Below are 57671 nucleotides of genomic sequence, written 5' to 3' on the forward strand. Positions count from 1 at the left end.
CCACTAGTCGAGCATCGCTTCCAGCGTTTTCAGCTCATCGGCCTCCCGGGAGGGCTTGTCCCAGCGGATGCGGTTGATGCGCGGGAAGCGCATGGCCACGCCCGACTTGTGGCGGGTCGAGCGCTGCAGGCCCTCGAAGGCGACCTCGAACACCAGACCGAATTCGAGGTCGGCCCGTACCGAACGCACCGGCCCGAAGCGCTCGATCGTGTGGTCGCGGACGAACTTGTCGATCAGCTTCAGCTCCTCGTCGGTGAAGCCGAAATAGGCCTTGCCGACGGGGGTCAGGGTCCGCCGGCCCTCCTCGTCCTCGCGCCAGACACCGAAGGTGTAGTCGGAATAGAAGCTGGACCGCTTGCCGTGGCCACGCTGGGCGTACATCAGCACCGCGTCGATCAGGCGGGGGTCGCGCTTCCACTTGAACCACGGACCCTTGGGGCGGCCAGGTTCGTAGACGCTGTCGCGGCGCTTCAGCATAAGGCCTTCGGAAAGCTGGGCGTCGCCCTCGGGCGGATCGGCGCGCAGGCCGGCGAGTTCCTCCCAGGTCCTGAACGGCTGCAGCGGCGACAGGTCGATCCGCGTCGTCTTCAGCCGCCCGACGAACGCCTCCAGCCGCGCGCGGCGCTCGACGAAGGGCAGGGACCGCACGTCCTTTTCGCCGTCCATCATCAGGTCATAGGCGCGGATGCCGGCCGGGAAGGTCGCCAGCTGCTTGCCGTCGACCGTCTTGCGGTTCAGCCGCTGCTGCAGGTCGCCGAACGGGGCCAGGGCGCCATCGCGCAGGACGAGGAGTTCACCGTCGATCGCGCCCTCGAAGTCCAGCGCCTCGACCACGTCAGGGAAGGTCGCCGAGATATCGTCACCGGTGCGGGTGTAGAGCCGCCGCTCGCCGCGCTCGCTGACGGCCTGGACGCGGATGCCGTCCCACTTCCATTCGGCGATGTAGTCGGCCGGATTGAGCTTGGCGAAGTCCACCGCCTCGTCGATCGGCTGGGCCAGCATCACCGGCCGGAAGCGCCCCGGCGCATCGGGCGAGGGGCGTTCGGAGCGGCCCTCCAGCCAGGCGAAGAGGTCGCCATAGGGCGGCGCCATCGCGTGCCAGACCTCCTCGATCTCGCCGATCTCGACGCCGCCGAAATTGGCGCAGGCCTGCTTGGCCAGGCGCGAGGACACCCCGACCCGCAGGCCGCCGGTCATCAGCTTCAGCAGCGCCCAGCGACCGTCGGGATCCAGCGCGTCCAGCCAGCCCTCGATCAGCCGCTGAACCTCGGCGCGCGAGGCTGAGTGTAAGGCCTCAATGACTTCGGACAGCTCCGGCGGCCGGTTGGCGCCAGGCTTGCTGGGCCAGACCAGGGCGACGGTCTCGGCCAGGTCGCCGACATAGTCGTAGGACCAGGCGAACAGCTGGGCGTCCATCCGCGCCTCGACGGCCTTACGGATAAAGGCGGGCTTGGCGGCGTTGAACGACAGGGCTCCGGTCAGGGCCGCCAGGGCGTAGCCGCGATCGGGGTCCGGCGTGTGACGCAGGTGGTCGGCGATCAGGGTCAGCTTGGCGTTGCGCGAGCTGGTCAGGGAAAGCCGGTCGAGCAGGTGGGCGAAGGCGCGCATGGACATGGAATGTCGAGCGGCTCCCTTCGTTCAGCCGTCGCCATAACGAAGCTGTCGCGCCCTCTCGCGCAAGAGGGCCTTCGATGTTAGATTAAAACGATCGTTTGAATCTGCGCGAGGCGACGATGAGCGACGACATGATCCCCGAAGGCTTCGTTCCGCACGTTCGCAAGAGCCCGGTCACCGATCCGTGGGAGCCGCTCTATGCGCGGCAGGCTCCGGATCGCCTGGTTCTGGGTACGCGCATTCGCGAGGTTCACTGCAATTCGCGGAGCATGCCGCACGGCGGCTTCCTGGCGGCCCTGGCCGACAACGCCATGGGTCTGTCGCTCGGGGTGAACCTGATCGCCGCGCGCCAGCCGACCGGCGGCCTCGTCACGGTGTCCCTGACCTTGGACTATCTGGGCTCGGCCAAGCTGGGCCAATGGCTCGAGTTCGACACCGACTTCATCAAGCTGGGCCGCTCGATCTGTTTCGCCGAGGCGACCTTGCGGGCGGACGGCGAGGCGGTAGCCCGGGCTCGGGCGACGTTCAAGTTGCTGACGGCGAAGGTGGCGGCGTAGGGGTTCCCTTCTCCCCCTGCGGGAGAAGGTGGCGACGAAGTCGACGGATGAGGGGTCGTACAAACGAAAACCGCCGCGACGGCGGTGAGGCTGTCGCGGCGGATCTTGTCTTCAACCCCTCACCCGACCCACTGCGTGGGCCACCCTCTCCCGCAAGGGGAGAGGGATAAGGATCAGGCGACCGCTTGCTCGGCCGCCAGCGGCTGAGGCAGGCGGTTGATCATTTCCTTCGGGCAGACCTGCCAGAACTGATCCCGCACGCGGTCCCAGTCGCGGAGCAAGGTGGCCGCGAAGACCGAGTCGGTTTCACGCGCGTGCTCGGCGATCAGCGAGCGCAGGACGCCTTCCCAATAGGGCGAGGCCAGGCGCTGCACGACGATGCTGTCCGGGTTGATGTTGTCCTGGAAGCGGTCGTGCTGGTCGAGCACGAAGGCCATGCCGCCCGTCATGCCCGCGCCGAAGTTGCCGCCCGTCGAACCCAGGATCACCACCTGGCCGCCGGTCATGTACTCGCAGCCGTTGGCGCCGCAGCCCTCGACCACCGTGGTGGCGCCCGAGTTGCGGACCGCGAAGCGCTCACCGGCCTGGCCCGCCGCGAACAGCCGGCCCGAGGTGGCGCCGAACAGCACGGTGTTGCCGATCAAGGCGTTGGTCTCCGGAGCCGCGAGGCCGCGCGCCGGCTTGATCACGATGGTCGCGCCCGACAGGCCCTTGCCGACATAGTCGTTGGCCTCGCCGGTCAGTTCGATGCGCAGGCCCTGGACCGCGAAGGCGCCCAGGCTCTGGCCGGCCGAACCCTTCAGCTGGACGGTCAGGTGGCCCGAGGGCAGGCCCTTCATGCCGAACTTGCGGACGATGTGGCTGGACGTGCGCGTGCCGATGGTGCGGGCGGTGCTGCGGACCGTGTAGGTCAGCTGCATCTTCTCGCCGCGTTCCAGCAGCGGAGCGGCGTCGCGGACGATCTGGGCGTCCAGCGTGTCCGGCACCGCGTTGCGGCCGACGACCGTGTTGTACGGCTTGTTCGCGCCCGGATCGGCGCGGACCAGCAGCGGGTTCAGGTCGAGGTCGTCGAGGTGCTCGCCGCCGCGCGACACCTGCGCGAGCAGGTCGGTGCGACCGACGATTTCCTGCAGGCTCTTGAAGCCCAGCCCCGCCAGGATCTCGCGCACTTCCTCGGCGACGAACGTGAAGAGGTTGATGACCTTGTCCGGCGTGCCGGTGAACTTGGCGCGCAGGGCCTCGTCCTGGGTGCAGACGCCGACCGGGCAGGTGTTGGAGTGGCACTGGCGCACCATGATGCAGCCCATGGCCACCAGCGAGGCGGTGCCGATGCCGAACTCCTCGGCGCCCATCATGGCGGCGATGACGATGTCGCGACCCGTGCGCATGCCGCCGTCGGCCCGCAGGACGACGGAGTGGCGCAGGTTGTTCAGCGTCAGCACCTGGTTGGCTTCCGACAGGCCCATCTCCCACGGACCGCCGGCGTACTTCACCGAGGTCTGGGGCGAGGCGCCCGTGCCGCCGACGCCGCCGGCGACCAGGATCACGTCGGCCTTGGCCTTGGCCACGCCGGCGGCGATGGCGCCGATGCCGGTGGCCGCGACCAGCTTCACCGTGACGCGCGCGACCGGGTTGATCTGCTTCAGGTCATAGATGAGCTGGGCCAGGTCCTCGATCGAGTAGATGTCGTGGTGCGGCGGCGGGCTGATCAGCATCACGCCGGGCGTCGAGTGACGCAGGCGGGCGATCATTTCAGTAACCTTGAAGCCGGGCAGCTGGCCGCCCTCGCCGGGCTTGGCGCCCTGGGCGACCTTGATCTCCAGCTCGACGCACTGGTTCAGATATTCGGCGGTGACGCCAAAGCGGCCCGAGGCCACCTGCTTGATGGCGCTGTTGGGGTTGTCGCCGTTCGGCAGCGGCTTGTAGCGCGCGCTGTCCTCGCCGCCCTCGCCCGAGACCGACTTGGCCCCGATGCGGTTCATGGCGATGTTCAGGGCGCCGTGGGCCTCAGGGCCGAGAGCCCCCAGGCTCATGCCCGGCGTGACGAAGCGCTTGCGGATCTCGTTGACGCTCTCGACGTCGTCCGTCGAGATCGGGTTGCGGTCCGAGCGCCAGTCCAGGAGGTCGCGCAGCTGGATCGGCTTCTGCGTGCGCAGGCCGTTGCTCCAGCGGCGATAGAGCTCGTAGTCGCCGGTGTCGCACGCCGTCTGCAGGGTGTGCATCAGGCGGGCTTCGAAGGCGTGGGCCTCGCCCGAGCGGCGGGCCTTGTACAGGCCGCCGACCGGCAGGGTGACGGCGGCCGTCCCCCAGGCCTTGCGGTGCAGCTCGACCGTCTTGCTCTCGATGCCGGCCAGGCCGATGCCCGAGATGCGCGAGGGCATGCCGGGGAAGAACTCGGCGGCCAGGGCGCGTGACAGGCCGACGGCTTCGAAGTTGTAGCCGCCGCGGTACGAGGAGATGACGCTGATGCCCATCTTGGAGATGATCTTCAGCAGGCCGCCCTCGATGGACGTCTTGAAGTTGATGCAGACGTCGCGCAGCGACTTGTCGCCGAGCAGGCCACGCTCCAGGCGATCCTGGAAGCTCTCCTGGGCCAGGTAGGCGTTGACCGCCGTGGCGCCGACGCCGACCAGCACCGCGAAATAGTGCGTGTCCAGGCACTCGGCCGAGCGGACGACGATCGACACGTACGAGCGCAGGCCCTTGGCGACCAGGTGGGCGTGGACGCCGCCAGTGGCCAGGATCATCGGCAGGCCGACGCGGTCTTCGGCCGAAGCCTCGTCGGTCAGGACGATGGCGCCGCAGCCGCGCAGCACGGCGTCCTCGGCCTCGGCGCGGATGCGGTCGAGGTTGGCGCGCAGGGCGTCGCCGCCCCGGGCCTCGGCGGCCGGCAGGGGCATGGTGCAGTCGATGACCGCGACGTTCTTCTCACCCAGCAGGCCGTGGATGCGCTCGTACATGCCGGTGGTCAGCACGGGGCTTTCCAGCACGTAGACGTCCGCCTGGGCCGCGTCCTGGGCCAGGATGTTGCCCAGGTTCTTGAAGCGGGTCTTCAGGCTCATGACGCCGGTCTCCCGCAGGGGGTCGATCGGCGGGTTGGTCACCTGGCTGAAGTTCTGACGGAAGTAGTGCGACAGCGGACGGTACTTCTCCGACAGCACCGCCAGCGGCGTGTCGTCGCCCATCGAGCCGACGGCTTCCTTGCCGTCCTCGACCATGGGGGCGAGGACCATTTCCAGGTCTTCCAGCGAATAGCCGGCGGCGGCCTGGCGACGGGTCAGCTCCTCGCGGGCGTACTTGCGCGGTTCGGGACCCGGGCCGATCTCCTTCTCGAGATCGACCATGTTGCCCAGCCACTCGGTGTAGGGGTGGCGGCCGGCCAGTTCGTCGATGATCTCGTCCTCGCCATAGAGGCGGCCTTCGGCGAGATCGATGGCCAGCATGCGGCCCGGCGCGATGGCCAGCTTGCGGGTGATGCGGGCCTCGTCGACGCCGCACATGCCGGCTTCCGAGCCCATGATCACCAGGCCGTCGTCGGTGTAGGCCACGCGCAGCGGGCGCAGGCCCGAGCGGTCCTTGCCGGCCACGACCCAGCGGCCGTCGGTGGCGCACAGGGCGGCCGGACCGTCCCAAGGCTCCATCACGGCGTTGCAGTACGAATAGAGCGCCTTGTGGGCGTCCTTCATCTTCGGATTGTTGGCTTCCGGCACGAGCAGGGCCTTGGCCATCGGCGCGTCGCGACCGGCGCGCACCAGCACCTCGAAGGTGTTGTCCAGGTTGGCGCTGTCCGAGCCGCCCGGCTGGATCACCGGCTTCACGTCGTCCCCGAACTCACCGAAGGCCTGGGCGGCCATCTTGATCTCGTGGGACTTCATCCAGTTGACGTTGCCCTTGATCGTATTGATCTCGCCGTTGTGGGCGAGCATCCGGAAGGGCTGGGCCAGACGCCACTGCGGGAAGGTGTTGGTCGAATAGCGCTGGTGGAAGATCGCCACGGCGGCGGCGAAGCGGTCGTCCTTCAGGTCGGGATAGAACTCGTCGATGTGCTCGGCGAGGAACATGCCCTTGTAGATCAGCGACTTGGCCGAGAACGAGCAGATGTAGAAGTCGTTGATGTTCTGGCCGTGGACGCGCTTTTCGATGCGCTTGCGGCACAGGAACAGGGCGCGTTCCAGCGCCTCGCCTTCCAGGCCGGCCGGACCGGCCAGCATGATCTGCTCGATTTCCGGACGGGTGGCGTTGGCCTTCTCGCCGATCACCGAGGTGTCGACGGGCACCTGGCGCCAGCCATAGATGTAGAAACCGAAGCGCAGGGCTTCCGCTTCCACGATCGTGCGGCAGGCTTCCTGCGCGTCGAGGTCGGTGCGCGGCAGGAAGATCTGGCCGACGGCGATCGGACCCGAGCGCAGGGCGTGGCCCGTGCGACGCACCTGGTCGACGAAGAAGTCCTGCGGGACCGAAACCAGCACGCCGGCGCCGTCGCCGGTCTTGCCGTCGGCGTCGATGGCGCCGCGGTGCCAGAGGGCCTTCAGGGCCTTGATCGCCAGCTCGACGACTTCGCGGCGCGGCTGGCCGTCGATGGCGCAGACCAGACCGACGCCGCAGGCGTCGCGCTCGGTGGTCGGGTCATAGGCGTGACCGTCGATCAGCGCCTGGCGGTTCTTCAGATAGAGGTCGTGCTGGGTGAGAGCGGTCGTGTCGGTCATTGGGTTGCTCCCGCTTCGGACATCATCTTCTTCACGACGTCGAGTATTTCGCTGACAGGGATGGTGAAATAGCCGCCTTTTCCGCTTTCAAAGGCTTTTCGCCATTGGGCGTAGCCTCCTGCGAAATCCGGGGCCAAGGCTTGCGGAGACACCGTCTTGGGACAGGATTTGGCCAACGCTTGAGCGTCCACCGGAATGTGCCCAAGCACGCCAAACTTGGCGCCAGCGCGGCTGTCAAACAGTGAGACGCTCGCGATAACGGCGCCGTCTTTGCCGCCTGGATCCAAGCGGCCGACGACGGCGACGATGCCTTCAGGAGCGCAGGCGAGGGTTTGGCCCACGGCCAGATCGCCGGCCACCGCCGAACCGACAGCCAGAGCGCCGCTCAAGATCAAGCTCGATCCTGCGGTCGTCATGAGCCGGACGGGCAAGGCGCGCACGCGCCCTACTCCGCCGCGATCAGCGCGGGGCTGACCTTGGCCTGCAGGTAACGGTGGATGGCGTCGGCGGCGTCGCGGCCGTCCTTGATCGCCCAGACGACGAGCGAAGCGCCGCGAACGATGTCGCCAGCGGCGAACACGCCGTCGAGATTGGTCATCTGGTTGCGGACGTCGGCCTTCACCGTACCCCAGCGGGTGACCTTCAGGTCGGGAGCCGACCAGTCCTGCGGCAGGTTCTCCGGCTCGAAGCCCAGGGCCTTGACCACCAGCTGGGCCGAGCGGTCGAAGTCGCCGCCGGGGATTTCCTCGGGGCTCTGGCGGCCCGAGGCGTCCGGCGCGCCCAGGCGCATGCGGATGGCGCGCACGCCCGTGACGGCTTCGGCTTCACCCGAAAGCGCGCGCGGGGCGGCCAGCCATTCGAAAGTGACGCCTTCTTCCTCGGCGTTCGACACTTCGCGCATCGAGCCGGGCATGTTGGCCTTGTCGCGGCGATAGAGGCAGGTGACCGAGTTGGCGCCCTGGCGGATGGCCGTGCGCACGCAGTCCATGGCGGTGTCGCCGCCGCCGACCACGACGACGTCCTTGCCCTCGGCGTTCAGTTCGCCCGACTCGATTTCCGGGACGGTGTCGCCCAGGTCCTGGCGGTTGGAAGCGATCAGGTAGTCCAGCGAGGCCACGACGCCCTTGCTGCCGCCGCCCGGGACGGTCAGGTCGCGCGCGGCATAGACGCCGACGGCGATCAGCACCGCGTCGTGCTTGGCGCGCAGGTCTTCCAGGGTGGCGTCCTTGCCGACTTCAAAGCCCAGCTTGAACGCGACGCCGCCGTCGGCCAGGCGCTGGGTGCGGCGCTCGACGACGTCCTTCTCCAGCTTGAAGCCGGGGATGCCGTAGATCAGCAGGCCGCCGGCGCGGTCGTGGCGGTCATAGACGGTGACGTCGTAGCCGGCTTCGCGCAGCTTCTCGGCGGCGGCCAGGCCGGCGGGACCAGCACCGACGACGCCGACCGACTGGCCGCGCGCTTCGCCGGCGACCAGGGGCTTCACCCAGCCGTTCTCCCAGGCCTTGTCGCTCAGGTAGCGCTCGACCGAACCGATGGTCACGGTGCCGTGGCCCGACTGCTCGATCACGCAGTTGCCTTCGCACAGGCGATCCTGGGGGCAGATTCTACCGCAGACTTCCGGCATCGAATTGGTCGCCTGCGAGAGGGCGTAGGCCTCTTCCAGGCGGCCCTCGGCGGTCATCCGCAGCCAGTCGGGGATGTTGTTGTGCAGCGGGCAGTGCGTCTGGCAGAACGGCACGCCGCACTGCGAGCAACGCGAGGCCTGCTCGGTCGCTTTCGCATCGATGAAGTCGGCGTAGATCTCGTGGAAGTCGCCCGAACGCTCAGCGGCCGCACGCTTTTCAGGCGTCTTGCGGGCCACCGTCGTGAATTTCAGCATGCGCTCGGCCATGCGACTTCCCTCGCCTCCCTCACGGGAGAAAAATTGCTCAGGCGGGCCTCATACGGACTCTTTGAGGCAAGAAGAATGTGGTGGTCAAATTTATAGACCTATATATCCGCATTCGGGGCATGGTCTTTGAGATCGACTCGCAACGCGCATGCAATATGGTCCACTTTGTGGATTTACGACCTATTTACCGTGTCGGGCGCACCCCAGGACCATATTCGGAGTCCGTGACATGCCTGACTGGTTGAGCGCCATTATCCTGGGTCTGGTCGAGGGGCTTACGGAGTTCATACCCGTCTCCTCCACCGGCCACCTGCTGCTGGCCAAGACGCTGATGGGGCTGAAGGATCCCTCGTGGGACACCTTCATCGTGCTGATCCAGCTGGGCGCGATCCTGGCGGTGGTCGCCCTCTATTTCCAAAGGCTCTGGAACGTCTTGATCGGCCTGCCGACCCGGCCCGAGGCGCGCCGGTTCGCGATCAGCGTGATCGTGGCGGTGATCCCGGCCTTCGTGGCGGGCCTGCTGCTGCACGACGTGATCAAGAAGTTCCTGTTCGAGAGCCCGCTGATCATCTGCTGGTCGCTGCTGATCGGCGGGGTGATCCTGCTGGTCATCGACAAGAAGGCCCCGCCGGCCGTCGATCACGACGCCATGGACCTGCCGCTGCACAAGGTGCTGATCGTCGGGCTCTTCCAGTGCCTGTCGCTGATCCCCGGCGTCTCGCGCTCGGGCTCGACCATTGTCGGCTCCATGCTGCTGGGCATCGAGCGCCGGGCCGCGGCCGAGTTCAGCTTCTTCATGGCGATCCCGATCATGGTCGGGGCCTTCGCCCTGGACGTCTACAAGAACCGCGACGCCCTGGACGCCGGCCACGTCAGCATCGTGGCCATCGGCTTCGTGGTGTCGTTCCTGTCGGGCCTGGTGGTCGTGAAGTACATGCTCGACTTCGTCGGCAAGCGCGGCTTCGCCCCGTTCGCCTGGTGGCGGATCGCGGTGGGCATCGGCGGGCTGGCGGTGCTGTACCTGCACCACTGACATCGCGCCGACTCATCAAGCCGACTGGGGCGACCGCTAGTCCCAGTCGATCCTGTCTATCTCGGTGGGACGCATGGCGTGGATTTTCGTCACGCCAAGCAGGCTGGTGCACAGATAGCCCTGAGCTTCGCCGCGAGCGCCCTGGGCGACGAAGACGCTTGCCGCCTCGCCGAAGCGGCAAGGCGTCGGTCCACGGGTCCCGCCCAGCCGCATTTCTCCATAGCCGGCGGCGGTCAGCGCGCGGACTTCAGCGTTCCCGAGGAAATAGCTGTAGCAGATAAGCAGAAACATCAGGCCGATTACGCCGACAAAGGCGAGGCCGACCCGCTGGACCATGCTTGGCCTAGAACGCACCCGCGGGGGTCTCGGCGTACTGGCCGCCCTTGCGGTAGCGGTAGAGGTAGGTCGGGACCACCGCCTCGACGGCCGTGCCGACGACGCCGGCTTCGGCCAGGCCCGGCAGGCCGTGCTCGGCGACGTTGTCGCTCTTCAGCATCTCGACCTGGTCGGTGGTCAGCGGCGGGGCCCACGGGATGATCGAGGCCTGGATGTCGCCGGCCGTGCCCAGCAGCGAGGCGATCGGCCAGGGCAGCGGGGCCAGCGGACGGGCGCGGCCCGTCTCGGTCAGCACCAGCTGCAGGATCTCGCGCATCGTGTAGACGGTCGGACCGCCCAGCTCGTAGGTCACGCCCACGGCGGCCGGGTTGGCGGCGGCCCTGGCGACCACGGCGGCGACGTCGGCCACGAAGACCGGCTGCACGCGCGTTTCGCCGCCGACCAGCGGCATGATCGGCGACAGCGCGGCGATCTGCGCGAACTTGTTGAAGAACTTGTCGTCGACGCCGAACACCAGCGACGGGCGAACGATCGTCGCGCCCGGGAAGGCGGCGCGCACGGCGGCTTCGCCCTCGGCCTTGGTGCGGAAGTATTTCGACGTGGAGTCGGCATTGGCGCCCAGGGCGCTGATGTGGACCAGGTGCTTGACGCCGGCCTTGGCGGCGGCCTGGGCCACGGTCTGGGCGGCCATCACGTGCAGCGACTGGAACTTCTGGCGGCCGCTCTCCCAGAGCACGCCCACCAGGTTCACGCAGGACTCGGCGCCGTCCAGGGCGCGGGCCACCGAAGCCGGGTTGCGGACATTGGCCTGCACGACCTCGACCTGGCCGACATCGCCCAGCATGCGCATGCGATAGGCGAGGTTGGGCTGGCGCACGGCCACCCGAACGCGATGGCCCGCCTTGGCGAGCGCCCGCACGACCTGGCCGCCCACGAAACCGGAGCCGCCGAACACCGTGACCAGACCTTGCATCATCATTCCTCGTCGCCTGCGATGACCCCATCGCGATAACGGGGAATTAGACGACTGGGAGCGGCTTCGCAATGAAATCGCGACTTATCGATTTTTGTCTGTTGACGGCGTCAGAAGCTTTCCCTAAACGTCCCGGCCTCGCAGCGACCTACCCGGTTGCGCAGCGGGCCCAGGTGGCGGAATTGGTAGACGCGCTGGCTTCAGGTGCCAGTGACCGAAAGGTCGTGGAGGTTCGAGTCCTCTCCTGGGCACCACCCCTTATCTAGCTTCTTCGAGAAGCGGGGGTGGCGCCAAACTAGATATCCCGTTCATCGTGAGTATAAGTGACGCGCGCTCTTAATCGGGCGTGTGGTTCGTCGCGCTCGCGCGAGCGCCGTCAGACATGTTCGCCGGAGATTTCTGAGACTTGGCCAATTTCGTTCACGAGGGCGACCTGCCCGACGGCGTGTTCGCCGGCGCCAACATCATCGCGATCGATTCGGAGACCATGGGCCTGCGCCTGGGTCGCGACCCGCTGTGCGTGGTTCAACTGTCGTCGGGCGACGGCCACGCCCACGTCGTCCGGCTGAATCGTCCGGCCTATGACTGTCCGAACCTGAAGGCGCTGCTGACCGATCCGGCCATCCTGAAGCTTTTTCACTTCGGCCGCTTTGATATCGCCATGTTCGAACTCCATCTGGGAGTCGTGACCGCGCCCGTCTACTGCACCAAGATCGCTTCGAAGCTGGCCCGGACCTATACGGACCGCCACGGCCTCAAGGACGTGACGCGCGAACTGCTGAGCGTGGAGCTGTCCAAGGCCCAGCAGTCGTCGGACTGGGGGGCGCCTGCGTTGAGCGCCGAGCAGGTGGCCTACGCCGCCTCGGACGTGCTGCACCTGCATGCCCTGCGCGAGAAACTGAACATCATGCTGGAACGTGAAGGCCGCATGGCCCACGCCCAGGCCGCTTTCGACTATCTTCCCCACCGCGCTTCGCTTGACCTGGCCGGCTGGGAGGAGATGGACATCTTCGCCCACGCATAAGAGCGCCATGCACCCCACCGCGGTCATGACTGGACGAACGATCAGCGCCGATCTCGCGCGCTGGCGCGGCCGCTCGCGCCGCGTGTTGCTGGCGCGCATCCTTCTTCCGGCCGCGATCGTGGGGTTGCTGGTGCTGGTGGCTACGCAGGTCGGTTGGCGCACCTACATGGCCGCCACTCACCCGCCGGCCGAGGCCAAGACCGAGATCCGCCTGATCACGCCGCGCTTCTATGGCCAGTCGACCGATGGGCGCAGCTTCATGATCACCGCGCGCTCGGCGATCCGCGACGACAACGATCCGCGCCGCATCATCCTGGACGACCCGGCCCTGACCCTGGACCTGGGCTCGCCGACGCCGACGCGGATGACCGCCAAGCACGGCGTCTATCGTCAGGACGACTTCACGCTGAACCTGAAGAAGGACGTGCGGCTGGACGACGGCGCGGGCTATCGCTTCGCGTCGGAGGAGTCGCTGGTCGACACCAAGACCGGAAACGTTTCGGGCGAAAGCACGATGATGGGCGAAGGTCCAAGCGGACAGGTGCAATCCCAGGCCTACTCCGTATATGACAAGGGCGATCGCATCGTCTTCCGCGGTGGGGTTCGCGCGCGGTTCGAACGGCAGTAAAGAAGAAATGGCGTGGGTTCGCCTCCTGGGCGAGCCGCGACGGATGAGGACATGGTTCTGATGAAGCGATGGACGGCTGCTGCGGCGACCGCTTTGATCCTGTCTGGCCTGGGGGCCAGCGGCCCGGCCTACGCTCGGCAAACCGACTCGAGCGCGCCTGTCGACGTGTCCGCGGACAACCAGGAAACGATCAACAGCAAGTGCATCATCATCTTCACGGGCAACGTGGAGATCTTGCAGAACCGCTCGCGCATGCGCGCGCAGAAGGTGACGATCTACAACGCCAAGCGGCCGACCGCCGATAACGCCAATGCCTGCGGCAACGCCCAGCGCATGGAGGCCGAAGGCACGGTTTACATGGTCAGCGACGCCCAGCAGGCGCGTGGCGACCGCGCGGTCTACACCTTCGACAACAGCATCGCCGTGATCACCGGCGACGTGGTGCTGGTGAAGGGCAAGGACGTGGCGCGCGGCGACAAGCTGACGGTCAACACCAAGACCAACGACGCCAAGCTGGAATCCAACAGCCCCGGCCGCAATGCCCAGCGTCGCGTCCGCGCCGTGTTCTACCAGGAAGACAAGAAGACCGACGCGCCGGCCGAACAGCCCGCTCCGCGCCAGTAGGATCTGCATGACCCTCACTTCCAACGACATGGACGGCCTGTTCGTCGATTCCGTCGGCAAGTCGTTCGGCGACCGCCCGGTCGTGAAGAACGTCTCCCTGCGCCTCAAGCGCGGCGAGGTCGCCGGCCTGCTGGGCCCGAACGGCGCTGGCAAGACGACGTGCTTCTACATGGTCACCGGCCTGATCGCCGCCGACTACGGCGCGATCTACCTGGACGGCGAGAACATCACCTCCCAGCCGATGTTCCAGCGCGCCCGCCTCGGCGTCGGCTACCTGCCGCAGGAAGCCTCGATCTTCCGGGGCATGACGGTCGAGCAGAACGTCATGGCCGTGGTGGAGATGCGCCAGAAGGACCCGCGCAAGGCGCGCGAGCAGGTCACCAGCATCCTGGAAGAGCTGCGCATCACCCATATCCGCAAGTCGCCGGCCGTCGCCCTGTCGGGCGGTGAGCGTCGCCGCGTGGAAATCGCCCGCGCCTTGGCGTCCGAGCCGTCCTTCATGCTGCTGGACGAGCCCTTCGCCGGCATCGACCCGCTGGCCATCGCCGACATCCGTGAGGTGGTCGGCTACCTGAAGGGTCGCGGCATCGGCATCCTGATCACCGACCACAATGTCCGCGAAACCCTGGACATCATCGACCGCGCTTCGATCATCCACGCGGGCGAGGTGCTGTTCGAAGGCTCGCCACGCGAGATCGTCGACAATCCGGAAGTTAAGCGCGTCTATCTGGGCGACAGCTTCAGCGAGCCCCGTCTCGGGGACTGAGTCCGCGCAGGGGCTAGGCAAAAGGCGCCTGCGACAACGCGGGCGGCTCGCACAAGCCTTTGTCCAACAAGCGATTTTCCGCTTGGCACGATCTTTTCCAGGACGGAACGTCGCACCGGCCTGATATTTGCAGGTGTTGGCGAGCCGTTAACCAAACAGGCCCTTCAATGGCGGTCGAAGTTTTTCGATTTGTCAGGAGGGCGCATTGGCGCTCAGCCACCGCCTCGAGATCCGTCAGGGTCAGGGCCTCGTCATCACCCCGCAGCTGCAGCAGGCCATCAAGCTGCTGCAACTGTCGAACATCGAGCTCGACGCCTTCGTTGAGCAGGAGCTGGAACGCAATCCGCTCCTGCAACGCGACGAGGGCGAGCACGAGCCGTCGGGTGAAGTCGAAGCCGTTCGCGACGCCAGCCTGACCCAGGTCGACTCCGTCGCCGACACCACGGCCGGCCGCGAGATGGACACGCCCTCCGAGGACGTCTCCCCCGGCGAGCGCGCCACGGGCGATGGCGCGGAAGCCGAGCATGCCGGCGGCCAGATCGACTGGTCGCGCGCCGGCGGCGGCGGCTCCTTCGAAGGCGACGACAACTACGAACGCGCCCTGACCGACACCCCGACCCTGGCCGCGCACCTGCGCGCGCAGCTGGTCCAGGCGGCCCTCTCCCCCGCCCGCAACGCCATCGCCGAGATCCTGATCGACGCCGTCGACGAGGGCGGCTACCTGCGCCTGGACGTCATCGAGCTGGCCGCCCGCCTCGGCTGCAAGCTGGAGATGGTCGAGGAAACCCTGGCGACCTTGCAGGGCTTCGAGCCCGTCGGCGTCTTCGCCCGCGACGTCCGCGAGTGCCTGGCGCTGCAGCTGAAGGACCTGAACCGCTACGACCCGTGCATGGCGGCGATGCTCGACAATCTCGAGCTCCTGGCCAAGCGCGACATGGCCGGCCTGCGCCGCGTGTGCGGCGTCGACGACGAAGACCTGCGCGACATGATCGCCGAGATCCGCTCGCTGAACCCGCGTCCCGGCGCGGCCTATCATAGCGAGCCGGCCGAGACCCTGGTGCCCGACGTCGTGGTCCGCGAGGGCCTGGGCGGCATGTGGCACGTCGAGCTGAACACCGACACCCTGCCGCGCGTGCTGGTCGACCAGCGCTACCACGCCCGCGTCGCCAAGGGCGCGCGGACGGACCAGGAAAAGACCTTCGTCTCCGACTGCATGGCCACGGCCAACTGGCTGGTGAAGAGTCTGGACCAGCGCGCCAAGACCATCCTGAAGGTCTCCAGCGAGATCGTCCGCCAGCAGGACGGCTTCCTGGCCTATGGCGTCGAGCACCTGCGTCCGCTGAACCTGAAGACCGTCGCCGACGCCATCGGCATGCACGAGAGCACGGTCAGCCGGGTCACCTCGAACAAGTACATCGCCACCCCGCGCGGCGTGTTCGAGCTGAAATTCTTCTTCACCTCGGCCATTCAGTCGTCGGAAGGCGGCGAAGCCCACTCGGCCGCCAGCGTCCGTCACAAGATCAAGGGCCTGGTGGACGCCGAGAAAACCGAGACCGATGTGCACTCGGACGACGCCATCGTGGAGATTCTCAAGGCCGCCGGGGTCGACATCGCTCGCCGGACCGTGGCCAAGTACCGCGAGGCCATGCGTATCCCCTCCTCCGTCGAGCGTCGCCGCGCGATGAAGGAAACCGCCTAGCCGCGTAGTTGTTTTTGCCCCTCGCACGTTCCTGAGCGGGCCGTGACGAGGATTTGATGAGCGAAAAGAGTCTGGCGGACGTGATCGAGGGCTTCGGCGAGGACGCCAGCCCCACCCTGACCGTCGGCGAGATGCTGGCCGCCTTCGACAGCCGGGCTTTCGGGGCCATGCTGCTGGTTTTCGGTCTTCTGAACACCCTGCCGCTGCCGCCGGGCTCGTCGACCATCCTGTCCCTGCCGATCCTGTTCCTGGCGCCGCAGATCGCCATGGGCGCGGATACGCCGTGGCTGCCGCGCGGGCTGATGAACCGTCCCCTGCGGCGCGACGACCTGCGGGGCCTTTTCCGCCGCCTGGGACCCATCGTGCGCAGCATGGAGCTGGTCACCCGTCCCCGGTTGCGACCGATGTTCGCACCCCTGGGCGAGCGGGCCATCGGGGTGGTCTGCACCCTGCTGGCCCTGGTGCTGGTCCTGCCCATTCCGTTGGGCAACCTGGCGCCCGGCGCGACCGTCGCCGTCCTGGCCCTGGCGCTGCTGCAGCGAGACGGAATACTGGCGCTTCTGGGCTACCTGATGGCCCTTGGCAGCGGGGCTCTGCTGTTCGTCAGCGCCCATGTCGTGATCATGGCCGTGCGCAAGTTGATCGGGGTGTTTTCGGGGCTTCTTTAAGACCCTTGAGGACCACTCCTTAAGGACCGACGGCGCCGCTTGACACCGTTCACGGACAGGCGCGTTGTATCGATATGCAAGTCCAAGTCTCCGGCAAGCATGTCGACGTTGGTGAGGCTCTGCGAGCGCGAGTCTCCGACGAAATCGCCCTGAGCATTGGGAAATACTTCGACCGAGGCGGCGCCGCCGAGGTCGTGGTCAGCAAGGATGGCTACGCCTTCCGTGTTGATTGCTCAGTAAAGCTGGCTTCGGGTCAGCAGCTTATCAGCCATGGTTCTGGAGGTGACGCGCACGCCGCGTTCGACTCCGCCCTGGCCAAGATCGACACCCGTATTCGACGGTACAAGAGGCGGCTCAAGAGCCACTCTGAAGCGGCCACGGCCAAGAAGGTCGAGAACGCCGCGATGTTCGTCCTTCGCGCCCCCGAGGTGGACGAAGGCGAAGAGCATGACTGGGATGTGGAAGCCGACCACCCGACGGGCGCGCCCGCGGCGATGGTCATCGCGGAGACCCAGGCCGCTGTGAAGACAATGACCGTTTCCATGGCTGTCATGGAACTGGACTTGACCGCGTACCCGGCAATCGTGTTTAGGAACGCCGCCCACGGGGGATTGTCCGTGGTGTACCGGCGTCCAGACGGGAATATCGGCTGGATCGACCCCGAACGCACAAAGTCGCTGAACGGGCACGGGTCTACCGCGAGCTAATCTGGCCAGTCATGGTTGGAGGCGTCGTCGGTGGATCTCCAGCGACGGCGCCAAGGCGGTCGACAACGAGCGAGCGTTAGAAGTCCATGACCATTGGCGATCTTCTGGACCCCGGAGCGGTGGCGCTGCGCGTCGGCGCGCCCGCTAAACGCCAGGCCCTTTCCATGGTCGCCGACGTCGCCGCCCGCGTGCTGGGCGTCGACGGCGACGCCGTTCTCGAAGGCCTCGTCGAACGTGAGGCCGCCGGTTCGACCGGCGTGGGCGAAGGCGTCGCCATTCCACATGCCCGTCTCGACGGCCTGGACCGCGTCCGCGCGGTCGTGGTGCGCCTGGATACGCCGGTGGCCTTCGACGCCCTCGACGACAAGCCTGTCGATCTTCTGGTGGCGCTGTTCGCCCCGCGCGAGGCCAACGCCCAGCACCTGCGGGCCCTGGCCCGGGTGGCGCGGATGATGCGCCAGCCCGAGATGCGCAAGGCCCTGCGCCAGGCCCGCTCGGCCGACGCCATCCACGTCCTGCTGACGCACGAAGCCACCAGCTCGGCGGCCTAGTCAGGCCGCGATCATCCTCAGGACGTCTGGAGGGCCCGTGAGGGCCCTCTTTCGTTTCGGGCTAGTGGACCGACACCGGGGCCAGTTCGTGGGCCAGGGCGGCGGCGATCGCGGTGTCGCGGTCGATCATGACGGCCAGGCGCGCCCCGTCGGCGCGACACACCGCATAGAGGGTCTGGTCGGGGGCCAGGTTGAAGTCCTCCACGCCCTCGGGGACGTCGGCGAGGATCTCGGCGGCCTTGATCGGCCGGACATAGACGAGGTCGGGCGCGCCAAGGGCCGCGAACGCTTCGCTCGTGAAGAGCGGGCTGTTGTGGTGGGTGTTGGGCGTCATGATGACCACCTCCTAGATGAGGGAACGCGCCGTTCTCCGGCCGGTTCAGACCGCGCCGGACATGGCGAGTTTCGCGCGGCTTTCAGCCCGCGCTGCGAATGGGAATTCTTTTGATCAGGCGCTCGGGTTCCGGGCGGGCCAGGTCGATGTGCAGGAGCCCGTGCTCCAGGGTCGCCGCGGTCACTTCCATGCCCTCGGCGAGGACGAAGGTGCGGACGAAGCCTCGCGCGGCGATGCCCCGGTGCAGGAACGCCCGCTCGGCGTCGCTGCGGCCGTCGGCGTTCTCGCGCTTGCCGGCCACCACGAGTTGGCCGCCTTCGACGGTCACCTGCAGCTGCTCGGGCGAGAAACCGGCCACGGCCAGGGTGATCCGAACGCCGCCGTCGTCCGACTGCTCGACATTGTAGGGTGGATAGCTCTCCGAAGCGGCCTTGGCGGCGCGCTCGATCAAGTCTCGTGTGTGTTCGAAGCCCAACAGGAAGGGGCTGTCGAACAGGATCGTCCGATTCATCGCGAAGTCCTCGCTCAAGCGACTTCGTTCGCGGAGACAGACCCGAGGATCGGCATCGATCCCCACGACACGGAACCAGAGATGGCGACCGTGATCGGAGCGTTCAAGAGGAAGGGAAAGGCGGGGTCCAGAAATGGACAAGGCCCGGACGTTTCCGTCCGGGCCTTGATGGTGGAGCTAAGCGGAGTCGAACCGCTGACCTCTTGAATGCCATTCAAGCGCTCTACCAGCTGAGCTATAGCCCCAAATTTTTCTTCGAGAACCTTGCGGTAACTCTCGGAAATCATTGGTCTCTTCGGCGTTTCCGACTTGCGTCGCCCTCCGAAGAGGCGCGGAAACTAGTCCGGGATTTTTCGGGGATCAACCCCCTTCGCGAACTTTTTTCGAGAAAAGTGTCGCACCCCGGAAAACCCCTGTGGATAGCGGGTTTCAGAAGCCTGAAACCCGCTATCCAGCAAGGGATCACCCTCGACGATTAGTCGTCGTCGCCCTCGCCGGGCAGACCTTCGATCTCGTCGTCGAGATTGTCGTCGTCGTCCTCGTCCTCCAGGAACGGAACGTCGTCGGCTTCGTCCTCGGCGAGGTCTTCGTCCTCGGCGAAGTCGACACCCAGGTCGTCACCGCTCGCGGGCGTGGCGCCGGGTTCAGCGTCCTCGTCGTCGGTCTCGACGACATCCGCCTCGGCGGCTTCGTCGATTTCCGGCGTTTCGTCGGCTTCGTCCTCGTAGCCATCCGGCTCCTTGGGAGCCGGGACTTCCTTTTCGTCCTCGGCGTCATAGTCCGGCGTGATCGAACGCGCGCGGACACGACGGGACTTCAGCGCCTCTTCCGGGTCGAACTGCTCACCACACTTGGGGCAGACGGCCGGACGGCGGTTGAGGTCGTAGAACTTCGACTGGCAGTTGGGGCAGATTTGTTTTGCGCCCAGGTCGGGATTGGCCAATTGGCGACCCTTTGATCCGGATGGGAAAAGCGGCCGGTCACTTGCCATGGCGTGAGCCCGCTGTCAAAAGCAAACCCCTTCGCGAAAACCACCAAGTACCAAGGAGCCGGTTTCGGCATGTCGTCGGCTGGATTGAAGAGCGCACCCGCAGGCGCTCTGCGAGGGATCGTGCGGGCCCCGGGCGATAAGTCCATTTCCCACCGATCGATGATCCTGGGCGCGCTGGCGAACGGGACCACCACGGTCGAGGGTCTTCTCGAGGGCGACGATGTCCTCGCCACCGCGCGGGCCATGCAGGCCTTCGGCGCGCGGGTCGAGCAGGAAGGCGTCGGGCGCTGGCGGATCGAGGGCAAGGGCGGCTTCGAGGAGCCGTCTGACGTCATCGACTGCGGCAACGCCGGCACCGGCGTGCGCCTGATCATGGGCGCGGCGGCGGGTTTCGCCATGTGCGCCACCTTCACCGGCGACAGCTCGTTGCGCGGCCGCCCGATGAGCCGGGTGCTGGATCCGCTGGCCCGCATGGGCGCGACCTGGCTGGGCCGCGACAAGGGTCGCCTGCCCCTGACCCTGAAGGGCGGCGCCCTGCGCGGCCTGAACTACACCCTGCCGATGGCCTCGGCCCAGGTGAAGTCGGCCGTGCTGCTGGCCGGCCTGCATGCCGAGGGCGGCGTCGAGGTCATCGAGCCGGAAGCCACCCGCGACCACACCGAGCGCATGCTGCGCGCCTTCGGGGCCGAGGTGATCGTCGAGGACAAGGTCAGCGGCGACCACACGGTCCGTCACATCCGCCTGCCCGAGGGCCAGAAGCTGACCGGCACGCATGTCGCCGTGCCGGGCGATCCGTCGTCGGCGGCCTTCCCGCTGGTGGCCGGCCTGATCGTCCCGGGCTCGGAAGTGACGGTCGAGGGCGTGATGCTCAACGAACTGCGCACCGGCCTCTTCACGACGCTGCAGGAAATGGGCGCGGATCTTGTCATCTCGAACGTCCGCGTCGCCAGCGGCGAGGACGTTGGCGACATCACCGCCAAATATTCCAAGCTCAAGGGCGTGGTCGTCCCGCCCGAGCGCGCGCCGTCGATGATCGACGAATATCCGATCCTGGCCATCGCCGCCGCCTTCGCCGAGGGCGAGACGGTGATGCGCGGCGTCGGCGAGATGCGCGTCAAGGAAAGCGACCGCATCAGCCTGACCGCCAATGGCCTCAAGGCCTGCGGCGTCCAGGTGGTCGAGGAGCCGGAAGGCTTCATCGTCACCGGGACCGGCCAACCGCCGAAGGGCGGCGCGACCGTGGTCACCCACGGCGATCACCGTATCGCCATGAGCCACCTGATCCTGGGCATGGCCGCGCAAGAGGCCGTCTCGGTCGACGAGCCGGGCATGATCGCCACCAGCTTCCCGGGCTTCGCCGACCTGATGCGCGGCCTGGGCGCGACGCTGACCGAGGCCTGAGATCATGGGGTTCGTGATCGCCGTCGACGGGCCGGCCGCCTCGGGCAAGGGCACGATCGCCAATCGCCTCGCGGCGGCCTACGGCCTGCCGATGCTGGACACCGGCCTGCTGTATCGCGCCGTCGGCGTGCGGATCCTTGGCGCCGGCGGCGATCTCGACGACCCCGCCTTCGCCGAGGCCCAGGCTCGCGGCCTGACCCTGGCCGAACTGGAAAAGCCGGAGGTGCGAACCCGCGCCGCTGGCGAGGCCGCTAGCCGCTGCGCCGTGCATCCCGGCGTGCGCAAGGCGCTGTTCGACCTGCAGCGCGCCTTCGCCACGCAGGAGGGCGGCGCGGTGATCGACGGCCGCGACATCGGCACGGTCATCGCCCCCGAGGCGCCGGCCAAGCTCTATGTCACCGCCAGTCCCGAGGTTCGCGCCGACCGCCGCTGGAAGCAGCTGGTCGGCCAGGGCGAAAGCGTCACCTTCGAGGAAATCCTGGCCGATATCCGCAAGCGCGACGAACGCGACGGCGGCCGCAAGGACGCGCCGATGACGCAGGCCGTGGACGCCGTCTTGCTCGATACGTCGGAAATGACTATAGAGCAGGCCTTCGATGCGGCCCGCCGTATCGTCGAGGACGCGCGCGCCCGTTAAAGCTCAGCTTTGACAAGGCAAATCCACCGCCGACCTCGCCGCGATAAGAGAGAAATCGCGGGATCCGCAGACACCCATTTCATCCGGAATCCCGAGAACCGCTTTCTCCAGCGGCGCTCGCTGCAGGGCTTCCCCCAACCTAGAGACTAAAGATCAGCATGGCTGACGATATGAGCTTCAACCCGACGCGCGACGATTTCGAAGCGCTCCTCAATGACTCGATGGGCGGCCGCGACTTCGCGGAAGGCACCGTCGTCAAGGGCAAGGTCGTCGGGATCGAAAAGGACTTCGCCATCATCGACGTCGGTCTGAAGACCGAAGGTCGTATTCAGCTGAAGGAATTCGGCGTCGACGAAGCCGGCAAGGCCACCATCAAGGTCGGCGACTCGGTCGAAGTCTTCCTGGAACGCCTGGAAAACGCCCTCGGCGAAGCGGTCATCAGCCGCGAAAAGGCCAAGCGCGAAGAAGCCTGGACCCGTCTGGAAGGCGTCTACGCCAAGAACGAACCCGTCATGGGCGCCATCGTCGGCCGCGTGAAGGGTGGCTTCACCGTCGACCTGGGCGGCGCTTCGGCCTTCCTGCCGGGCTCGCAAGTCGACATCCGTCCGGTCCGCGACGTCGGTCCGCTGATGGGCAAGGAACAGCCCTTCGCCATCCTCAAGATGGACCGTCCGCGCGGCAACATCGTCGTCTCGCGTCGCGCCATCCTGGAAGAAGCCCGCGCCGAGCAGCGCACCGAACTGGTGTCGCAGCTGCAAGAGGGTGAAATCCGCGAAGGCGTCGTCAAGAACATCACCGACTACGGTGCGTTCGTTGACCTGGGCGGTATCGACGGCCTGCTGCACGTCACCGACATGAGCTGGAAGCGCGTCAACCACCCGAGCCAAGTGCTCGCCGTGGGCGACACCGTGAAGGTCCAGATCGTCAAGATCAACCCGGACACCCAGCGCATCAGCCTCGGCATGAAGCAGCTGCAGTCGGATCCGTGGGATGGCGTTGAAGCCAAGTACCCGGTCGGCGCCAAGTTCACGGGCCGCATCACCAACATCACCGACTACGGCGCCTTCGTGGAGCTGGAAGCCGGCGTTGAAGGCCTGGTGCACGTCTCGGAAATGTCCTGGACCAAGAAGAACGTCCACCCCGGCAAGATCGTCTCGACCTCGCAGGAAGTCGACGTGGTCGTGCTGGACGTCGATCCGTCCAAGCGCCGCGTCTCGCTGGGCCTGAAGCAGGCCCTGGCCAACCCGTGGGAAGCCTTCCTGGAAGCTCACCCGGTCGGCTCGACCGTCGAAGGCGAAGTCAAGAACGCGACCGAATTCGGTCTGTTCGTCGGCCTCGACAACGACATCGACGGCATGGTGCACCTGTCGGACATCGACTGGAGCGTCCCGGGCGAAGAAGCCATGGCGCGCTACAAGAAGGGCGACGTGGTCAAGGCGAAGGTTCTCGACGTCGACGTCGAGAAGGAACGCATCTCGCTGGGCATCAAGCAGCTGGCTGGCGACCCGATGTCGGGCGACACCTTCCGCAAGAACCAGACCGTGACCGTGACCGTGACGGAAGTCACCACGGGCGGCATCGAAGTGCGCTTCGGTGAAGACGACGCTCCGATGTCGGCCTTCATCCGCAAGTCGGACCTGTCGCGTGACCGTCAGGAACAGCGCCCCGAGCGCTTCGCCGTGGGTGACCGCGTCGACGCTCAGATCACCAACATCGACAAGGCGGCTCGCCGCGTGTCGCTGTCGATCAAGTCGCTGGAAATGGCCGAAGAGAAGGAAGCCATCGAGCAGTTCGGCTCGTCGGACTCCGGCGCTTCGCTGGGCGACATCCTCGGCGCCGCTCTCCGCGAGCGCGCCTCGAAGGAATAGTCTTCTTCTCCTCGTGAGTTGAAGTCAGCGGCGGCGGGAGCGATCCCGCCGCCGTTTTCTTTTGGGCCGCCTGTTTTCTGGGAGTCGCCTGTGAACGCTCCCATCGCCGTTCCCTTTTGCAAAGAAGCCTGCCACAACCCCTAGGGTTGAGTTTCGGGAGGTTTCGGGTGCGGGCTCTGAAGTTGGCGCTGGTCGCCACGGTTCCGGTCCTTGTTCTGGCCAGCGCGGCCTGGGCGGACGACAAGCCCCGCTACGCGCCGCCGGAGAAGTGGGTCCAGGTGGCCGAGATTCCGGCCCCGCCCGTCGACGACCAAGCCCCCTCGACCCAGGTGTTGCTCGACGACAACCAGTCGCGTCACGACGCCGCCGGCTCGACCTACTACAACCGCCGGATCGTCAAGGTGCTGAAGTCCGAGGGCCTGCAAGGCGGCTCGCGGTCGGTGACCTGGGACCCGGCCCGGGACGACATGACCTTGCACACCCTGGCCATCATCCGCGACGGCCAGCGCATCGATCTCCTGAAGAAGGGCGAGGACGTCCTGGTCCTGCGCCGCGAGAAGAACCTCGAACGCGCCATGCTGGACGGCCGGATGACCGCCTCCATCCAGATCAAGGACCTGCAGGTCGGCGACGTCGTCGACTGGGCCTACAGCCAAAGCCATCACGATCCGCTGGTCGGCGGCCGCACCGTCGATTTCGAACGCATGGGCTGGTCCGGCGTCGCCGGCCGCTATCGTGTCCGCCTGCTGTGGGACGACAGGGCGGCCATGACCTGGAAGCGCGACACGGCCTTCCCGGAGCCGAAGGTGACCAAGGCCGGCGGGCTCAACGAGCTGCTGGTCGACGTCAAGGACGTCAAGACGCCCAAGCCCCCCGCCGGCGCCCCCGCGCGCTTCCAGCGCCTGGGCATGATCGAGGCCACGACCTACACGGGCTGGGAGGACGTCTCCAAGCGGATGTCGCCCCTCTACACGAAGGCCGCCGAGCTTTCGGCGGACTCGCCGCTGCGGGCCGAGATCGCGACCATCGCGGCGGCCTCGACCGATCCCAAGGACCGGGCCTTCAAGGCCCTGCAGCTGGTCGAGGACAAGACCCGCTACCTATTCCTGGGCATGGGCGACGGCGGCTACAAGCCGGCCAATGTCGACGAGACCTGGTCGCGCAAGTTCGGCGACTGCAAGGGCAAGACCGTCCTGCTGCTGGCCATCCTGCGCGAGCTGGGCGTCGAGGCCGAGCCAGTGCTGGTCACGACGGTCGGCGGCGACGGCCTGAACGAGCGCGTGCCCTCGGCGGCCCTGTTCAACCACGTGATTGTCCGCGCTCGCATCGACGGCAAGAGCTACTGGCTGGACGGCACCCGCTCGGGCGACGTGGGCGAGATCGACGGCCTGAAGCCGCCGGGCTTCCGTTGGGCCCTGCCCCTACGCCCGGCCGGCGCGAAGATCGAGGAGATCGTCCAGACGCCGCTGGCCAAGCCCGACAACGAGGGGCTGATCCGCCTCGACGCCTCGGCCGGTCTCGACAAGCCCGCCGCCCTGACCATGACCATCGTCTTCCGGGGCGATGCGGGCCTGGCCATGGGCCGGGCGATCCGGACGACGCCGCGCGCCGACATGGAGCGGGGGCTCAAGCAGCAGTTCTCGGCCAGCAACAGCTGGATGACGATCGACAAGATCGACTTCGACGTCTCGCCCGACGGCGTCGGCAAGGTGGTGATGACCGGCACGGCCGACATGGACTGGCGGATGAACGACGACGCCGGCGTGCGCGAATTCCGTTTCCCGGGCTCCGGGTCGGGCAAGACCTCGACCTTCCCGCGCCGCGAGCCGGGCCCGAACGCCGACGCGCCCTACCTCACGCTGTTCCCGATCTTCGTGGTCTCGGGGCTGGAGGTGGTGCTGCCGAACAAGGGGCAGGGCTTCACCGTGAAAGGTCCCAGCTGGTCGGGTCCGCTGGCCAATCGCGAGATCGTCCAGGTCGCCGAACTGAAGGACGGCGTGGCCCGGTTCACCGAGTCCAGCCGCAGCCTGTCGCGCGAATTGCCGTTCGACCAGGCCGAGGAGGCCAACAAGCAGCTTCGCCGTCTGGCGAGCGAGCCCCAGATCATCCGCGCGCCGAAGGGTTCGTGAGCTTGATCATTAACCGAACCGCGTTCGAGAAATGCACGCAACCCCTTGAAGACTCAGCCATCGTTGGGCAAAGGTCCGCTCGCGCCTTTTCCTCCCAAGGGCGTTCCGGGGATATCGATGATCAAGTCTGAACTCATCGCCAGGCTCGCGAATGAAAATCCGCACCTGACGCAGAAAGACGTCGAACGCGTTGTCGGCGTGATCCTTGAGCGCATGATCGGAGCCTTGGAGGATGGCGGCCGCGTCGAGCTGCGGGGCTTCGGCGCCCTGTCGGTCCGCTCGCGTCCGGCCCGCACTGGCCGCAACCCGCGCACCGGCGAAGCGGTGGACGTCCGCGCCAAGCACGTCCCGTTCTTCAAGAGCGGCAAGGAACTGCGCGCCCGCCTGAACGCGGACGGCGACGAGTAGTCCGCGACGGGCTCATCAGAGCCTGTCTGGCCAGGCCGTCTCAATTCCTAACATTTGCAGCGCCCCGAACTGGGCGCTCCGGGCTTGACCCCGGGACACGAACGCCTCCAGCCTTGCGCCCTTATTGAGGTGGCGAGGGAAAGAGCCATGAGCGTCGTCAAGGAATTCCGCGAGTTCATCGCCCGCGGCAACGTCATCGACCTGGCCGTCGGCGTGATCATCGGCGCGGCGTTCAACGGCATCGTCAAGAGCCTGGTCGACCAGGTGATCATGCCGCCGATCGGCTTGGCCACCGGCGGGCTCGACTTCTCGAAGCTGGAATGGGTGTTGCGGGCCGAGAACCCGGCGACCGAGGCCATCGAGAAGGTCTCGATCCAGTACGGCGCCTTCATCAACACCCTGATCCAGTTCTTTATCGTCGCGGCGGTGGTCTTCCTGCTGGTGAAGGGCGTCAACGCCATCCGCCGCGCCGACGCCGCCGAGCCGGCCCCCGAGGCCCCGCCCGCCCCGACGACGGAAGAAAAGCTGCTGACCGAGATCCGCGACCTGCTGGCCAAGAAGGGCTGAGTTCGGCCGCCTGCACTCAGGTCGCTCCCCCGCACCGTCATTCCCGCCACAAGGGCGGGAATGACGCGAGGTGGGGGAGTCGGAAGACCGACAATCGACCAACTATAGGCCGGCCGCTGGACCCCAGCGGCCGGCTTTTTCGCACCTACTTGCTGAGGCCGGGCGCATCCAGGTCCAGCTTGGCGGCCGGGATCACCGTGGCGTTCGGCGCGGCCTTGGCCAGATCCTCGCCCATGGCCTTGGCGTCGCCGGCGACGATGACGCTCATCTGGGCCGGGTCGAGCTTGGCCTTGGCGAAGGCCTGGACCTCGGCCGGGGTCACGGCCTCGACCTTGGCGGCGTAGGTCTGGATCTCGGTCAGCGGCACGCCGTAGACGGCCAGATTGCCCAGGATGTTGGCCAGGCCTTCCGAGGTGCCCAGGTCACGGCCGAAATTGCCGACCAGCACCGACTTGCGGGCCGTCAGCTCGCTCGCGCCGGCCGGTTCGGCCGCCAGGCGGTTCAGCTCGGCGCGGGTCAGGTCGATGACCTGGCCGGCCGACGGGTTCTTGGTCTGCACCCGGGCCGAGAAGCCGCCGAAGCGACCCTGTGGCGTCAGGCTGGAACCGGCGCCGTACGAGAGGCCGCGCTTGATGCGGATCTCCTGGTTCAGGCGCGAGCTGAAGCCGACGCCCAGCACCGTGTTGGCGACGATGCCCTGGTAGTAGTTCGGATCGGCGCGGGTGATGGCCGGCTTGGCCAGCACCACGGCCGCCTGGCCGGTGCCGGGCAGGTCGATGACCACGTTGCGTGGCTTGTAGCCCGTCGGCGCGGCGGGAGCGGCCGGCGGCGGGGTCGCGGGCTTCTTCCAGGATCCGAACGCCTTCTCGGCCAGGGCGAAGCCGGCCTCGGGGGTCAGGTTGCCGGTCAGGACCAGCACGGCGTTGTCCGGACGCCAGTAGGCCGCGTGGGTCTTGGCCAGGTCGGTGCGCTTGATCTTGGGCAGCGAGCCGGGCGTGCCGCCGGCGACGTGGCCATAGGCCGAGCCGGCATAGAGCACCGGCGCGGTGGCGTAGGCGGCCAGGGTGCCGGGGCGCTGGTACGAGACCGACAGGCTGTCCAGGGTCTCGGTGCGGACGCGGTCCAGCTCCTCGGTCGAGAAGGCCGGATGCTCGGCGACGTCGGCCATGATGGCCATGGCCGGGGCGGCGTTGTTGGCCGTGACGCTGAGGGTCAGCGAGGCGGCTTCCCAGCCCGAACCGGCCTCGAGATCGGCGCCCAGGGCCTCGGTCTCGCGGGCGACCTGGGTGGCCGAGCGGCTGGTGGTGCCTTCGGTCAGCAGTTCGGACGTCAGGCTCGATGTCCCGGCCAGGCCGGCCGGATCGGAGCTGGCCCCGCCCTTCACGGTCAGGTCGGCGGTGATCAGCGGCAGGTCGCTGGACTTGGCGACGATGACGCGCAGGCCGTTGGCCAGGGTCTTCTCGGCCGGGGTCGGCATGACGGCCGGCACCGGGGCGGCGACGGCGGGCATCTTCTCGCGCTCGGCTTCCGGCGCCAGCGTGGTGACCGGGCCGTCGTACTTGACCGAGGCGACCTTGGGGATCGGCGGCGTGGCGTCCTTCTCACCGGCCGGGCGGTCCTTTTCCGGCAGGTAGCGGATCACCGTGCGACGGTCGTCGGCCAGGTACTTGCGCGCCACGCGCTGGATGTCGGCGGCGGTCACCGCCTGCAGCTGGGCCAGGCTGGTATTGGCGCTGGCGGCGTCGCCCTCGGTCTGCAGGGCGTAGCCGATGGCGAAGCCGCGACCGTCGATCTCCTCGCGCTTGCGCACGGCGTCGGCCAGCAGGCCGGTCTTGGCCTCGGCCAGCTCGGCCGGGGTGACCAGGCCGTCGCGGAAGCGGGCGACCTGGGCGCGCAGGGCCGCCTCGCCTTGAGCGACCGTCTTGCCGCCAGCCATGATGGCGCCGACGTAGAACAGGCCCGGCTGGGCGTTGTTCGGGCCGTCCGAGAACACCGACTGGGCGATCTTCTGCTCGTAGACCAGGCTGTCATAGAGGCGCGAGGACTTGCCGGCCGTCAGGATGGCGTCCAGCACGCTCAGGGCGGCCGTGTCCTTGTCGGCGGCCGCCGGGGCCAGCCAGGTGATGGCCAGGGCCGGCAGCGGCACGTTCGGACCGTAGGTGTTGACGCTCTTGGGACCCGTGCGGGCCGGCTCGACGACCGTGACCTTCGGGATGTCGCCGGCCGGCTTGGCGATCGGCGTGAAGTACTTGTCGATCATCGCGTCCAGCTGGGCCTGGTCGAAATTGCCGACGACGATCAGGGCCGCGTTGTCCGGGCGATAGTAGGTCTGGTGGAAGGCGCGGACGTCATCGACCGTGGCCGCGTCCAGCTCCTCGATCGAGCCGATGCCCGGGCGCTGGTAGGGGTGGGCCGTGAACGACTGCTGCGGGATCGAAAGCGCGAAGAAGCGACCATAGGGGTCGGCCAGCACGCGCTGGCGCAGCTCTTCCTTCACGACGTCGCGCTCGGAGGCGAAGACGGCGTCGTCGATGACCAGCGACTTCAGGCGATCGCTCTCGGCCCAGATCAGGCGCTCCAGGTGATTGGCCGGGGCGACCTCATAGTAGTTGGTGAAGTCGTCCCAGGTGGAGGCGTTGTTGAAGCCGCCGACGTCCTCGGTCAGGCGGTCCAGCGTCTCGCTGGGCATGTTGCGCGTGGCCTTGAACATCAGGTGTTCGAAGAGGTGGGCGAAGCCCGAGCGGCCGTTGGGATCGTCCTTGGAGCCGACGCCGTACCAGACCTGCACCGAGACGTTCGGCGTGGTCGCATCCCGCGAGGTGAAGACCTTCAGGCCGTTGGGCAGGACGCGCTGCTGGTAGACGATCGGCGGGACCTTGATGGCTGAAGCGGCGGGCGCGGCGGCGGCCGGTTTCGGCTTGGCCTTGGCCTGGGTCGCGGCGTGGGCAAGCGGGGAAAGCGCCGTGGTGGAAAGGGCCGCGGCCACGAGGGCCAGCTTGGCGGTGCGGATCATGCGCGAAGGTCTCCTGAACAGTCCGGCGCGACCCTAGCACCGACGATTTCTGGATAAACCTTACCGAGCTGTCATGTGGGCGGAACCAAGCTGCGCCGTCAGGGTTAGTGAAGGTCGTCCCGACACCAGCCACGACGGCGGGTCGATGGCCGGTGGGGAAAAGTTTGTCCGACAGCTCGCTTCGCGACCGCCTGCGCGCGGCCACTTCCCAGGACCATGCGACGCTGGACGCTACGGTCGTCGGCTGGCGGATCGAGACGCCGCTCGGCTACGGCGCGTTCCTGTCGGCCTCGGTCGCCGCCCTGGCCCCGCTGGAGCTGGCCCTGGAACGGGCGGGCGTGGCGGAATGGCTGCCGGACTGGCCCAAGCGCGTCCGCCGCACGGCCCTGGCCCGCGACCTGGCGCAACTTGGCCTGGAAGCGCCGCCGTTCCGGGCGTCCCATGTCCCGTCCGCCGACTTCGCGGCCGGCCTGCTCTACACATTAGAAGGCTCCCGCCTCGGCGCCCGTTTCCTGGCTCGCCAGGTCCGGGCCGGCGGCGCGGGATTGCCCGTGGCCTATCTGACCCAGGGCGAGGGCGACGATCTCTGGCGTTCGTTCCTGGTCTGGCTCGACGCCCTACCCAAAGTCGGGTTTCGGACAGACGAGGCCGAGGCGGGTGCGCGATATGGCTTCCGATGCTTCTCGGACGCCTTCGAGAGCGTAGCCCCGACCGGAGCCCCGCATGTCCGAGCTGGCGCCCATGTCCGGGTTTGAAGTCGACCTGACCAATTGCGACCGCGAGCCGATCCACATTCTCGGCTCGGTTCAGCCGTTCGGCTTCCTGCTGGCCGTCAATTCCGACTGGGTGGTGGTCCACGCCTCGACCTCGACCCTGCGCTATCTGGGCGCCAGCCCCGAGGACCTGCTGGGCAAGTCGCTGACCCAGGTGCTGAGCGGCCACGCCATCCACAATATCCGAGGCCGCCTGCAGATCATGCGCGGCGCCGACGCGGTCGAGCGGATGTTCGGCCAGCCGCTGGTCGAGGGCGGCGAGGCCTTCGATCTGGCTTTGCACTATTCCGGCCGCCTGCTGATCGTCGAGGGCGAGCCCAGCCAGGCCGACGCCCTGATCGAGGCGGCCTCGGCCGTGCGCTCGATGACCACCCGCGTCGCCGCCCGCCCGACCTTCGAGGAGTTCTGCCACGAGGCCGCCCGCCAGGTCCGCGCCCTGACCGAGTTCGACCGCGTGATGGTCTACCGCTTCGCCCATGACGGCGCGGGCGAGGTGATCGCCGAGTCGGTGCGGCCCGGCATCGGCTCGTTCCTGGGCCAGCGCTATCCAGCCTCCGACATCCCCGTGCAGGCGCGCGCGCTCTACGAACGCAGCTGGCTTCGGATCATCGCCGACGTCGACGCCGAGGTCTCGCCGATCGTTCCGCAGATCAGCCTCTCGGGCGATCCCGTCGATCTCTCGATGAGCATGCTGCGGGCCGTTTCGCCGATCCATATCGAGTACCTGCGCAACATGGGCGTGGCCGCCTCGCTGTCGATCTCGATCCTGCGCGACGGCAAGCTGTGGGGCCTGTTCGCCTGCCACCACTACGCGCCCAAGCACATCAGCTACGAGCGCCGCACGGCCGCCGAGCTGTTCGGCCAGCTGTTTTCGCTGACCCTGGAAAGCCGCGAGCGCGAGATCGAGACCCGCCGCATGGCCGAGGCGCGCAACCTGCACGACCGGCTGATGAACGCGGTGGTCAAGACCAACCAGGGCGCCGACAGCCTCAGCCCCTATCTCGACGACCTGAGCCGCCTGGTGGGCTGTGACGGCCTGGCGATGTGGCTGGAAGGTCGGCTGACCCTGCGGGACTCTACGCCCGACGCCAGCGACGTTCACACCCTGGTCCGGGTGCTGCGCGACAAGGACACCCACGCCGTCTTCTCCACCAACGAGATCGCCACCCTGTTGCCCTCGGCCGCCGCCTGGTCGGAAAAGGCGGCCGGCATGCTGGCCATCCCGCTGTCGCGGGCCCCGCGCGACTACCTGATCTTCTTCCGCAAGGAGGAGGCCAAGACGGTGGTCTGGGCGGGCAAGCCGGCCAAGCTGGTCCAGGTCGGGCCACTCGGCGACCGCCTGACTCCCCGCAAGAGCTTCGAGGCTTGGGAAGAGACCGTGCGCGGCCAGAGCCGGCCGTGGACCAGCGTCGAGCGATCCCTGGCCGAGAGCATGCGCGCCAGCCTGCTGGAGATCGTCTTCCGCCTGACCGACCTGGCCGACGAGGAGCGCCTGCGCGCCAACCAGCGGCAGGAACTGCTGATCGCAGAGCTGAACCACCGGGTGCGCAACATCCTCGGCCTGATCCGGGGTCTGATCAGCCAGAGCCGCTCGGGCGTTTCCAGCGTCGAGGAATTCGCCGAGGTGGTCGGCGGCCGTGTCCAGGCCCTGGCCCGCGCCCATGACCAGATCACCCGTCACCAGTGGGGTCCGGGCGCGCTCAGCGACCTGATCACCGCCGAGGCCGAGGCCTATCTGTCGGGCCCCCATTTCTCGGGAAGGGCCGAGCGTGTTCAGCTGAACGGCGCCCCGACCGCGCTGGCGCCGGACGCCTTCTCGATCCTGTCGTTGGTCATCCACGAGCTGATGACCAACTCGGCCAAGTACGGGGCGCTCTGCGACCAGCGCGGCCAGGTGACGATCGTCTGGGCGCAGGACGCCAAGGGCGACCTGATCATCGACTGGCGCGAGAAGGACGGCCCGCCGGTCAAGCCGCCGACCCGCCGGGGCTTCGGCTCGACCATCATCGAGCACTCGATCCCCCACGATCTCCACGGCGAGGTGGCGCTGGACTATCGGCCGGAAGGCTTCCAGGCCCGCATCTGCATCCCCGGCCGCTATGTGACGACCGAAGGCGTGACCGCCACCGTGACCCAGCCCAAGCGCTCGGACACGCCGGTGCGCGCGCCCGAGCGGATGCTGGTGCTGGAAGACAACATGATCATCGCACTGGACCTTGAGGACATGCTGATGCGCCTGGGCGTCAAGCACGTCACCGTCGCCGCCAGCGTCGCCCAGGCTCTGGAAGCTCTGGCGGAGGAGACGCCACCGTTCGCGATCCTGGACGTCAATCTGGGCGCGGAGACCAGCTTCCCCGTCGCCGAGGCCCTGCAGGACGCCGGCGTGCCGTTCGCCTTCGGCACTGGCTTCGGCGACAGCGCCGCCTTTCCCGACCGGTTCCGCGACTGCTCGGTGCTGCAGAAACCCTACAGCGCCGAGAGCGTCGCGACGCTGTTCTAGCCGTCCTTCGCCAGGTGGCCGGTATAGCCGAAGATCACGCCGATCCACGGATGAGCCACCAGCACCCGGAAGCGGTAGACGCCGTCGCGGGCGAAGGTCCGCGCGCGCGTGCGCGGCGCCCAGGCGGCGGGCAGGGGAATAGGTCCCAGTCGCCAGCGCTCGAACATCCAGGAGAACCCGCCCGGATAGTCGGCGGCATGGAAGCGGAAGGTGAAGGGGCCGGCCGTTTCCTCGAAGGCGTAGGCGTCCTCGCGGACCGAGGCGATGCGCGAGCGGAAGCGACGAGCGCCGAACTGGCGGGTCCAGGTCTCGCCGGTCGGGTCGGGCGCGATCTGGACGGCGGTCTCGTGGCGTCCGGGTTCGGGCAGGCCCTGCAGCGTGCGGACGAGACGAGCCAGGCCGCCGGCGCCGCGACCGCGCGCCCAGCCGGTCAGGGTTCGGGGCGAGCCGTCGTGCGCCTGGCGGACGACCTCGGGCATGGCGTCGAGACGCGGACCGAGCGCGCGGGGGAAGACGCCAGGAGCGCGGGGCGAGGCCATGTCGATGCGGGTCCGGATCGGGAAGGGAGCAAGCGGGGTCAGCAGATCCTCGAGGCTCAGCAGGCCGACGCAGGGCGTGGCGCGGGGCGGACCGTCCAGGCCGCCGTCGAGCAGGGCGCGCAGGATCGCGGCGGCCGGCGCGGCGGGCGTGTTCGGACCGGCTCCGGCCCGCGCCCACAGGCCCCAGCGCGCCCGGACGGACTCGCGGTTCGCATCCTTGCCGCCAGCCTCGACGACCATGCCGCCCTGGTCCGTTCCGAACTGGGCGAGGCGGTCGGCCAGCCAGCCCAAAGGCTCGGCGAACGGCTTCAGGTCGCGGACCAGACCGATACGTCGCGCCCAGCCCAGCAGCGCCAGGCCGTGATGGGCGAGCGGCAGCTCCAGCCCGGCCTCGAACCGGCCGACATGACGCGGCTTGTAGCGGCGGGGCAGGACGTCGAGGTCGGGCGTCTCGGCCAGGGCGACCCAGCGGCGGCCGAGGCCAGGAAACAGCGCACGCCGTGAACCGCTCCAGCCGGGACGCAGCGTGCAGGCGCCGCCCTCGAACACTCGCACTGGCCGGCCGACCCAGGAGAAGATCGCCTCGATCACCGAAGGCCCGCGTGGCGCGTCGGCGCCGGGCGAGATGGCGGTGGTCACCGCATCGATCCGGCTCCAGCCCTGGGTCAGGCGATCCAGCGCCGCCGTGCTCAGCGCCGGCGTCGAGCTCGCGCCGGTGATGGCCCAGCGCCCGGAAGCGGCGACGGCTTCGGCCATGGCTTCGGGGAACTGCTCCGCGAACGCGCGGCCGTCGGCGAGGTCGACATAGTGCGCGCCGGTCGCCAGAGCGGCCTTGGCCAGGCGCAGGTCGCTGGTCTGGAACGGTCCGGCGGCGTCGACCACGGCGAAAGACGATAGCGCCGCTAGGCCCTCCGGGGCGTTGCGATCGAAGATGGCGATCTCGAGGGTCGCGGGACCCGACAGGCGGTCGCGCAAGGCTTCGAGCGGCTCGCGCCGACGGGCGGCCAGCACCAGCACGACATCCGGCCAGCGGGCGATCATCGCCGCCAGGCGCGCGCCGAAGACGCCGCTGGCGCCGACCAGGACGATGCGCCTCAAGACGACGGGACTCATTCGAGGATGAACCTCGCGCGCTGCTTGGGCGTCGGGACCATGCAGCGATCCTTCTTGCCCATCAGGCGATAGCGGTTGGTGGCGATCCAGTCATAGGCCGCGTCCATCGGCTTGCGCGGCAGGCAGTCAATGAAGGCCAGCCAGCGCCAAGGCGCGTCCAGCCGGCGCAGCAAGGCCCCGATCGCGGCGGTCTTGGACAGCGCTTGGTCCTGGTCGAGAAACAGGAAGCTCTCGGGCGTGTCGGGGTCCTGGCCATGACGGATCGCCAGCGCCCGGCCGTACGGCGACTGAATCGGCGTAAAGCGGATCACGCCCTTGCGGTCCAGGCGCAGCACCACCTGCACCGAGCCGTTGCAGAAATTGCAGACACCGTCGAACAGCCACAGGCCGTCTGGGCCAGATTCGTCGGGATTGGGGTCGCTCATCCGCCCTCGCACTCGCGGCGCAGGGCTTTCAGCGACTGCGGCACGTCGCGGCGCATCATGCCGCTGATCAGGCCGGCGGGCACGGCGAACGGCGCGGTGGCCCACATGTCATAGGTGACCCGCGTGCGCGTCCCGCCGTCCAGCGGCTCCAGTTTCCACGACCCGTCGCAGGCGCGGATGTCGCCGCCGATGCAGGTGAAGCGGATCAGCCGATCCGGCTCCAGGGTCACGCGCGAGGTCGAACGCATCGTCGGCAGGAAGAAGCTCCATTTGACGGTGTGCTCGCGGATTTCGGTCCCGTCCGGCGCACGCGAGACGACCCGGCAGCTCTTCACGCCCGGGCTCATCCGCGCGGCTCGGTCGCAGTCGAGGATGACGCGGAAGACCACCGAAGGTGGGGCGGCGATGTCGACGCTGGCCTGGACCGAGCCTCGCCCGCGGTCGTCGGCATGGGTTTCGACGGCGATGCCGTCGCCCTTCACATCCCACGCGGTCGCCGCCTGGACCGGCCCGGCGAGAGTAAGCACAGCAAGGAAAGCAACGAGCCGGCGCATCATGCTCAAGCTAACGCGCCGGCTGTTCTTTCGTCAGGCCCCCGCCCGATTTTTCACCAGGTCATCGACCACCGAAGGGTCGGCCAGGGTCGAGGTGTCGCCCAGGCTGCCCAGCTCGTTCTCGGCGATCTTGCGCAGGATGCGGCGCATGATCTTGCCCGAGCGGGTCTTGGGCAGGCCCGGCGCCCATTGCAGGATGTCCGGCGCGGCGAACGGGCCGATCTCGTGGCGGACCCACAGGATCAGGTCCTTGCGCAGCTGGTCCGTCGCTTCGATCCCCGCCTTCAAGGTTACGTAAGCGTAGACGCCCTGGCCTTTGATGTCGTGCGGATAGCCGACCACGGCGGCCTCGGCGACGGTCTCGTGAGCGACCAGGGCGCTCTCGATCTCGGCCGTGCCCAGACGGTGGCCGGAGACGTTGATGACGTCGTCGACCCGGCCGGTGATCCAGTAGTAGCCGTCGGCGTCGCGGCGGCAGCCGTCACCGGTGAAGTACTTGCCGGGATAGGTCGAGAAATAGGTCTCGAAGAAGCGGCCATGGTCGCCATAGACCGTGCGCATCTGGCCCGGCCAGCTGTCGGTGATGACGAGGTTGCCCTCGGTCGCGCCCTCCAGGACTTGGCCTTCGGCGTCGACCAACTGCGGCTTGACGCCCGGCAGCGGCTTGGAGGCCGAGCCCGGCTTCAGGTCGGTGGCGCCTGGCAGCGGCGTGATCAGCATGCCGCCGGTCTCGGTCTGCCACCAGGTGTCGACGATCGGCAGGCGCTCCTTGCCGACCACGCGGTGGTACCAGAGCCAGGCTTCCGGATTGATCGGCTCGCCAACGCTGCCGAGGATGCGCAGGGACGACAGATCGTTCTTGGTCACGTGCTCGTCGCCCTCGCGCATCAGGGCGCGCAGGGCCGTCGGCGCGGTGTAGAAGATCTCGACCTTGTGCTTGTCGATCACCTCCCAGAAGCGGCTGGGGGTCGGATAGTTCGGCACGCCTTCGAAGATCAGGCTGGTCCCGCCATTGGCCAGCGGGCCGTAGACGACATAGCTGTGGCCGGTGACCCAGCCCACGTCGGCGGTGCACCAGAAGACTTCTCCGGGCTTGTAATCGAACACCGCCCAGAAGGTCCAAGACGCCCAGGCCAGGTAGCCGCCGGTGGTGTGCAGCACGCCCTTGGGCTTCCCTGTCGAGCCCGAGGTGTAGAGGATAAACAGCGGATCTTCGGCGTTCATCGGCTCGGGCGGGCAGTCAGCCGAGACGGTGTCGCGGACGTCGTTCCAGACCACGTCGCGGCCCTCGACGACCGAGACCTCGGCGCCGGTCCAGCGGATCAGCAGCACCTTCTCGACCTCGGGGCACTGGAGAAGCGCCTCGTCGACATTGGCCTTCAGCGGCACGCGCTTGCCGCCGCGACGACCCTGGTCGGCGGTGATGACGATGCGGGATTCGCAGTCCTGGATGCGGCCGGCGATGCTGTCGGGCGAGAAGCCGCCGAACACCACCGAGTGCACCGCGCCGATGCGGGCGCAGGCCAGCATGGCCACGGCCGCCACGGGGACCATCGGCAGATAGATGGTGACGCGGTCGCCCTTCTTGACGCCCAGGTCCTTGAGGACGTTGGCCATGCGGCAAACCTCCTCGTGCAGCTGGCCGTAGGTCAGGGTGGAGGAGACGCCCGGTTCGTCGCCTTCGAAGACCAGGGCGACGTCGTCCTTCTTGGCCGGCAGGTGACGGTCCAGGCAGTTGGCCGAGACGTTGAGGACGCCGTCCTCGTACCAGCGGATGCGGAAGTCGTCCTTGTTGTAGGAGACGTCCTTGATCTTGGTCGGGGCCTTGATCCAGTCCAGGCGGGCGGCGATGTCGCGCCAGTAGCCCTCGGGATCGGCCTCGACGCGGGCCACGGCGGCCGCATAGGCGGCGGCGTCGATATGCGCGTTCTTCGCCAGACCCTCGGGAACCGGGAAAACCTGTCCGTCGCTCACCAGCCGTACTCCCTTATTTTGTTGGCCGCCGGAATAGGCGAAGCCCGGCGTCCGGCGCAAGAAGACCATTGCGGTTTCTCACGCGCCACGTCCCCGATGCTTGACCGATACGGTCAGAAGATGACGGCCCTATATGAGGGGCGTAAAGCGTCGTCTCCTCATGTCCCTCGGAGTTTTCCTATGTTGCTCGCCCTGTCGACCTGGTCCGAGATCGAAGCCCGCCTGAAGACCAGCCAGACGGTTGTGGTGCCGATCGGCTCCAACGAGCAGCACGGGCCGACGGGCCTTTTGGGCACCGACTGGCTGTGCCCGGAGATCATCGCCCACGAGGCCAGCAAGCGCGCCGCCGACAAGATCCTGGTGGCCCCGACCTTCAACATCGGTATGGCCCAGCACCACCTGGCGTTCCCGGGGACGATCTTCCTGCGGCCCTCGACCTTCATCGCCGCGATCGGCGACTGGGTGCGGTCGCTGGGCGCGCACGGCTTCACGCGGATCTATTTCCTGAACGGCCACGGCGGCAACGTCGCCTCGATCGAGGCCGCCTTCTCCGAGATCTATGCCGACTACAGCTTCCGCCAGCAGCGCGCGCCGTTCGCCCTGAAGCTGAAGAACTGGTGGGACCTGGCCGGCGTCAACGCCCTGGCCAACCGCCAATTCCCGACGGGGCACGGCAGCCACGCGACGCCGTCCGAGATCGCCGTGACCCAGTGGGCCTATCCCGAGACGATCAAGACGGCGGCCTACGAGCCCCAGATCGCGCCGACGGGGCCGATCCGCGAAGCCCTCGACTTCCGCGCCCGCTACGCCGACGGCCGCATGGGCTCGGACCCGGCCCAGGCCACGCCCGAGAAGGGTGGCGAGCTGGTCAACATGGCGGCCAATGCGCTGATCGAGGACCTGGCGGCGTTCGGGGCGGAGAAGGCGCCGGGTTAGGGCGCAGCGAAACCTCGTCCTTCGACAGGCTCAGGAAGAGGTTTCTTACTGAGCGGCCTGAAAAGTCGTCCTCACCCTGAGCTTGTCGAAGGGCGAGGACGGCCCTCACGCCTCCACCACCCGTCGCGCCAGCGCCGGCTGCCCGTGCCGCGTGGCCATGATCTCGCCGATCACCGCGACGGCCACCTCGAACGGCGCCTTGCCGCCCAGGTCCAGGCCGATCGGCGCGCGCAGCTTGGTCAGGTCGCGGTCGGTCAGCCCCGCCGCCTTCAGCCGCGCGATCCGCTCCGGCAGTCGCCGCCGCGCGCCCAGCAGGCCGACATAGGGCGCGGGCGAGGGAAGGGCGGCCAGCAGGGCGGCGTGGTCCAGTTCGATGTCGTGGCCGCAGACGGCGACGGCGGTCCAGGCGTCCAGGCCGATGGCGGCCAGGGCCTCGCCCGCCTCGTCGCGGCGATAGGCGACCCCCGCCAGCGGCGGGGCTGTAGCCGGCCCTTTGGGCCGCACCAGGAAAGTCTCGAACCCCGACTGCGCCCCCAGGCTGGCCACCGCCAGGGCAGTCGGGTCGCCGCCCAGCACCACAAGCCTCGGGGGCGGCGCATAGGTGCGGCCAAACGACTCAGGCCAAGGCAGGACAGGGATTTCCGAGCAGGCGCGGCGGATTCCGTCGCTGGTCCAATGGGCCGTCTCGCGGGCCTGCGTCAGTGTCATCAGCCTGGCGACGGCCGCGTCGTCGGGTTCGATCTTCTCGACGAGGATCTCGATCCGCGCGCCGCACAGCAGGCGGATGTCCGGCCAGGGGCTGCCCTCGCCGTAGACCAGGCGGCGCGGAAGGCCGTCCTCCAGGCAGGCCTGGGCGTGGACCTCGACATCGGCCTCGATGCAGCCGCCCGAAAGAAAGCCGGAAACGATTCCCTCGCCGAACACCATCTGCGAGCCGACCGGGCGGGGGCCGCCGTCGCCCAGGGCGATGATGGTGGCGAGGACGGCGGGGCCTCGCGAAAGCGCCGCGGCCAGGGCCGGGCGGGCGTCGTCGGCCATGCCGTGCATGGGCCATGCAATGGCTTGGGCATCGTCTGAACGGTCAGTGCGCATCGAGGCGACATTAACCGCTCGGCAAGTTTCCAGAAACCGGATGTTCAAACCTTGGCGCGTAGCTTCCCGATCTGTTGGTGAGTTTCGCGCACGGATGGCGATGTCCATTTCGGTCAAAAAACTAGGTCTTGCGGCCGCGCAGTTCGGCCTCGACGGCGGGAGTTCCTCCGCGCCGCGGGGACGCACGCCGGAAGCAGAGACGCGCGATATCCTGAACATCGCCGCCCGCGCCGGGCTGTCGGTGCTGGACGCCTCGGGTCTGTTCGGCCGCGCCGAGACCCTGCTGGGCGACCTCATTCCGCGCCCCGTGCCGTTCCGCGTCTGCCTCTCGACCGCCCGCGCCGATCGCGGCGCCGACTATGTCGAGGCCGAGGCCCGCGCCGCCCTGCGCCGTATCGGCGTCGAGCGCGCCGATTCGATCATCGTCCATTCGCCCTCGGAGCTGTTCGGCCCGCACGGCGCGGCCCTGTGGGACCGCCTGCAGCGCATGAAGGACCAGGGCCTGTTCGCCAAGATCGGCGTCGCGGCCCACGCCACCGACGATCCGGTCGGCGTCGCCAAGCGCTTCAAGCCCGATATCCTGCAAGCCCCGGCCTCGCTGCTGGACCAGCGCCTGCTGGCCGACGGCTCGCTGCAACGCATCGCCGGCATGGGCGTCGAGGTGCATCTGCGCTCGATCTTCCTGAACGGCCTGCTGTTCCTGCCGCCCGATCGGGTCCCGGCCCAGCTGAAGGGCGCCTCGGGTCGTCTGTCGCGCGTGCGCCGCATGATCGCCGAGGGCCGCTCGGATCCGCTCCAGGCCGCCCTGGGCTTTGCCCTGTCGCGTCCGGAAGGCTCGGCCGTGCTGGTCGGCGTCAACTCGGCCGCCGAGCTGTCGGCCGTGGTCGCCGCCGCCTCGAGCCCGCCGCCGGACCTCGACTGGGACGAGATGGCCATCGACGATCCGGTCGCGCTCGACCCGCGACGTTGGGTCGCCTAACACCCTCCCGGAATCAATCTGGACAATGAGCTCGGCTGGATCGGCCGGCATAGCCGTCCGCGCGTCTCGCGTCGGGCGGCCTTCGTCGATTCACGTCTCGTAAGCTTCTGATTCACCTGAGTTTTATGAATCTCGTCTAACTTGGTCCCAACAAAGGGAGACCGCGACATGATCCTCGCCGTGCTGCAGGCCCGCATGGGTTCGTCCCGACTGCCGGGCAAGTCGATGGCCACGCTGCAAGGCGAGCCGATGATCGTGCGCCAGCTGGAGCGCCTTCGCGGCGCGCGCTGCCTCTCCAAGATCATTGTCGCGACCAGCACCGAGAGCGCCGACGACGCGCTGGCGGGCTTCCTGGTCTCGCGCGGCCACACCGTTCACCGGGGCGCCGGCGCCGACATCCTGGCCCGCATCGCCCGCTGCGCCGAGGCGATCAGCTCAGTCAGCCACGTGGTCCGCCTGAAGGGCGACGCGCCCTTCATGGATCCCGGCATCATCGACGACGCCATCCGCATGGCCCTGGCCAGCGGCGCGGACTACACGTCCAATCGCGTCCACCGCACCTTTCCGGTCGGTCTCGAGGTCGAGGTCATCAAGGCCGGCGTGCTTCAGGCCGCCGCCGCCGAGGAGCGTGACCCGGTCGCCCGCATCTCGCCGACCGCCGCCATCCGCAATCAGCCCCAGCGCTGGAGCCAGGCTCATCTGCGCGCCGCCCGTGACTGGTCCAAGCTGGACTGGCGGGTGAAGACCGCCGCCGACCTGGCCTTCGCCCGCTCGGTCTATGACGCCCTGCATCCGGTCGATCCGGGTTTCCGCATGGGCGACGTGCTGGACCTGGTCGAAAGCCGCCAGGACATCGCCCGCTTTGCGGCCTGACTTTTTTACAGTCTCCCAAAGACTAAGGGCGCCGAACGAAACCCGTTCGGCGCCCTCTTTCTTTTCCGATCAGGCGTGGAGGCCTACTTCCAGGCGCCGTACGGGTCGATCGAGCTCTTGCCCAGGGCCTCGGCTACGGCCGGGTGGGTCAGTTCGCCCTTCAGCACATTGAGGCCGCGCGCCAGGTGGACGTTGGTCTTCAGCGCGTCCAGGCCCTTGTCGGCCAGCGCCAGGCCGAACGGCAGGGTGGCGTTGCCCAGGGCTTCCGACGAGGTGCGCGGAGCCGCGCCCGGCATGTTGGCCACGCAGTAGTGGACGACGCCGTCGACCGTGTAGGTCGGCTCGGCGTGGGTGGTCGGCTTGCTGGTCTCGAAGCAGCCGCCCTGGTCGATCGAGACGTCCACCAGGACCGAGCCCGGCTTCATCTGCTTCAGGTGCTCACGGCGCACCAGCTTCGGCGCGGCCGCGCCGGCGGTCAGGACGGCGCCGATGATGACGTCGGCCTTAAGGATCTCTTCCTCCACCGCGGCGAAGGTCGAGTAGCGGGTCAGGATGCGGCCTTGATAGAGGTCGTCCAGCTCACGCATGCGCGGGATCGAGCGTTCCAGGACCACGACCTCGGCGCCCAGGCCGGCGGCCATGCGGGCGGCGTTGCTGCCGACGACGCCACCGCCCAGCACGACCACGCGGGCCGGGGGCACGCCGGGCACGCCGCAGAGCAGCAGGCCCATGCCGCCATTGTGCTTCAGCAGGGTCTCGGCGGCCGAGAATACGGCGATCCGGCCGGCCACTTCCGACATCGGCGCCAGCAGCGGCAGGCCGCCCTTGGCGTCGGTGACGGTCTCATAGGCGATGGCCGCGCAGCCGCTCTTCAGCAGGCCTTCGGTCTGGGCCGGATCGGGCGCCAGGTGCAGGTAGGTGAAGAGGATGTGGCGCGGCTCGAGCTTTTCCCACTCGACCTTCTGCGGTTCCTTGACCTTCACGATCATGTCCGCGCCGGCGAACACCGCGTCGGCGTCGGCGACGATGCTCGCGCCCGCCTTCACATAGACGTCGTCGGCATAGCCGGCGCCCAGGCCGGCGCCCGACTGGACGATGACCGTATGGCCATGACCGACATATTCACGAACGGCCGTGGGGGTGAGGCCGACCCGGTGTTCGCCCGGTTTGATCTCGGAAGGGACGCCAACGCGCATGATGCTTTCCTCCAAAAGCGATTTGACGCTGGTTTACGCCTCGTCGCCTGCAAGTTCCTTGGCCATTTCGTGCAGGGTGAACCCTGTTCTGCAGGATTCCTGCGTGATATGGTCAAGTCGATGAAGAAAACCGCCGTCAACCTCGACAGCTTCGACCGGAAGCTTCTCCACCTGCTCCAAAGGCGCGGGCGCGCCAGCTATGTGGAAATGGGTGAAGCCGTGAATCTTTCCGAGTCCGCGTGCCTTCGCCGGGTGCGGGCGCTGGAGGAGGCGGGGGTCATCGGGCGCTATGCGGCGGTGATCGACGAGCGGGCCGTGGGCCTGCCGCTCAGCGTCTTCGTGACGGTCACCCTGTCGTCCCAGGCCGAGGCCGCGCTCAGCGCCTTCGAGAAGGCTATCGCCAATGTCCGCGAGGTGGCCGAGTGCTATCTGATGACCGGCGGCTCGGACTATCTGCTGCGCCTGGTGGTCCGCGACGTCGACGACCTGGAGCGGGTCCACGCCCAGGAGTTGACCCGCATCCCCGGCGTGGTGCGGGTCAGCTCCAGCATCGCCATGCGCACCGTGGTCAAGCGCGTCGAACTGCCGCTCTAGCGTCGAGCGCGGCCGTTAACTCCGCTTAACCTAAATCGGTTACCCCTTTGCCCCGACATTCCAAGACCACGTCGGGGGACGAGATGGTTTCGAGACGCATCCTTCTGGGCGCGCTGGCCGGCATGGCCGCGCCGGCCCTGGCTTTCGCGGAGGGCGACGGCCCCACCAAGCCGAGCGTTCTGACCAAGAAGGGCCGCCGCACCGCCAGCGCCCTCAAGCACCAGGACGGCGACCGCGCCGCGCTGGACAAGGCCATGGCCAGCGTCAAGCCGATGGAGCCCGATCCGGCCCACGCGCCCGCCCCGTCCGCCGCGCCGGCCCAGGAGGTCACGCCCGACGAGGCCCTGGGTCGCCTGAAGCACGGCAACACCATCTTCGCCCGGGGCGGCGCCAACCTGATGCTGCCGACCCTGGCGCGCGTCGCCGAGCTGTCGAAGGGCCAGAAGCCGTTCGCGGTGGTCATCGGCTGCGCCGACAGCCGCACGGCCCCGGAGCTGATCTTCGACTGCAACCTCGGTGAGCTGTTCGTGATCCGCGTGGCCGGCTCGACCGTCAGCCGCGAGGGCCTGGGCTCGATCGTCTACGCCGTCGAGCACCTGGGCGCGCCGCTGATCGTCGTGCTGGGCCACACCAAGTGCGGCGCCGTCGGCGCGGCCGTGGATGTCGCCAAGAAACACGCCGATCTCCATGGCGCTCTGCACGAGATGGTCCTGCCGATCATCCCGGCCGTGCTGGAAGCCGACGAGAAGCACCCGGCCGACCTGCAGGACGCCGCCATCCGCCAGAACGTCCGTGGCATCGCCAGCCGCCTGAAGGTGGCCGATGGCGTCCTGGCCGAGAAGATCGAGGAAGGCCGTCTGAAGGTCGTCTCGGCCTGCTACGATCTGGCCACGGGCGTGGTGGCGTTCGACGCCTAAACTCACCCGCTCATTCCCGCGAAAGCGGGGACCTAAGCCGAGCCCGAAGATGGGGCTCGGCCCCACCACAACCCGATCGCCCGCTTGGGTCCCCGCTTCCGCGGGGATGAGCGGTGTTTGGAGTGGCGGGCGGAAATCGAGATCCCCTAACACTGTCATCCGAGCGCCGTTGACCCCCGCTCGCGCTTAGGTTCAATTCCCTTGGACTAGCGCAAATCAGGTGGGAGACAACGGATGTCGACGGACGAGACTCCGCCGGAAGGCGCTCGCGACTCCGCTAAACCCAAGGCCTCGCGCTGGGAAAGTCTCCGCGCGCGAGTCGCCGAACACTGGCCCGCCGCGCTCAAGGGCCCGGTCGCCATCGCCGTGGCCGCGTCGCTGGTCGTCGGCTTCGGCGGTGGTTTCGCCGCCGGCAAGGGCGGCTGGCTCTTCGGCGGCGGCAAGCCGGCCGGGGCCGAGTCGGTCAAGGGCGAGGCCTGGTCGCTGTTCGGCAAGCCGCGCGGCGCCAACGCCCCGCGTCGCGGCATCCCCAAGCCCGAAGGCTTCGCGGTCTGGCAGACCCGCGTCGACAGCACCGGCTCCGATCCGCTGGCCTGCATCCGCATGTCCAAGGACCTGGATCCGTCCAAGTCCTATGCCGACTTCGTGCTGATCTCGCCCGACCTCGGCCGCCAGCCCTCCGTGCGCGTGAAGGGCGACGAGCTGTGCCTGGGCGGCGTCGGCTTCACCGATCACCGCATCACCCTGCTCAAGGGCCTACCCGCCAAGGGCGGCGACACCCTGACCGCCAATGCCGACGTCGACTTCACCTTCGGCGAGAAGCCCCCGTATGTCGGCTTCGCCGGCGACGGCGTGATCCTGCCGCGCGAGGAATCGGACGGCGTCGGCATCGAGACGATCAACGTCCAGACCCTGGCCATCGAGGTCTGGCGCGTGCCGGACCGCAACCTGGTCCGCAAGTCGATCAGCGCCCCCGACCCGACGGGCGAAGGCGACTGGGCCAGCGACTATGGCGACGACGCCGTGGGCGATGACGGCCGCAAGGTCTGGAAGGGCACGGTGCAGGTCACCGGCGGCGCCACCGGCCAGAAGGCGACCACTGTCTTCCCGCTGGGCGCGGTGCTGAAGGACATGAAGGCCGGCGCCTTCGTCATCAAGGCGCGCGACGTCTCGGGCGGCCGCGATCCCGACGAGGAGAACGGCGACAACAATCCCGCCCAGGCCCGCCGCTGGATCGTGTTCACCGACATGGCCATGCTGGCCTATGATGGCTCGGAAAGCCTGGACGTCGTGGTGCGCTCGCTGAAGAGCGCCAAGACCCTGTCGGGCGTGAACGTGTCCCTGGTCGCCGCCGACGGCGAGGCTCTGGCCGAGACCAAGAGCGACGCCGACGGCCGCGTGCGCTTCCTGCGTCCGCTACTGAAGGGCCAGGGCGCCGAGCGCGCCAAGATGGTCATGGCCTATGGGCCGCAAGGCGATCTCGCCGTGCTGGATCTCGACCGCTCGCCGGTCGACCTCTCCAAGCAGGGCGTCGGCGGTCGCACCGAGGGCGGCGTCGATGGGCGCAGCATCGCGTCCGAGATCGACGGCTACCTCTATGCCGATCGCGGCATCTACCGGCCGGGCGAGACCGTCCACCTGACCGCCATGGTCCGCGACCGCATGGCCAAGGCCGTCAGCGACCGCAAGGGCGAGATCATCGTCAAGCGGCCGTCAGGCGTGGAGTTCCGCCGCTATCCGTTCACTCAGGCCAATGTCGGCGCCGTGCTGGCCGACATCTCCCTGCCCCGCTCGGCCCCGCGCGGGCGGTGGTCCGCCGAGTTGCACATCGAGGGCATCGAGGACGCGACCGGCTCGCTGAGCTTCTCTGTCGAGGACTTCGCGCCCCAGCGTCTTGCCGTCACCGCTACGGGCCAGGAAAGCATGCCGCTAGGCGCCGGCGAGACCCGCCGCGTCGATGTCTCGGCCCGCTTCCTCTACGGCGCGCCGGGCGCCGGCCTGCAGACCCAGGGCGAGGCCCGCCTGCGGACCGACACCGACCCGTTCCCCGCCTACAAGGGCTTCGAATGGGGCGACCAGTCCAAGCCGTTCGACGAGAAGTATCTCGACCTCGGCACGACCGTCACCGACGGCGAGGGCCACGCCAATCTGGCCGTGACCTCGACCGACGCGGGTGACACCAACCAGCCGCTGGTCGCGGCCGTGACCGCCTCGGTGTTCGAGCCCGGCGGCCGCCCGGTGCGCGAGAGCGTCGACCTGAAGGTGCGCGCAAAGTCCGTCTACTACGGCGTCAAGGTCGACCAGGGCGAGTCGGGCAAGGGCGATCCGCCCGTCAGCCTCGACATCATCGCCGTCAACGCCGCCGGCAAGCGCATCGGCGCGACGGCGACCTACACGCTCGTCGCCGAGCGCTGGGACTATGACTGGTTCCAGCAGAACGGCCGCTGGCAGTGGCGTCGCAGCAGCCGCGACGCGATCGTGGCCAAGGCGCAGGTCAATATCGGCGCCGGCGCGCCGGCCAAGTTCACCCGTCGTCTCGGCTGGGGCGACTATCGCCTCGAGGTCGAGGGCGCAGACGGCGCGCGCACCGTGACCCGCTTCTCGGCGGGCTGGGGCTCGCCGGCCCGCGAAGGCGAGGCGCCGGATGTCGTCCGCGTCACCGCCGGAACCCGGACCTACGAGCAAGGCGACACCGTCGAAATCACCCTGAAGCCGCCCTATGCCGGCGAGGCCCAGATCGCGGTCGCCACCGACCGCCTGATCGACCTCAAGACCGTCAGCGTCGGCGAGAACGGAACGACCGTGCGCTTGAAGACCACGGCCGACTGGGGCGGCGGGGCCTATGTCATGGTCAGCGTCATCCAGCCGCGCGACCCGGTCGCCTCGCCCAAGCCGCGTCGGGCCCTGGGACTGGTCTACGTTCCGCTCGACCCCAAGGGCCGCAAGCTGACGGTGGACCTCGGCACGCCGGTCAAAATCGACAGCAAGGCCCCGGTCGAGATTCCCGTGAAGGTGTCCGGCATGGGCCTGGGCCAACGCGCCAAGGTCACCATCGCCGCCGTGGACGAGGGCATCCTGCGCCTGACCCACCAGGAAAGCCCCGATCCGGTGAAGTGGTACTTCGGCAAGCGGGCCCTGACCCTGAACTACCGCGACGACTACGGCCGCCTGCTCGACCCGAACCTGGGCGCGCCGGCCAATGTCAATTTCGGTGGCGACGAGGTCGGCGGCGAAGGCCTGACGACCACGCCGATCAAGACGGTGGCCCTGTGGTCCGGCGTCGTAGAGACCGGCTTCGACGGCAAGGCGGTGATCAAGCTGCCGGCCGCCGACTTCAACGGCGAACTGCGCATCCAGGCCGTGGCCTGGACCGACACCGCCGTCGGCTCGGCCTCCAAGCCGCTGACCGTGCGCCAGCCGGTGGTGGCCGACCTCAATCTCCCGCGCTTCCTGGCGCCGGGCGACCAGGCCTACGCCACGCTGGAGCTGCATAATGTCGAGGGCAAGCCGGGCGCCTACACCGCCGAGGCCTTCTCGACCAACGGGCTGAAGGTCGCCTTCAAGAAGGTGTTCCAGCTGATCCTGGGCCAGCGCATCGCCGAGAAGATCCCCTTCCTGGCGCCGGACGTGACGGGTGTCGGCAAGATCGGCTTCAAGGTCGCCGGTCCCGGCTTCACGACCCAGAAGGACTATCCGATCCAGACGCGCCTCGGCTGGGGCGACGTCGTGCGCACCACCACCGAGGTACAGAAGCCGGGCGAGGCCTTCACCCCGTCCTACGCTCTGCTGTCGGGCCTGGCGGCGGGCGATGTGACGATGCAGGTCAGCTATTCGCCGATCCGGGGCTTCGACCCCTCGGCGATCGCGGTGGCGCTGCAGCGCTATCCGTATGGCTGCACCGAGCAGCTGGTCTCGACGGCCTATCCGCTGCTGTACGCTCAGAGCTTCTCGAACGATCCGAAGCTGAAGCGCACGCCTGCGGCCTTGGCCGGGGCGGTCGGCAAGCTGCTGGATCGCCAGACCCTGGACGGCGCCTTCGGCCTCTGGCGGGTCGGCGACGGCGAGGCCGACCCTTGGCTGGGCGCCTATGTCGTCGACTTCCTGCTGGAAGCCCGCGCCCAAGGCGTGGCCGTGCCCGACGCGGCCATCGACAAGGCGGTCTCGGCTATGCGCCAGGTCAGCCGTCCCGAAGGCTGGGCCTCGGTCGCCTATCGCATGGAGTATCCGGGTTGGTGGGCGTCGAACGAAGACGCTTCCAAGAAGGCGACAGAGCGCATGCGCCGCCGCGCCTCGGCCTACGCCCTCTATGTGATGGCCAAGGCCGGCAAGGGCGATCTGGCCCGCCTGCGCTGGTGGCACGACGTCCAGATGAAGGACGAAGCCCAGCCGGTCGCGAAAGCCTACGTCGCCGCGGGTCTGGCGCGCATGGGCGACAACGCCCGCGCCCGTTCGGCCATGCGCCAGGCGGTGAACGCGCTCGGCTACAAGGACGAGCAGGACTGGTACCAGTCGCCGCTGCGCGACACGGCCGTCCTGACGGCCCTGGCCGCCGAGTCCGGCATGATGGACGTCGCCCGCCAGCTGCAAGGCCGGCTGGAGAACGTCTCCAAGGATCCGGACAGCCTGAACACCCAGGAACAGGCGGCGCTGCTGCACGCGGCCAACGCCCTGATCCAGGCCTCGGGCCCGATCTCGATCGACGCCAAGGGCGCGGCGGCCTTGCCGCCGGCCGGCGGCGCGCCGCGCTGGGCGGTGGGCAAGCTGGCCGACGCCAAGTTCGTCAACACGGGCAAGGGCGCCCTGTGGCGGACGGTGTCGGTGCGCGGCACCCCGACCTCGGCCCCGGCCGCGTCGGCGAGTGGTTTGTCGGTCTCCAAGCGCCTGCTGTCGATGGGCGGCGGCGCGATCGACCCGGCGACCATCCGCCAGGGCGACCGCATCATCGTGCTGGTCTCGGGCAGCAACCTGCAGGCCCGCTCGACCGCCCTGGTGGTCGACGATGCCCTGCCGGCGGGCTTCGAGATCGAGACGACCCTCAGCGCCGACGACGCCCAGAACGGTCCGTTCAAGTTCCTGGGCGAGCTGACGGCGGCCGATGTCCAGGAAAGCCGCGACGACCGCTTCATCGCCGCGCTCGACCTGGAGGGCAACAAGGCCTTCGCCCTGGCCTATGTGGCCCGGGCGGTGACGCCAGGGAGCTTCTTCCTGCCGGGCGCGGTGGCCAAGGACATGTACCGTCCGGCGGTGGTCGGCCGCTCGGAGGCCTCGCGCGCGACGATCGCGCCGGGGCAGTGATGACGTCGAGGTATCGCGAGCCCTTCTTCCCCCTCCGGGGGAGGAGGGCCGTCAGGCCCGGAGGGGGCCAGTAGGTGAAGGAATCCCATGTTTCCGGTGGGCCATTCCTAACTCGCCCCCTCCGGATGCTGCGCATCCTCCTCCCCCGGAGGGGGAAGAAGGTTGGCGACGTCCCCCGCCTGACCAAGGTCCTGATCGGCCTACTCGCCGCCGAGGTTGCCCTCTTCGCCCTCAGCGCCGCCTTCCCGCCGGACATGACCCGGGCCAGGCATTCCTCGCCGGTCACCCTCGACCGCCGAGGAACGTGGCTGCGGGCCCTGCCGGTCGAGGATGGCCGCTGGCGGATCCGCGCAGACCTCCAGCGCACCGACGACGCTTTCCAACGACGCCTGATCAAGGTCGAGGACGCGCGCTTCTACCTGCATCTCGGCGTCGATCCGCTGTCCCTGGTCCGCGCCGTCGGTTCGGCGGTGATCCACGGCCGGGTGACCTCCGGCGCCTCGACCCTGACCATGCAGACCGCGCGGCTGCTGGAGCCGCGTCCGCGCAATCTGGGCTCGAAGCTGGTCGAGATGGTCCGCGCCGTGCAGCTGGAGTCGCGGCTTTCCAAGCGCGAGATCCTGGCGCTGTACCTGACCCTGGCCCCCTATGGCGGCAACCTGGAAGGCGCCCGCGCCGCAAGCCTCAGCTATTTCGGCCACGAGCCGTCCAGCCTGACCGACGGCGAGCAGGCGATGCTGATCGCCCTGCCGCAGTCGCCGGAAGCCCGCCGTCCGGATCGTCGTCCGGAGTCCGCCCGGATCGCGCGCGCCTCGGTGCTGGCCAAGATGGTCCGGTCCGGTGTCCTGACCCAGGCGGCCGCCTACGAGGCCGGCAACGAGCCCCTGCCACATCGGACGCCGTTCCCGGCCCTGGCCTGGCACGTCGCTGGCGAGCTGGCCCGCAATGCGCCCGCCGGCCAGGCCAGCGTCGTCTCGACTCTCGACGCCGACCTCCAGGCCAAGCTGGAGCCGATGGCCGCCGCGGTCGCCGCCGCTCAAGGCCCCGACGCCACGACCGCGATCCTGGTGGTCGAGATCAGGAACCGCGCTGTCCGCGCCGCCGTCGGCTCGGCCGGCCGCGACCGGCCCGGCGGCTGGGTCGACATGACCCGCGCCCTGCGCTCGCCGGGCTCGGCCCTGAAGCCGTTCATCTACGCCATGGCGATGGACGACGGCATCGTCGCGGCCGACACCCAGCTGGCCGACAGCGCCACCCGCTTCGCCGACTACCAGCCCGAGAACTTCGACCGCGTCTTCCACGACAAGGTCACGGTGCGCGAGGCCCTGGCCCACTCGCTGAACGTCCCGGCCGTCGCCACCCTGGAGAAGCTGGGCCCCGAGGCCTTCGCCGGTCGCATCGAGGCGGCCGGCGCCCATCTGGCCCGACCCAAGGCCCAGCTGAAGGAGGCCGGCCTGGCCCTGGCCCTCGGCGGCGAGGGGATCACCTGGCGCGATCTGGTCATGCTCTACGCGGCGCTCGGCGATGGTGGCGTCGCCAAGCCGCTGGCCTGGACCGAGGCCGACGCCAAGACCCGCGAGCGCTCGAGCGGAACGCGTCTCGTCCGGCCGGAGTCCGCGCGCCAGATCCTGGACATCCTGCGCGAGGCCCCGGCCCCGCGCGGCCGCGCGCCCTCGGCCCTGACCCGAGGCGGGCCGTCGATGGCGTTCAAGACCGGCACCTCGTACGGCTTCCGCGACGCGGTGGCGGCGGGGGTGGTCGGCGGCTATGCGATCCTGGTCTGGACGGGCCGGGCCGATGGCGGCGCGCGCGGCGGCTTCACAGGACGCGACGCCGCCCTGCCGCTGCTGTTCGACGTCGCCGACGCCATCGGGGCCCCGACCTCGGCCCCGCGCCCGATCGCGCCCAAGGCCGCGCCGCTGGCGCTCCAGAAGCTGCAGGCCCAGAACGCCGGCCCGCGCCTGATCTTCCCGCCCGACGGCGCGTCGGTGCAGGTCGACGCCCTGGGCCCCAAGGCGCGCGGCCTCGTCCTCGCCGCCGAGGGCGAGGGCCTGACCTGGTATGTCGAGGGCGCGCCGCTGGATCCCGATCCGATCAGCGGCCGCGCGATCTGGAAGCCGACGGCGCCGGGCTTCTACAAGCTGGCGGTGGTCGACGCCCAGGGGCGTCGGGTGACCGCCAAGGTTCGGATCAGAGGCGGCTAGGGTCGGCCATCACCCGCTCGTAGTCCTCGAGGCTGGCGATCCCGATGTTGAGGTCGTTCACCAGGCCGTCGGCCAGCGAATAGACCCAGCCGTGCACGGCCAGCGACTGGCCCCGCGCCCAGGCGTCCTGGACGAAGACGTCGGCGGCGACGTTGCGGACCTGGCGGGCGACGTTCAGCTCGGTCAGGCGGTCGAGCATGGCGCGCTTCTCCGGGATCGCTTCCAGCTCGTGCTTGTGCTCGGCGTGGACCTCGCGGATCGGATGCAGCCAGTGGTCGACAAGACCCCGGCGCTGACCGTCGATGGCCGCCGCCACGCCGCCGCAGCCATAGTGGCCGACGACCATGACGTGCTTCACCTTCAGCACGTCGACCGCGAACTGCAGCACGGACAGATAGTTGGCGTCCTGCGGCGGGGCCAGGTTGGCGACGTTGCGGTGCACGAACAGCTCGCCCGGATCCAGGCCGACGATCTCGTTGGCCGGCACGCGGCTGTCGCTGCAGCCGATCCACAGATATTCGGGGCTCTGCTGGTTCTCCAGGCGCTTGAAGAACTCCGGGTCGATCTGGGTCTTGCTCTTCGACCAGGCGGCGTTGTTGGCTTTCAGGTCCTCAAGCATCTAGCGCTCCGGATGATGGTCGGGGTGGGCGGCGGCGATGGCCGGGTGCTTGGCCGCGCGGGCCGCGGCGGCCTGGATCGCCGGGAAGGGCGACAGGTCGACGGTGAATCGGTTGGCGTTGAACACCTGCGGCACCAGCAGGCAGTCGACCAGGCCCGGGGCGTCGCCGAACGCGAAGCCGCCCGAGTGCTTGGCCACCATCGGCTCCAGGGCCCGGAAGCCGTCGCTGATCCAGCGCGCGACCCAGGCGTTGCGGTCGGTCTCGCCGATCTCCAGCGCCGTCAGCTGGCGCAGGATGCGCAGGTTGTTCAGCGGATGGATGTCGCAGGCGATGATCTCGGCCATGCCGCGCACGATGGCGCGCTCATAGGCCGTGGACGGCAGCAGGGCGGGCTCGTGCGAGACCTCGTCCAGCCATTCCAGGATCGCCAGGCTCTGGGTCAGGGGACGGCCGTCGACCTCCAGGGTCGGGACCAGGGCCTGGGCGTTGAGGGCGCGGTAGTCGTCGCCGTGATGGGCGTTGGCCACTAGGTCCACGGGCCGCAGCTCATAGGGCAGGCCCTTCAGGTTCAGGCCGATCCGCACCCGATAGGGCGCGCTGGCGCGCTTGGCGCTGTGCAGGACGAGCTTCATATCCAGCCCCTAGACGAGCGTGAACTCAAGACGGCCGACGCCTTCGACCTCGCCGACGACCGTGTCGCCGCGAACGATGGCGGCGACGCCCTCGGGCGTGCCGGTGAAGATCAGGTCGCCGGCGGCCAGGGTCCACAGCTCGCTGGCCTTGGCGATGATTTCGCCGATGTTCCAGATCATGTCGCCGACCTGGCCGCGCTGACGCTCGACGCCGTTGACCGACAGGGTGACGGCGGCCTCGGGCGGGGGCTCGGCCATCACGCGGATCGCGGTGATCGGGGCGCTTTCGTCGAAGGCCTTGCCGGCCTCCCACGGATGGCCCTTGGCCTTGGCCGCGCCTTGCAGGTCGCGGCGGGTGAGGTCGACGCCGACCGCGTAGCCGAACACCGCTTCCAGCGCCTGCTCGGGCGTCAGATTCGCGCCGCCGCTCTTCAGGGCCACGACCAGCTCGATCTCGTGATGCAGGTCGCTGGTCGCCGGCGGATAGGCGATCTGGCCCTTCAGCGGCGCGACGGCGTCGGCGGGCTTCGAAAAGAAGAACGGCGGATCGCGGGTGTCGGCGCCCATTTCGCGGGCGTGGGCGGCGTAGTTTCGGCCCACGCACAGGATGCGCCGGACCGGAAACGCCGCGTCGGAACCCTCCACCGGGACCGTCGGGATCGCGTGCGGAGCAAAGGCGTAGGTCGTCATGGCGCTTCCTGTAGCGCCAAACGCGGTTCGCCAAAACCCTCGTCGCGCTCACGTCCTCGTTGGTCGAGCACAGGGTCGCGGCCGGCCGCAAAGTGGTCGTTGTTCAGAAATCCTGCGGTTGAACGCGGCGCCTAAACGTTCTTTCACTTGCCCGTGTCGCCGGCGTCGAGTCATGTCGCAGCTGGGGACATATTGGGCGACTTCTTGGGGGCAACAGGACGCACATGCTGATCATCGAGAATCTCACGCACGTCTATGGCAACGGGACGCGCGCCCTGGACGAGGTCAGCCTGACGATTCCACGCGGCATGTACGGCCTGCTGGGCCCGAACGGCGCCGGCAAGTCGACCCTGATGCGCACGATCGCGACGCTGCAGGCCCCGACCTCGGGCCACATTCGCTTCGGCGACATCGACGTGCTGAAGAACCCCGAACAGCTGCGCCGCACCCTGGGCTACCTGCCGCAGGACTTCGGTGTCTATCCGCGCGTCTCGGCCTACGACATGCTGGACCACATGGCGGTGCTCAAGGGCATCTCCGGCGCCAAGGAGCGCAAGGAGACGGTCGAGAACCTGCTGAACCAGGTGAACCTCTGGAACGTGCGCAAGAAGGCCATCGCCGGCTTCTCGGGCGGCATGCGCCAGCGCTTCGGCATCGCCCAGGCCCTGATCGGCGACCCGCGCCTGATCATCGTCGACGAGCCGACGGCCGGCCTCGACCCCGAGGAACGCAACCGCTTCCTGAACCTGCTGGCCGAGATCGGCGAGAACGTGGTGGTGATCCTCTCGACCCACATCGTCGAGGACGTCAGCGACCTCTGCCCGGCCATGGCCATCATCTGCGACGGCCGCATCGTGCGCGAGGGCGCGCCGACCGACCTGGTCACCCAGCTGAAGGGCAAGATCTGGAAGAAGGTCATCGACAAGGCCGAGCTGGACGGCGCCAAGGACCAGTACAAGGTCATCTCCACCCGCCTGCTCGGCGGTCGCACCGTCATCCACATCCTGTCGGACGATAATCCGGGCGCGGGCTTCACCCCGGTCGAGGGCGGGCTGGAGGATGTCTACTTCTCCACCCTCTCGACCACCCGGCGGGCGGCCTGACGGGGAGCGGCGCGATGTTTCGCAAGATCGCGGGCTTCGAGCTCCGCTACCAGCTGAAGTCGCCCGTCTTCTGGGTGGTGGCGACCATCTTCTTCCTGCTGACCTTCGGGGTCACCACGTCGAGCAATATCAGTATCGGTCTGGGTCCCAGCGACCATAGGAACGGACCGTTCGCGCTCGCGCAGAACCATCTGATCTTTTCGATCTTCTACATGTTCGTGACTACGGCCTTTGTCGCCAACGTGGTGGTGCGTGACGACGAGACCGGCTTCGGACCCATCCTGCGGTCCACCCAGGTCAAGAAGTTTGACTATCTCTACGGCCGGTTCACGGGCGCCTTTGTGGCGGCGGCGATCTCGTTCTTGGTGGTACCGCTGGCGGTCTGGATCGGCTCGTTCATGCCGTGGATCGATCCTGAGCGCTTGGGGTCGAACGATCTCCACGCCTATCTGTTCGCGTACTTCGCCCTGGCCCTGCCCTCGATCCTCCTGACCTCGGCGATCTTCTTCGCCCTGGCTACGATTACTCGGTCGATGATGTGGACCTACGTCGGCGTGATCGCCTTCATGGTCCTCTACATCATTGCGAGCATCGCGCTGGACCGGCCTGAATTCGCGACAGGGGCGGCGTACTGGGAACCACTCGGCACCGCCGCCTATGGGCTCGTCACCAAGTACTGGACGGCCAGCGAGCGCAACACCCTCATCCCGCCCTTCGCTGGCGCTCTGCTGTTCAACCGGGTCTTCGTGCTGGTCCTTTCGTCCGGCTTCCTGGCGCTGGCCTACAGCCTGTTCAATTTTCAGTCGGCCGAGTTGTCCGGCGTGCGCAAGGCCAAGAAAAAGGACGGGAAAGCGAAGGCTCAAGAGGATGCCGCCCCCGCGCCGCTGTCAGGCCCGATGCCGCAACCGCTGTTCGATCGCAAGACGGCCTGGGCCCAGCTGGTGGTCCGCACACGGCTCGACATGGGCCAAGTCTTCAAGAGCCCAGCCTATTTCGTATTGCTGTTCCTGGGTCTCGCCAACACGATGGGAGCGTTGTGGTTCGCGACGGACGCCGGCCGCTATGGCGGCGTGGTCTATCCCGTGACCAGAGTCCTTATCGATCCGCTGATGGGCTCGTTCGGTCTGATCCCGTGGATTATCGCCAATTACTATTCGGGCGAACTGGTCTGGCGGGAGCGCGAGAAAAAAACCCACGAGATCATCGATTCCACGCCGGTGCCTGACTGGGCCTTCGTCGCGCCCAAGACCCTCGCTATCAGCTTGGTGCTGGTCTCCACGCTGCTGATCAGCGTGCTGGCCGCGATCCTCAGCCAAGCCTTCCATGGCTACTTCAACTTCGAGATCGGCAAGTACCTGGTTTGGTACCTCGCTCCTCAAGCGATCTTTTTCATCCTGCTCGCGGTCCTGGCGGTCTTCCTCCAAGTCATCAGCCCCCACAAGTTCATTGGCTGGGGCCTGATGGTTCTGTTCATGGTGTCGAAGTTCGTGTTTCCGGGCCTCGGATGGGAGCACAAGCTCTATAACTACGCGTCTGGGACACTGGTCCCGCTTTCCGACATGAACGGCCTCGGCAAGTTCTGGATCGGCGCCTGGTGGATGCACGCGTATTGGATGGCCTTCGCGCTCGTCCTGCTGGTGCTGGCCTATGGCCTGTGGCGGCGCGGGACCGAGACCCGGCTGCTGCCGCGCCTGGCGCGTCTGCCCAGCCGCCTGCGTGGCGGGGCCGGCCTGGTGATGGGCGTCTCGGTGGCGGCCTTCGTCGCCCTGGGCGGCTTCATCTACGTCAACACCAACGTCTGGAACGACTACCGCACCCGGATCGACAACGAGAAGTGGCAGGCCGACTACGAGAAGACCCTGCTCTCGTTCGAGAACACGCCCCAGCCCAAGATCGTCTCGATGATGCTGGACGTGGACCTCAAGCCCCACGCGCCCAGCATCGAGACCAAGGGCGCTTACGTGATCGAGAACCGCACGGGCGCGGCGCTGAAGGAGATCCACGTCCGCTTCGACCGCGACCTGACCGTCAAGGGCCTGTCGATCGAGGGCGCGCGGCCCAAGAAGACCTACGAGAAGTTCAACTACCGCATCTTCGCCTTCGACACCCCGATGGAGCCGGGCGAGCAGCGCAAGATGAGCTTCATCACCCTGCGCGCCCAGCGCGGCTTCCCCAACAGCGGGCAGGAAGAGCGAGTTGTCGACAACGGGACCTTCGTGAACAACATGGAGATCGCGCCGATCCTGGGCATGTCGCGCGACGGCCTGCTCAGCGACCGCGCCAAGCGCCGCAAGTACGGCCTGCCGCCCGAGCGGCGCATGGCCAAGCTGGGCGACGTCGCCTCGATGCAGTTCAACGGCCTGCGCAAGGACGCCGACTTCGTCAGCTCCGACATCACCGTGACCACCGAGGCCGACCAGACGCCGATCGCGCCGGGCTACAAGGTCTCGGACACGGTCAAGAACGGCCGCCGGGTCGCCCGCTTCGTCACCGAGGCGCCGATCATGCCGTTCGTCTCGATCCAGTCGGCCCGCTACAAGGTGGCCGAGGAGACCTACAAGGGCGTCCAGCTGGCGGTCTATTACGACCCCCAGCACACCTGGAACATCGAGCGGATGAAGACCTCGATGAAGCGCTCGCTGGACTATATGAGCGTCAATTTCAGCCCGTATCAGTTCCGCCAACTGCGCTTCCAGGAGTTCCCGGACTACGCCCAGTTCGCCCAGTCGTTCGCCAATACGATCCCGTGGTCGGAGGGGATGTTCTTCATCTCCGACTACCGCGATCCGACCAAGATCGACATGGTCACCTATGTCGGCGCGCACGAGATCGGCCACCAGTGGTGGGCCCACCAGGTGATCGGCGCCGACCAGCAGGGCGGGGCCATGCTGAGCGAGACCTTCGCCCAGTACTCGGCGCTGATGGTGATGAAGCACACCTACGGCGAGGACCAGATCCGCAAGTTCCTGAAGTTCGAGCTGGATAGCTATCTGCGCGCGCGGGGCGGCGACGTCATTGACGAGCAG

General features: G+C 68.1%; 47 protein-coding genes and 2 tRNA genes (2 of these 49 running past the window's edge). 29 read left to right on the top strand and 20 right to left on the bottom strand.

Going from position 1 to position 57671, the window contains the following annotated elements; genetic code table 11:
• Positions 1-7 carry the 3' portion of a multidrug effflux MFS transporter gene (locus tag AC07NN_RS23470; protein ID WP_494646230.1) on the top strand. It extends 1244 nt beyond the left edge of the window, so 7 of the gene's 1251 nt are visible here — the last part of the coding sequence; the start codon falls outside the window, past its left edge; it ends in the stop codon at positions 5-7.
• Here AC07NN_RS23470 and AC07NN_RS23475 read toward each other — a convergent pair.
• A complete protein-coding gene (locus AC07NN_RS23475) occupies positions 4-1614 on the bottom strand; it encodes a cisplatin damage response ATP-dependent DNA ligase (RefSeq protein WP_494646231.1) in 1611 nt (536 codons plus the stop codon). The genes AC07NN_RS23470 and AC07NN_RS23475 overlap by 4 nt on opposite strands.
• A gap of 119 nt (positions 1615-1733) precedes the next feature.
• Between AC07NN_RS23475 and AC07NN_RS23480 the strand changes: the two genes are divergently transcribed.
• Positions 1734-2171, top strand: coding sequence for a PaaI family thioesterase (locus tag AC07NN_RS23480; RefSeq protein ID WP_494646232.1), 438 nt, complete (start codon positions 1734-1736; stop codon positions 2169-2171).
• Between the two features lie 173 nt (positions 2172-2344).
• Here AC07NN_RS23480 and gltB read toward each other — a convergent pair whose 3' ends face one another.
• Genes gltB through AC07NN_RS23495 form a run of 3 tightly spaced genes read right to left on the bottom strand, consistent with a single transcriptional unit; the run spans position 2345 to position 8768 of the window.
• Complete coding sequence (gene gltB / locus AC07NN_RS23485; protein ID WP_494646233.1) at positions 2345-6877, bottom strand: glutamate synthase large subunit; 4533 nt, start codon at positions 6875-6877, stop codon at positions 2345-2347.
• A complete protein-coding gene (locus AC07NN_RS23490) occupies positions 6874-7317 on the bottom strand; it encodes a hypothetical protein (RefSeq protein WP_494646234.1) in 444 nt (147 codons plus the stop codon). The genes gltB and AC07NN_RS23490 overlap by 4 nt, the downstream gene beginning before the upstream one ends.
• Before the next feature lie 5 nt (positions 7318-7322).
• Entirely contained in the window at positions 7323-8768 is a 1446-nt protein-coding gene (locus tag AC07NN_RS23495; protein WP_494646235.1) for an NAD(P)-dependent oxidoreductase, read from the bottom strand.
• A 229-nt stretch (positions 8769-8997) separates the two neighbouring features.
• Here AC07NN_RS23495 and AC07NN_RS23500 point away from each other — a divergent pair, with 229 nt between their 5' ends.
• On the top strand, positions 8998-9801 hold the full coding sequence (locus tag AC07NN_RS23500; protein WP_494646236.1) for an undecaprenyl-diphosphate phosphatase: 804 nt from the start codon (positions 8998-9000) through the stop codon (positions 9799-9801).
• Between the two features lie 36 nt (positions 9802-9837).
• On the opposite strand, the gene AC07NN_RS23505 is transcribed toward AC07NN_RS23500, so the two are convergent.
• On the bottom strand, positions 9838-10137 hold the full coding sequence (locus AC07NN_RS23505; protein ID WP_494646237.1) for a hypothetical protein: 300 nt from the start codon (positions 10135-10137) through the stop codon (positions 9838-9840).
• Positions 10138-10144: 7 nt separating this feature from the next.
• Complete coding sequence (locus AC07NN_RS23510; protein WP_494646334.1) at positions 10145-11110, bottom strand: complex I NDUFA9 subunit family protein; 966 nt, start codon at positions 11108-11110, stop codon at positions 10145-10147.
• Between the two features lie 167 nt (positions 11111-11277).
• Here AC07NN_RS23510 and AC07NN_RS23515 point away from each other — a divergent pair.
• The 9 genes from AC07NN_RS23515 to ptsN all read left to right on the top strand — a co-directional run bounded on the left by AC07NN_RS23515 (position 11278) and on the right by ptsN (position 17777).
• Positions 11278-11364: transfer RNA gene (locus tag AC07NN_RS23515), tRNA-Leu, on the top strand.
• Positions 11365-11516: 152 nt separating this feature from the next.
• Entirely contained in the window at positions 11517-12134 is a 618-nt protein-coding gene (locus tag AC07NN_RS23520; protein ID WP_494646238.1) for a ribonuclease D, read from the top strand.
• Between the two features lie 7 nt (positions 12135-12141).
• Entirely contained in the window at positions 12142-12762 is a 621-nt protein-coding gene (gene lptC, locus AC07NN_RS23525; RefSeq protein WP_494646239.1) for an LPS export ABC transporter periplasmic protein LptC, read from the top strand.
• A 60-nt stretch (positions 12763-12822) separates the two neighbouring features.
• On the top strand, positions 12823-13386 hold the full coding sequence (locus AC07NN_RS23530) for an LptA/OstA family protein (RefSeq protein ID WP_494646240.1): 564 nt from the start codon (positions 12823-12825) through the stop codon (positions 13384-13386).
• Positions 13387-13393: 7 nt separating this feature from the next.
• Positions 13394-14152 carry an LPS export ABC transporter ATP-binding protein gene (gene lptB, locus AC07NN_RS23535; protein WP_223392329.1) on the top strand — a complete coding sequence of 253 codons (759 nt, stop codon included), beginning with the start codon at positions 13394-13396 and terminating at the stop codon, positions 14150-14152.
• 205 nt (positions 14153-14357) lie between these two features.
• The gene (gene rpoN, locus AC07NN_RS23540; RefSeq protein WP_494646241.1) at positions 14358-15851 is read left to right on the top strand and encodes an RNA polymerase factor sigma-54; all 1494 of its coding nucleotides are present in this window, start codon (positions 14358-14360) and stop codon (positions 15849-15851) included.
• A gap of 53 nt (positions 15852-15904) precedes the next feature.
• Complete coding sequence (locus AC07NN_RS23545; protein ID WP_494646242.1) at positions 15905-16519, top strand: exopolysaccharide biosynthesis protein; 615 nt, start codon at positions 15905-15907, stop codon at positions 16517-16519.
• A 74-nt stretch (positions 16520-16593) separates the two neighbouring features.
• Positions 16594-17226: a ribosome hibernation-promoting factor, HPF/YfiA family gene (gene hpf / locus AC07NN_RS23550; protein ID WP_494646243.1), complete on the top strand. Its 633-nt coding sequence runs from the start codon at positions 16594-16596 to the stop codon at positions 17224-17226.
• 86 nt (positions 17227-17312) lie between these two features.
• The gene (gene ptsN / locus AC07NN_RS23555) at positions 17313-17777 is read left to right on the top strand and encodes a PTS IIA-like nitrogen regulatory protein PtsN (protein WP_494646244.1); all 465 of its coding nucleotides are present in this window, start codon (positions 17313-17315) and stop codon (positions 17775-17777) included.
• A gap of 61 nt (positions 17778-17838) precedes the next feature.
• Here ptsN and AC07NN_RS23560 read toward each other — a convergent pair whose 3' ends face one another.
• The 4 genes from AC07NN_RS23560 to AC07NN_RS23575 form a co-directional block, all read right to left on the bottom strand.
• Complete coding sequence (locus AC07NN_RS23560; protein ID WP_494646245.1) at positions 17839-18111, bottom strand: DUF1150 family protein; 273 nt, start codon at positions 18109-18111, stop codon at positions 17839-17841.
• Positions 18112-18193: 82 nt separating this feature from the next.
• Entirely contained in the window at positions 18194-18622 is a 429-nt protein-coding gene (locus tag AC07NN_RS23565) for an Hsp20 family protein (RefSeq protein ID WP_494646246.1), read from the bottom strand.
• 169 nt (positions 18623-18791) lie between these two features.
• Positions 18792-18867: transfer RNA gene (locus tag AC07NN_RS23570), tRNA-Ala, on the bottom strand.
• A 230-nt stretch (positions 18868-19097) separates the two neighbouring features.
• The gene (locus AC07NN_RS23575; protein WP_494646247.1) at positions 19098-19565 is read right to left on the bottom strand and encodes a TIGR02300 family protein; all 468 of its coding nucleotides are present in this window, start codon (positions 19563-19565) and stop codon (positions 19098-19100) included.
• Positions 19566-19682: 117 nt separating this feature from the next.
• Between AC07NN_RS23575 and aroA the strand changes: the two genes are divergently transcribed.
• The 6 genes from aroA (at position 19683) to mscL (ending at position 26623) form a co-directional block, all read left to right on the top strand.
• On the top strand, positions 19683-21014 hold the full coding sequence (aroA, locus tag AC07NN_RS23580; protein WP_494646248.1) for a 3-phosphoshikimate 1-carboxyvinyltransferase: 1332 nt from the start codon (positions 19683-19685) through the stop codon (positions 21012-21014).
• A 4-nt stretch (positions 21015-21018) separates the two neighbouring features.
• Positions 21019-21651: a (d)CMP kinase gene (gene cmk, locus AC07NN_RS23585; protein ID WP_494646249.1), complete on the top strand. Its 633-nt coding sequence runs from the start codon at positions 21019-21021 to the stop codon at positions 21649-21651.
• A 158-nt stretch (positions 21652-21809) separates the two neighbouring features.
• Positions 21810-23519: a 30S ribosomal protein S1 gene (gene rpsA, locus AC07NN_RS23590; protein WP_494646250.1), complete on the top strand. Its 1710-nt coding sequence runs from the start codon at positions 21810-21812 to the stop codon at positions 23517-23519.
• A gap of 167 nt (positions 23520-23686) precedes the next feature.
• Positions 23687-25648: a DUF3857 domain-containing transglutaminase family protein gene (locus AC07NN_RS23595; protein ID WP_494646251.1), complete on the top strand. Its 1962-nt coding sequence runs from the start codon at positions 23687-23689 to the stop codon at positions 25646-25648.
• Between the two features lie 117 nt (positions 25649-25765).
• A complete protein-coding gene (locus AC07NN_RS23600) occupies positions 25766-26056 on the top strand; it encodes an integration host factor subunit beta (RefSeq protein ID WP_010921415.1) in 291 nt (96 codons plus the stop codon).
• Between the two features lie 147 nt (positions 26057-26203).
• Positions 26204-26623, top strand: a complete 420-nt coding sequence (mscL, locus tag AC07NN_RS23605) for a large-conductance mechanosensitive channel protein MscL (protein WP_494646252.1) — start codon at positions 26204-26206, stop codon at positions 26621-26623.
• 145 nt (positions 26624-26768) lie between these two features.
• Here mscL and AC07NN_RS23610 read toward each other — a convergent pair whose 3' ends face one another.
• Positions 26769-29636, bottom strand: coding sequence for a M16 family metallopeptidase (locus tag AC07NN_RS23610; RefSeq protein ID WP_494646253.1), 2868 nt, complete (start codon positions 29634-29636; stop codon positions 26769-26771).
• A 164-nt stretch (positions 29637-29800) separates the two neighbouring features.
• On the opposite strand from AC07NN_RS23610, the gene AC07NN_RS23615 reads away from it, so the two are divergent.
• Together AC07NN_RS23615 and AC07NN_RS23620 are read left to right on the top strand one after the other, a co-directional pair.
• Complete coding sequence (locus AC07NN_RS23615) at positions 29801-30391, top strand: biliverdin-producing heme oxygenase (RefSeq protein WP_494646254.1); 591 nt, start codon at positions 29801-29803, stop codon at positions 30389-30391.
• Complete coding sequence (locus tag AC07NN_RS23620; protein WP_494646255.1) at positions 30360-32909, top strand: HWE histidine kinase domain-containing protein; 2550 nt, start codon at positions 30360-30362, stop codon at positions 32907-32909. Before AC07NN_RS23615 ends, AC07NN_RS23620 begins: the two co-directional genes overlap by 32 nt.
• On the opposite strand, the gene AC07NN_RS23625 is transcribed toward AC07NN_RS23620, so the two are convergent.
• From AC07NN_RS23625 to acs, 4 genes are read right to left on the bottom strand one after another with little or no spacing between them, the layout of a single operon-like run.
• The gene (locus AC07NN_RS23625; RefSeq protein ID WP_494646256.1) at positions 32906-34546 is read right to left on the bottom strand and encodes a DUF4166 domain-containing protein; all 1641 of its coding nucleotides are present in this window, start codon (positions 34544-34546) and stop codon (positions 32906-32908) included. The genes AC07NN_RS23620 and AC07NN_RS23625 overlap by 4 nt on opposite strands.
• An 11-nt stretch (positions 34547-34557) precedes the next feature.
• Positions 34558-34986: a thiol-disulfide oxidoreductase DCC family protein gene (locus AC07NN_RS23630; protein WP_494646257.1), complete on the bottom strand. Its 429-nt coding sequence runs from the start codon at positions 34984-34986 to the stop codon at positions 34558-34560.
• Positions 34983-35540, bottom strand: coding sequence for an SRPBCC family protein (locus AC07NN_RS23635; RefSeq protein WP_494646335.1), 558 nt, complete (start codon positions 35538-35540; stop codon positions 34983-34985). The genes AC07NN_RS23630 and AC07NN_RS23635 overlap by 4 nt, the downstream gene beginning before the upstream one ends.
• 33 nt (positions 35541-35573) lie before the next feature.
• The gene (gene acs, locus AC07NN_RS23640; protein ID WP_494646336.1) at positions 35574-37517 is read right to left on the bottom strand and encodes an acetate--CoA ligase; all 1944 of its coding nucleotides are present in this window, start codon (positions 37515-37517) and stop codon (positions 35574-35576) included.
• A 177-nt stretch (positions 37518-37694) separates the two neighbouring features.
• Between acs and AC07NN_RS23645 the strand changes: the two genes are divergently transcribed.
• Positions 37695-38450, top strand: a complete 756-nt coding sequence (locus tag AC07NN_RS23645) for a creatininase family protein (protein ID WP_494646258.1) — start codon at positions 37695-37697, stop codon at positions 38448-38450.
• A gap of 105 nt (positions 38451-38555) precedes the next feature.
• Here the strand turns inward: AC07NN_RS23645 and AC07NN_RS23650 are convergent, their stop codons facing one another.
• Positions 38556-39650 (bottom strand): XdhC family protein, encoded by a 1095-nt coding sequence (locus tag AC07NN_RS23650; RefSeq protein ID WP_494646259.1) that lies wholly within the window; start codon positions 39648-39650, stop codon positions 38556-38558.
• On the opposite strand from AC07NN_RS23650, the gene AC07NN_RS23655 reads away from it, so the two are divergent.
• Positions 39643-40521 (top strand): bifunctional regulator KidO, encoded by an 879-nt coding sequence (locus tag AC07NN_RS23655; RefSeq protein WP_494646260.1) that lies wholly within the window; start codon positions 39643-39645, stop codon positions 40519-40521. The genes AC07NN_RS23650 and AC07NN_RS23655 overlap by 8 nt on opposite strands.
• A 168-nt stretch (positions 40522-40689) precedes the next feature.
• Positions 40690-41394, top strand: a complete 705-nt coding sequence (locus AC07NN_RS23660) for a glycosyltransferase family protein (protein WP_494646261.1) — start codon at positions 40690-40692, stop codon at positions 41392-41394.
• Positions 41395-41477: 83 nt separating this feature from the next.
• On the opposite strand, the gene ald is transcribed toward AC07NN_RS23660, so the two are convergent.
• Positions 41478-42590, bottom strand: a complete 1113-nt coding sequence (gene ald, locus AC07NN_RS23665; RefSeq protein ID WP_494646262.1) for an alanine dehydrogenase — start codon at positions 42588-42590, stop codon at positions 41478-41480.
• Between the two features lie 120 nt (positions 42591-42710).
• Here ald and AC07NN_RS23670 point away from each other — a divergent pair, with 120 nt between their 5' ends.
• The 4 genes from AC07NN_RS23670 to pbpC all read left to right on the top strand — a co-directional run bounded on the left by AC07NN_RS23670 (position 42711) and on the right by pbpC (position 51600).
• Positions 42711-43184: an Lrp/AsnC family transcriptional regulator gene (locus AC07NN_RS23670; protein ID WP_494646263.1), complete on the top strand. Its 474-nt coding sequence runs from the start codon at positions 42711-42713 to the stop codon at positions 43182-43184.
• Between the two features lie 83 nt (positions 43185-43267).
• Positions 43268-44101 (top strand): carbonic anhydrase, encoded by an 834-nt coding sequence (locus tag AC07NN_RS23675; RefSeq protein WP_494646264.1) that lies wholly within the window; start codon positions 43268-43270, stop codon positions 44099-44101.
• A gap of 234 nt (positions 44102-44335) precedes the next feature.
• Positions 44336-49396, top strand: coding sequence for an alpha-2-macroglobulin family protein (locus AC07NN_RS23680; RefSeq protein ID WP_494646265.1), 5061 nt, complete (start codon positions 44336-44338; stop codon positions 49394-49396).
• 125 nt (positions 49397-49521) lie between these two features.
• A complete protein-coding gene (gene pbpC / locus AC07NN_RS23685) occupies positions 49522-51600 on the top strand; it encodes a penicillin-binding protein 1C (RefSeq protein ID WP_494646266.1) in 2079 nt (692 codons plus the stop codon).
• On the opposite strand, the gene AC07NN_RS23690 is transcribed toward pbpC, so the two are convergent.
• The 3 genes from AC07NN_RS23690 to AC07NN_RS23700 are packed head-to-tail and all read right to left on the bottom strand — an operon-like array spanning position 51587 to position 53542.
• Positions 51587-52219 carry a carbonic anhydrase gene (locus AC07NN_RS23690; protein WP_494646267.1) on the bottom strand — a complete coding sequence of 211 codons (633 nt, stop codon included), beginning with the start codon at positions 52217-52219 and terminating at the stop codon, positions 51587-51589. The genes pbpC and AC07NN_RS23690 overlap by 14 nt on opposite strands.
• Positions 52220-52852, bottom strand: a complete 633-nt coding sequence (gene maiA, locus AC07NN_RS23695; RefSeq protein ID WP_494646268.1) for a maleylacetoacetate isomerase — start codon at positions 52850-52852, stop codon at positions 52220-52222.
• A gap of 9 nt (positions 52853-52861) precedes the next feature.
• On the bottom strand, positions 52862-53542 hold the full coding sequence (locus tag AC07NN_RS23700) for a fumarylacetoacetate hydrolase family protein (RefSeq protein ID WP_494646269.1): 681 nt from the start codon (positions 53540-53542) through the stop codon (positions 52862-52864).
• Positions 53543-53766: 224 nt separating this feature from the next.
• Between AC07NN_RS23700 and AC07NN_RS23705 the strand changes: the two genes are divergently transcribed.
• On the top strand, positions 53767-54645 hold the full coding sequence (locus tag AC07NN_RS23705; RefSeq protein WP_494646270.1) for an ABC transporter ATP-binding protein: 879 nt from the start codon (positions 53767-53769) through the stop codon (positions 54643-54645).
• A gap of 14 nt (positions 54646-54659) precedes the next feature.
• Positions 54660-57671: the 5' portion of an ABC transporter permease/M1 family aminopeptidase gene (locus AC07NN_RS23710; protein ID WP_494646271.1), read on the top strand. The gene runs 585 nt beyond the window's last position; the window shows 3012 of its 3597 coding nt (coding positions 1-3012); the start codon lies at positions 54660-54662; its stop codon lies beyond the right edge, outside the window.

Source organism: Caulobacter sp. GW821-FHT09H08 (assembly GCF_059415885.1).

Excerpts from the sequence above, each read along its gene's own strand:
- AC07NN_RS23475 (WP_494646231.1), bottom strand. The coding sequence starts at position 1,614 with ATGTCCATGCGCGCCTTCGCCCACCTGCTCGACCGGCTTTCCCTGACC.
- AC07NN_RS23480 (WP_494646232.1), top strand. The coding sequence starts at position 1,734 with ATGAGCGACGACATGATCCCCGAAGGCTTCGTTCCGCACGTTCGCAAG.
- gltB (WP_494646233.1), bottom strand. The coding sequence starts at position 6,877 with ATGACCGACACGACCGCTCTCACCCAGCACGACCTCTATCTGAAGAAC.
- AC07NN_RS23495 (WP_494646235.1), bottom strand. The coding sequence starts at position 8,768 with ATGGCCGAGCGCATGCTGAAATTCACGACGGTGGCCCGCAAGACGCCT.
- AC07NN_RS23500 (WP_494646236.1), top strand. The coding sequence starts at position 8,998 with ATGCCTGACTGGTTGAGCGCCATTATCCTGGGTCTGGTCGAGGGGCTT.
- AC07NN_RS23505 (WP_494646237.1), bottom strand. The coding sequence starts at position 10,137 with ATGGTCCAGCGGGTCGGCCTCGCCTTTGTCGGCGTAATCGGCCTGATG.
- AC07NN_RS23510 (WP_494646334.1), bottom strand. The coding sequence starts at position 11,110 with ATGCAAGGTCTGGTCACGGTGTTCGGCGGCTCCGGTTTCGTGGGCGGC.
- lptC (WP_494646239.1), top strand. The coding sequence starts at position 12,142 with ATGCACCCCACCGCGGTCATGACTGGACGAACGATCAGCGCCGATCTC.
- AC07NN_RS23530 (WP_494646240.1), top strand. The coding sequence starts at position 12,823 with ATGAAGCGATGGACGGCTGCTGCGGCGACCGCTTTGATCCTGTCTGGC.
- lptB (WP_223392329.1), top strand. The coding sequence starts at position 13,394 with ATGACCCTCACTTCCAACGACATGGACGGCCTGTTCGTCGATTCCGTC.
- hpf (WP_494646243.1), top strand. The coding sequence starts at position 16,594 with ATGCAAGTCCAAGTCTCCGGCAAGCATGTCGACGTTGGTGAGGCTCTG.
- ptsN (WP_494646244.1), top strand. The coding sequence starts at position 17,313 with ATGACCATTGGCGATCTTCTGGACCCCGGAGCGGTGGCGCTGCGCGTC.
- AC07NN_RS23560 (WP_494646245.1), bottom strand. The coding sequence starts at position 18,111 with ATGACGCCCAACACCCACCACAACAGCCCGCTCTTCACGAGCGAAGCG.
- AC07NN_RS23565 (WP_494646246.1), bottom strand. The coding sequence starts at position 18,622 with ATGAATCGGACGATCCTGTTCGACAGCCCCTTCCTGTTGGGCTTCGAA.
- aroA (WP_494646248.1), top strand. The coding sequence starts at position 19,683 with ATGTCGTCGGCTGGATTGAAGAGCGCACCCGCAGGCGCTCTGCGAGGG.
- cmk (WP_494646249.1), top strand. The coding sequence starts at position 21,019 with ATGGGGTTCGTGATCGCCGTCGACGGGCCGGCCGCCTCGGGCAAGGGC.
- rpsA (WP_494646250.1), top strand. The coding sequence starts at position 21,810 with ATGGCTGACGATATGAGCTTCAACCCGACGCGCGACGATTTCGAAGCG.
- AC07NN_RS23600 (WP_010921415.1), top strand. The coding sequence starts at position 25,766 with ATGATCAAGTCTGAACTCATCGCCAGGCTCGCGAATGAAAATCCGCAC.
- mscL (WP_494646252.1), top strand. The coding sequence starts at position 26,204 with ATGAGCGTCGTCAAGGAATTCCGCGAGTTCATCGCCCGCGGCAACGTC.
- AC07NN_RS23610 (WP_494646253.1), bottom strand. The coding sequence starts at position 29,636 with ATGATCCGCACCGCCAAGCTGGCCCTCGTGGCCGCGGCCCTTTCCACC.
- AC07NN_RS23620 (WP_494646255.1), top strand. The coding sequence starts at position 30,360 with ATGTCCGAGCTGGCGCCCATGTCCGGGTTTGAAGTCGACCTGACCAAT.
- AC07NN_RS23630 (WP_494646257.1), bottom strand. The coding sequence starts at position 34,986 with ATGAGCGACCCCAATCCCGACGAATCTGGCCCAGACGGCCTGTGGCTG.
- AC07NN_RS23635 (WP_494646335.1), bottom strand. The coding sequence starts at position 35,540 with ATGCGCCGGCTCGTTGCTTTCCTTGCTGTGCTTACTCTCGCCGGGCCG.
- AC07NN_RS23645 (WP_494646258.1), top strand. The coding sequence starts at position 37,695 with ATGTTGCTCGCCCTGTCGACCTGGTCCGAGATCGAAGCCCGCCTGAAG.
- AC07NN_RS23655 (WP_494646260.1), top strand. The coding sequence starts at position 39,643 with ATGTCCATTTCGGTCAAAAAACTAGGTCTTGCGGCCGCGCAGTTCGGC.
- AC07NN_RS23650 (WP_494646259.1), bottom strand. The coding sequence starts at position 39,650 with ATGGACATCGCCATCCGTGCGCGAAACTCACCAACAGATCGGGAAGCT.
- AC07NN_RS23660 (WP_494646261.1), top strand. The coding sequence starts at position 40,690 with ATGATCCTCGCCGTGCTGCAGGCCCGCATGGGTTCGTCCCGACTGCCG.
- ald (WP_494646262.1), bottom strand. The coding sequence starts at position 42,590 with ATGCGCGTTGGCGTCCCTTCCGAGATCAAACCGGGCGAACACCGGGTC.
- AC07NN_RS23670 (WP_494646263.1), top strand. The coding sequence starts at position 42,711 with ATGAAGAAAACCGCCGTCAACCTCGACAGCTTCGACCGGAAGCTTCTC.
- AC07NN_RS23675 (WP_494646264.1), top strand. The coding sequence starts at position 43,268 with ATGGTTTCGAGACGCATCCTTCTGGGCGCGCTGGCCGGCATGGCCGCG.
- AC07NN_RS23680 (WP_494646265.1), top strand. The coding sequence starts at position 44,336 with ATGTCGACGGACGAGACTCCGCCGGAAGGCGCTCGCGACTCCGCTAAA.
- pbpC (WP_494646266.1), top strand. The coding sequence starts at position 49,522 with ATGCTGCGCATCCTCCTCCCCCGGAGGGGGAAGAAGGTTGGCGACGTC.
- AC07NN_RS23690 (WP_494646267.1), bottom strand. The coding sequence starts at position 52,219 with ATGCTTGAGGACCTGAAAGCCAACAACGCCGCCTGGTCGAAGAGCAAG.
- maiA (WP_494646268.1), bottom strand. The coding sequence starts at position 52,852 with ATGAAGCTCGTCCTGCACAGCGCCAAGCGCGCCAGCGCGCCCTATCGG.
- AC07NN_RS23700 (WP_494646269.1), bottom strand. The coding sequence starts at position 53,542 with ATGACGACCTACGCCTTTGCTCCGCACGCGATCCCGACGGTCCCGGTG.
- AC07NN_RS23705 (WP_494646270.1), top strand. The coding sequence starts at position 53,767 with ATGCTGATCATCGAGAATCTCACGCACGTCTATGGCAACGGGACGCGC.